51 protein-coding genes (2 of these 51 cut by a window edge) are annotated in these 57,671 nt (G+C 46.3%); 29 read left to right on the plus strand and 22 right to left on the minus strand.

Annotation, left to right across the window (positions count from 1 at the left end; translation table 11 throughout):
* Positions 1-898, minus strand: partial view of a methionine adenosyltransferase gene (metK, locus tag DB398_RS10515; protein ID WP_108424336.1) — the 5' portion only. 356 nt of this gene lie to the left of the window's left edge; 898 of the gene's 1,254 nt are visible here — the first part of the coding sequence; the start codon lies at positions 896-898; its stop codon lies off the left edge, out of view.
* Positions 899-1,230: 332 nt separating this feature from the next.
* Here metK and DB398_RS10520 point away from each other — a divergent pair, with 332 nt between their 5' ends.
* From DB398_RS10520 to DB398_RS10530, 3 genes are all read left to right on the plus strand, one after another.
* Positions 1,231-1,845 carry a deoxynucleoside kinase gene (locus DB398_RS10520; protein ID WP_072878413.1) on the plus strand — a complete coding sequence of 205 codons (615 nt, stop codon included), beginning with the start codon at positions 1,231-1,233 and terminating at the stop codon, positions 1,843-1,845.
* Positions 1,846-1,933: 88 nt separating this feature from the next.
* Complete coding sequence (locus DB398_RS10525; RefSeq protein WP_108424337.1) at positions 1,934-2,683, plus strand: phosphatase PAP2 family protein; 750 nt, start codon at positions 1,934-1,936, stop codon at positions 2,681-2,683.
* A 143-nt stretch (positions 2,684-2,826) separates the two neighbouring features.
* A complete protein-coding gene (locus tag DB398_RS10530; protein WP_108424338.1) occupies positions 2,827-3,543 on the plus strand; it encodes an energy transducer TonB in 717 nt (238 codons plus the stop codon).
* A gap of 137 nt (positions 3,544-3,680) precedes the next feature.
* On the opposite strand, the gene DB398_RS10535 is transcribed toward DB398_RS10530, so the two are convergent.
* From DB398_RS10535 to DB398_RS10550, 4 genes are all read right to left on the minus strand, one after another.
* Positions 3,681-6,086, minus strand: coding sequence for a sodium-translocating pyrophosphatase (locus DB398_RS10535; RefSeq protein WP_108424339.1), 2,406 nt, complete (start codon positions 6,084-6,086; stop codon positions 3,681-3,683).
* A 112-nt stretch (positions 6,087-6,198) separates the two neighbouring features.
* Positions 6,199-6,726 (minus strand): inorganic diphosphatase, encoded by a 528-nt coding sequence (locus DB398_RS10540; protein ID WP_108424340.1) that lies wholly within the window; start codon positions 6,724-6,726, stop codon positions 6,199-6,201.
* 76 nt (positions 6,727-6,802) lie between these two features.
* Positions 6,803-9,298, minus strand: a complete 2,496-nt coding sequence (locus DB398_RS10545) for a DUF5686 and carboxypeptidase-like regulatory domain-containing protein (RefSeq protein ID WP_108424409.1) — start codon at positions 9,296-9,298, stop codon at positions 6,803-6,805.
* A gap of 160 nt (positions 9,299-9,458) precedes the next feature.
* Positions 9,459-10,436 carry a pyruvate dehydrogenase complex E1 component subunit beta gene (locus DB398_RS10550; protein WP_108424341.1) on the minus strand — a complete coding sequence of 326 codons (978 nt, stop codon included), beginning with the start codon at positions 10,434-10,436 and terminating at the stop codon, positions 9,459-9,461.
* Positions 10,437-10,608: 172 nt separating this feature from the next.
* On the opposite strand from DB398_RS10550, the gene DB398_RS10555 reads away from it, so the two are divergent.
* The 11 genes from DB398_RS10555 to DB398_RS10605 all read left to right on the plus strand — a co-directional run bounded on the left by DB398_RS10555 (position 10,609) and on the right by DB398_RS10605 (position 21,367).
* Positions 10,609-11,355: an electron transfer flavoprotein subunit beta/FixA family protein gene (locus DB398_RS10555; protein ID WP_108424342.1), complete on the plus strand. Its 747-nt coding sequence runs from the start codon at positions 10,609-10,611 to the stop codon at positions 11,353-11,355.
* A 69-nt stretch (positions 11,356-11,424) separates the two neighbouring features.
* The gene (locus DB398_RS10560; protein WP_108424343.1) at positions 11,425-12,393 is read left to right on the plus strand and encodes an electron transfer flavoprotein subunit alpha/FixB family protein; all 969 of its coding nucleotides are present in this window, start codon (positions 11,425-11,427) and stop codon (positions 12,391-12,393) included.
* A 91-nt stretch (positions 12,394-12,484) separates the two neighbouring features.
* Positions 12,485-13,117, plus strand: coding sequence for a bifunctional nuclease family protein (locus tag DB398_RS10565; RefSeq protein WP_108424344.1), 633 nt, complete (start codon positions 12,485-12,487; stop codon positions 13,115-13,117).
* Positions 13,118-13,123: 6 nt separating this feature from the next.
* Positions 13,124-14,590, plus strand: coding sequence for a NupC/NupG family nucleoside CNT transporter (locus DB398_RS10570; RefSeq protein ID WP_108424345.1), 1,467 nt, complete (start codon positions 13,124-13,126; stop codon positions 14,588-14,590).
* A gap of 116 nt (positions 14,591-14,706) precedes the next feature.
* Complete coding sequence (locus DB398_RS10575) at positions 14,707-15,075, plus strand: four helix bundle protein (RefSeq protein ID WP_108424346.1); 369 nt, start codon at positions 14,707-14,709, stop codon at positions 15,073-15,075.
* 281 nt (positions 15,076-15,356) lie between these two features.
* On the plus strand, positions 15,357-16,181 hold the full coding sequence (locus DB398_RS10580; protein WP_108424347.1) for a thymidylate synthase: 825 nt from the start codon (positions 15,357-15,359) through the stop codon (positions 16,179-16,181).
* Between the two features lie 85 nt (positions 16,182-16,266).
* A complete protein-coding gene (locus DB398_RS10585) occupies positions 16,267-17,139 on the plus strand; it encodes a carboxypeptidase-like regulatory domain-containing protein (RefSeq protein ID WP_108424348.1) in 873 nt (290 codons plus the stop codon).
* Positions 17,140-17,306: 167 nt separating this feature from the next.
* Positions 17,307-19,046: an amidohydrolase family protein gene (locus tag DB398_RS10590; RefSeq protein ID WP_108424349.1), complete on the plus strand. Its 1,740-nt coding sequence runs from the start codon at positions 17,307-17,309 to the stop codon at positions 19,044-19,046.
* An 11-nt stretch (positions 19,047-19,057) separates the two neighbouring features.
* Positions 19,058-19,483 (plus strand): Dabb family protein, encoded by a 426-nt coding sequence (locus DB398_RS10595; protein ID WP_108424350.1) that lies wholly within the window; start codon positions 19,058-19,060, stop codon positions 19,481-19,483.
* 87 nt (positions 19,484-19,570) lie between these two features.
* On the plus strand, positions 19,571-21,037 hold the full coding sequence (locus tag DB398_RS10600) for an arylsulfatase (RefSeq protein ID WP_108424410.1): 1,467 nt from the start codon (positions 19,571-19,573) through the stop codon (positions 21,035-21,037).
* A 33-nt stretch (positions 21,038-21,070) separates the two neighbouring features.
* Positions 21,071-21,367: a hypothetical protein gene (locus DB398_RS10605; RefSeq protein ID WP_108424351.1), complete on the plus strand. Its 297-nt coding sequence runs from the start codon at positions 21,071-21,073 to the stop codon at positions 21,365-21,367.
* A gap of 68 nt (positions 21,368-21,435) precedes the next feature.
* Here DB398_RS10605 and DB398_RS10610 read toward each other — a convergent pair whose 3' ends face one another.
* On the minus strand, positions 21,436-21,732 hold the full coding sequence (locus DB398_RS10610; protein WP_108424352.1) for an isoamylase early set domain-containing protein: 297 nt from the start codon (positions 21,730-21,732) through the stop codon (positions 21,436-21,438).
* 140 nt (positions 21,733-21,872) lie between these two features.
* Entirely contained in the window at positions 21,873-22,967 is a 1,095-nt protein-coding gene (locus tag DB398_RS10615; protein ID WP_108424353.1) for an aminotransferase class V-fold PLP-dependent enzyme, read from the minus strand.
* Between the two features lie 212 nt (positions 22,968-23,179).
* Here DB398_RS10615 and DB398_RS10620 point away from each other — a divergent pair, with 212 nt between their 5' ends.
* Together DB398_RS10620 and DB398_RS10625 are read left to right on the plus strand one after the other, a co-directional pair.
* On the plus strand, positions 23,180-23,572 hold the full coding sequence (locus DB398_RS10620) for a 2TM domain-containing protein (protein ID WP_108424354.1): 393 nt from the start codon (positions 23,180-23,182) through the stop codon (positions 23,570-23,572).
* Positions 23,569-24,084 (plus strand): dihydrofolate reductase, encoded by a 516-nt coding sequence (locus DB398_RS10625; protein ID WP_108424355.1) that lies wholly within the window; start codon positions 23,569-23,571, stop codon positions 24,082-24,084. Before DB398_RS10620 ends, DB398_RS10625 begins: the two co-directional genes overlap by 4 nt.
* 167 nt (positions 24,085-24,251) lie before the next feature.
* Here the strand turns inward: DB398_RS10625 and murI are convergent, their stop codons facing one another.
* The 8 genes from murI to DB398_RS10665 all read right to left on the minus strand — a co-directional run bounded on the left by murI (position 24,252) and on the right by DB398_RS10665 (position 32,334).
* Positions 24,252-25,031: a glutamate racemase gene (murI, locus tag DB398_RS10630; protein WP_108424356.1), complete on the minus strand. Its 780-nt coding sequence runs from the start codon at positions 25,029-25,031 to the stop codon at positions 24,252-24,254.
* Positions 25,032-25,121: 90 nt separating this feature from the next.
* Positions 25,122-25,631, minus strand: coding sequence for an OmpH/Skp family outer membrane protein (locus DB398_RS10635; RefSeq protein WP_108424357.1), 510 nt, complete (start codon positions 25,629-25,631; stop codon positions 25,122-25,124).
* A 46-nt stretch (positions 25,632-25,677) separates the two neighbouring features.
* Positions 25,678-26,511, minus strand: a complete 834-nt coding sequence (locus tag DB398_RS10640; RefSeq protein ID WP_108424358.1) for an OmpH/Skp family outer membrane protein — start codon at positions 26,509-26,511, stop codon at positions 25,678-25,680.
* 97 nt (positions 26,512-26,608) lie between these two features.
* Positions 26,609-29,284, minus strand: a complete 2,676-nt coding sequence (locus DB398_RS10645) for a BamA/OMP85 family outer membrane protein (protein ID WP_108424359.1) — start codon at positions 29,282-29,284, stop codon at positions 26,609-26,611.
* Positions 29,256-29,996 carry an isoprenyl transferase gene (locus DB398_RS10650; RefSeq protein WP_108424360.1) on the minus strand — a complete coding sequence of 247 codons (741 nt, stop codon included), beginning with the start codon at positions 29,994-29,996 and terminating at the stop codon, positions 29,256-29,258. The genes DB398_RS10645 and DB398_RS10650 overlap by 29 nt, the downstream gene beginning before the upstream one ends.
* A gap of 2 nt (positions 29,997-29,998) precedes the next feature.
* The gene (gene porG, locus DB398_RS10655; RefSeq protein WP_108424361.1) at positions 29,999-30,682 is read right to left on the minus strand and encodes a type IX secretion system protein PorG; all 684 of its coding nucleotides are present in this window, start codon (positions 30,680-30,682) and stop codon (positions 29,999-30,001) included.
* Positions 30,683-30,794: 112 nt separating this feature from the next.
* Positions 30,795-31,676, minus strand: a complete 882-nt coding sequence (locus tag DB398_RS10660; protein WP_108424362.1) for an NAD kinase — start codon at positions 31,674-31,676, stop codon at positions 30,795-30,797.
* A 1-nt stretch (position 31,677) separates the two neighbouring features.
* Positions 31,678-32,334, minus strand: coding sequence for a CBS domain-containing protein (locus tag DB398_RS10665; protein WP_108424363.1), 657 nt, complete (start codon positions 32,332-32,334; stop codon positions 31,678-31,680).
* A gap of 86 nt (positions 32,335-32,420) precedes the next feature.
* On the opposite strand from DB398_RS10665, the gene DB398_RS10670 reads away from it, so the two are divergent.
* The 7 genes from DB398_RS10670 (at position 32,421) to clpX (ending at position 39,479) form a co-directional block, all read left to right on the plus strand.
* On the plus strand, positions 32,421-33,137 hold the full coding sequence (locus DB398_RS10670) for a pyridoxine 5'-phosphate synthase (RefSeq protein WP_108424364.1): 717 nt from the start codon (positions 32,421-32,423) through the stop codon (positions 33,135-33,137).
* Entirely contained in the window at positions 33,137-33,907 is a 771-nt protein-coding gene (locus DB398_RS10675; RefSeq protein ID WP_108424365.1) for an alpha/beta fold hydrolase, read from the plus strand. Before DB398_RS10670 ends, DB398_RS10675 begins: the two co-directional genes overlap by 1 nt.
* Before the next feature lie 124 nt (positions 33,908-34,031).
* Positions 34,032-35,534, plus strand: coding sequence for an SGNH/GDSL hydrolase family protein (locus DB398_RS10680; RefSeq protein WP_108424366.1), 1,503 nt, complete (start codon positions 34,032-34,034; stop codon positions 35,532-35,534).
* A gap of 80 nt (positions 35,535-35,614) precedes the next feature.
* A complete protein-coding gene (locus DB398_RS10685) occupies positions 35,615-35,959 on the plus strand; it encodes a phage holin family protein (protein ID WP_108424367.1) in 345 nt (114 codons plus the stop codon).
* A 99-nt stretch (positions 35,960-36,058) separates the two neighbouring features.
* A complete protein-coding gene (tig, locus tag DB398_RS10690; protein ID WP_108424368.1) occupies positions 36,059-37,381 on the plus strand; it encodes a trigger factor in 1,323 nt (440 codons plus the stop codon).
* 90 nt (positions 37,382-37,471) lie between these two features.
* A complete protein-coding gene (gene clpP, locus DB398_RS10695) occupies positions 37,472-38,152 on the plus strand; it encodes an ATP-dependent Clp endopeptidase proteolytic subunit ClpP (RefSeq protein ID WP_108424369.1) in 681 nt (226 codons plus the stop codon).
* Positions 38,153-38,243: 91 nt separating this feature from the next.
* Positions 38,244-39,479: an ATP-dependent Clp protease ATP-binding subunit ClpX gene (gene clpX / locus DB398_RS10700; protein WP_072878341.1), complete on the plus strand. Its 1,236-nt coding sequence runs from the start codon at positions 38,244-38,246 to the stop codon at positions 39,477-39,479.
* A 12-nt stretch (positions 39,480-39,491) separates the two neighbouring features.
* Here the strand turns inward: clpX and DB398_RS10705 are convergent, their stop codons facing one another.
* Both DB398_RS10705 and DB398_RS10710 read right to left on the minus strand, forming a co-directional pair.
* A complete protein-coding gene (locus DB398_RS10705) occupies positions 39,492-40,043 on the minus strand; it encodes a dienelactone hydrolase family protein (protein ID WP_108424370.1) in 552 nt (183 codons plus the stop codon).
* Between the two features lie 168 nt (positions 40,044-40,211).
* Positions 40,212-41,723 (minus strand): GH3 auxin-responsive promoter family protein, encoded by a 1,512-nt coding sequence (locus DB398_RS10710; protein WP_108424371.1) that lies wholly within the window; start codon positions 41,721-41,723, stop codon positions 40,212-40,214.
* Between the two features lie 96 nt (positions 41,724-41,819).
* Here DB398_RS10710 and DB398_RS10715 point away from each other — a divergent pair, with 96 nt between their 5' ends.
* Together DB398_RS10715 and DB398_RS10720 are read left to right on the plus strand one after the other, a co-directional pair.
* On the plus strand, positions 41,820-42,614 hold the full coding sequence (locus DB398_RS10715; RefSeq protein WP_108424372.1) for a DUF2797 domain-containing protein: 795 nt from the start codon (positions 41,820-41,822) through the stop codon (positions 42,612-42,614).
* A 27-nt stretch (positions 42,615-42,641) separates the two neighbouring features.
* Positions 42,642-43,409 carry a DUF6090 family protein gene (locus DB398_RS10720; protein WP_108424373.1) on the plus strand — a complete coding sequence of 256 codons (768 nt, stop codon included), beginning with the start codon at positions 42,642-42,644 and terminating at the stop codon, positions 43,407-43,409.
* Between the two features lie 169 nt (positions 43,410-43,578).
* On the opposite strand, the gene DB398_RS10725 is transcribed toward DB398_RS10720, so the two are convergent.
* Genes DB398_RS10725 through sppA form a run of 3 tightly spaced genes read right to left on the minus strand, consistent with a single transcriptional unit; the run spans position 43,579 to position 48,794 of the window.
* Positions 43,579-46,287: an AsmA-like C-terminal region-containing protein gene (locus DB398_RS10725; RefSeq protein ID WP_108424374.1), complete on the minus strand. Its 2,709-nt coding sequence runs from the start codon at positions 46,285-46,287 to the stop codon at positions 43,579-43,581.
* Between the two features lie 36 nt (positions 46,288-46,323).
* Positions 46,324-47,031, minus strand: a complete 708-nt coding sequence (locus tag DB398_RS10730) for a queuosine precursor transporter (RefSeq protein ID WP_108424375.1) — start codon at positions 47,029-47,031, stop codon at positions 46,324-46,326.
* A gap of 2 nt (positions 47,032-47,033) precedes the next feature.
* Entirely contained in the window at positions 47,034-48,794 is a 1,761-nt protein-coding gene (gene sppA / locus DB398_RS10735; RefSeq protein WP_108424376.1) for a signal peptide peptidase SppA, read from the minus strand.
* A gap of 70 nt (positions 48,795-48,864) precedes the next feature.
* On the opposite strand from sppA, the gene folK reads away from it, so the two are divergent.
* Positions 48,865-50,010: a 2-amino-4-hydroxy-6-hydroxymethyldihydropteridine diphosphokinase gene (gene folK, locus DB398_RS10740; protein ID WP_108424377.1), complete on the plus strand. Its 1,146-nt coding sequence runs from the start codon at positions 48,865-48,867 to the stop codon at positions 50,008-50,010.
* Positions 50,011-50,126: 116 nt separating this feature from the next.
* On the opposite strand, the gene DB398_RS10745 is transcribed toward folK, so the two are convergent.
* Positions 50,127-50,666: an RNA methyltransferase gene (locus DB398_RS10745; RefSeq protein WP_108424411.1), complete on the minus strand. Its 540-nt coding sequence runs from the start codon at positions 50,664-50,666 to the stop codon at positions 50,127-50,129.
* A gap of 147 nt (positions 50,667-50,813) precedes the next feature.
* On the opposite strand from DB398_RS10745, the gene mutS reads away from it, so the two are divergent.
* Positions 50,814-53,396 (plus strand): DNA mismatch repair protein MutS, encoded by a 2,583-nt coding sequence (gene mutS / locus DB398_RS10750; protein WP_108424378.1) that lies wholly within the window; start codon positions 50,814-50,816, stop codon positions 53,394-53,396.
* Here the strand turns inward: mutS and DB398_RS10755 are convergent.
* Positions 53,393-55,804, minus strand: a complete 2,412-nt coding sequence (locus tag DB398_RS10755) for an outer membrane beta-barrel family protein (protein WP_159076390.1) — start codon at positions 55,802-55,804, stop codon at positions 53,393-53,395. The two genes, mutS and DB398_RS10755, sit on opposite strands and share 4 nt — an antisense overlap.
* A gap of 240 nt (positions 55,805-56,044) precedes the next feature.
* Between DB398_RS10755 and DB398_RS10760 the strand changes: the two genes are divergently transcribed.
* Positions 56,045-57,151 (plus strand): sensor histidine kinase, encoded by a 1,107-nt coding sequence (locus DB398_RS10760; protein WP_108424380.1) that lies wholly within the window; start codon positions 56,045-56,047, stop codon positions 57,149-57,151.
* Positions 57,136-57,671, plus strand: the 5' portion of a protein-coding gene (locus tag DB398_RS10765) for a LytR/AlgR family response regulator transcription factor (RefSeq protein WP_108424381.1). Its footprint extends 208 nt past the window's final position; the window shows 536 of its 744 coding nt (coding positions 1-536); it begins with the start codon at positions 57,136-57,138; its stop codon lies off the right edge, out of view. Before DB398_RS10760 ends, DB398_RS10765 begins: the two co-directional genes overlap by 16 nt.

Here is a 57,671-nt window from a genome sequence, read left to right on the forward strand (position 1 = left end):
CAGCGACCAAATTCTTTGCCATGTGGCGCGCAGCATAAGCGGCACTTCGGTCCACTTTGCTCGGGTCTTTGCCACTAAAGGCACCTCCACCATGGGCTCCCTTGCCTCCGTAGGTATCCACAATGATCTTTCTACCGGTCAATCCGGTATCGCCATGTGGTCCACCGATCACAAACTTTCCGGTAGGGTTGATGTGGTATTTGATCTTATCGTTGAAAAGTTTTTGGATATCCTCCGGCAACAGGCTTTTCACCTCGGGGATAAGAATATTGATGATGTCTTCCTTGATCTGGGCCAACATCACCTCATCCGCAGCAAATTCATCGTGTTGCGTAGAGACCACAATGGTATCGATACGCTGTGGCACATTGTCATCGGAATATTCAATGGTCACTTGGGACTTGGCATCGGGACGCAGATAACTGATGCGTTTTCCTTCCCTACGCAGATCGGCAAGTACCTGCAAGATCTTATGGGAAATATCCAACGCCAAAGGCATGTAATTATCGGTTTCCTTGGTGGCATAACCGAACATCATGCCCTGGTCACCGGCACCTTGCTCCTCTTTGCTGCCCCTGTCCACCCCTTGGTTGATGTCCTGTGACTGTTCGTGGATCAGAGAGATCACCCCACAGGAATCGCCACTGAACTTGTATTCGCCCTTGGTATAGCCAATATTGTTGATGACCTCCCTGGCAATGCTCTGCAGGTCCACATAGGTATGGCTCTTCACCTCGCCGGCCAAGACCACCTGACCCGTGGTCACCAAGGTCTCGCAGGCCACTTTGCTCTCGGGGTCAAAGGCCAAAAAATTATCCAATAGGGCATCACTGATCTGGTCCGCGATCTTATCCGGATGTCCTTCACTAACAGATTCTGATGTAAACAAATATGGCATTGTTCTTATTTAATGGAAGTATTCTGACAGATGCCCAGCAAAGAAGTTCGTAACCCTTGAAGAGTGGTGTCGGGCATTGCCCAACACGAACTGCTTTAGCATTTTTCTTGTGCCAAACCATTTTGGCCACGGAGGTTGCAATCAGTCAAATCTTTCCTCGTTCTGATGGGCAAAAGTACGTATTTGAATGATATTTCAAAACTTTGTTCCCTGAGGTTTGCCCGCTTTTCCATTTCGTCCAGTTTTTTTTCTTGAAGTGGATATACTTTGTATATTGCGCCGATTAGATTTCCCTAGTCCTCGAACACCAACATCATAAACACCAACATCTTATGCACATTGCTGTAGCAGGAAACATTGGCGCCGGAAAGACCACCCTGACCAACTTGCTTGCAAAACACTACAAGTGGGATGCCCATTTTGAGGATGTGGTGGACAATCCCTATCTGGATGATTTCTATACCCAGATGGAACGTTGGAGCTTCAACTTACAGATCTACTTCCTGAACAGCCGCTACCGGCAGATCTTGAAGATCAGGGAAAGCGGGAAGGATGTAATCCAGGACCGGACCATTTATGAGGATGCCCATATTTTTGCACCCAACCTCCACGCCATGGGCCTGATGACCAACCGTGATTTTGAGAATTACAGGAGTCTTTTTGAGCTGATGGAAAGTTTGGTGGAGCCGCCGGACCTATTGATCTATCTCCGCAGCTCCATCCCCAATTTGGTGAACCAGATCCACAAACGGGGGCGGGACTATGAAAATTCCATTTCCATTGATTACCTCAGCCGGCTGAACGAACGCTACGAGGCCTGGGCCAATACCTATGCCAAAGGTAAATTGCTCATTTTTGATGTGGACGACCTGGATTTTGTATCCGATCCCGAAGACTTGGGCAAAGTCATCAACAGAATTGATGCGGAGATCCATGGATTGTTCTAGGAAAATTAAAGGGCAATGCCCATCCATTTTTTCCAACCTCTTTTATGTATTTGCTTTGCAATGATGCTCATCCTATCCCCTATTTGGAATGAAATGCCATAAAATATTATTATCTGCTGGGTTCCTGATCTCGTCCCTCTCATTTGGACAAAAAACCAAGACAGATTCCATACCCTCTACCAGCCTTCCGTTCAAATACGAATCCCTTATCATCCCGACCGCCCTCATCACCTATGGTGTCATCGGTCTGGAAAGCCATCAACTGAAATTCATCAACTCCGACATCAAAAACGAGATCAACGAACACATCGACACCAAGTTCACCATCGATGACATCTCGCAATACAGTCCATTTCTATCAGTTTATGGCCTAAATGCCATCGGCATTAAAGGAAAGAACAATTTTAAGGACAGGACCGTGGTCTTGGGCACCGCCTATCTCATTATGGGAACCACGGTGAACATTGTCAAAAAAGTTTCCAACGAGGAACGCCCCGACGGATCTTCCAAAAACTCATTTCCTTCCGGCCATACCGCCACAGCTTTCATGGGGGCCGAATTTTTATATCAAGAATACAAAGATGTGTCCGTTTGGTATGGCATCACAGGTTATGTTGTTGCAGCCGGCACCGGCTTCTTCAGAATGTACAACGACCGCCATTGGCTCACCGATGTGACCGCAGGTGCGGGAATCGGTATGTTGAGCACCAAAATTGCCTATTGGGTTCATCCCTGGGTCAAAAGGACCCTTTTCAAGGGCAGGGAAACCATGGACGGACTGGTCATGCCCTTTTACAATGGAAGGGAATGGGGCGTGGGAATTTCCATGGCATTCTAAAAGGCTCATCTTCCTTCAAATAAATTGTACCATTTCCCTCACCCAAACGACCCGTTCCCTCATTTCCTTTTTTAATAGGTTGATTTTCAAAGTAGTTTAGACCTACTGTTAACTACGCCCTTTGGGCCAAAAACTTGAAAATCATGGAAACGAAAAAGAACCAAAAACTGGACCCCAACCGAAACAGCCTGCTCTATTTTTTTGTAGGAATGACAATGATGCTACTCATGGCCTTTTTGGCCTTGGAGTGGAAGACCTTTTATTCCAGTGACGAATGGGACAGAGCCACCCTGAAGATCCAAGACGATTTGATCGAGGAAGTACCCATCACCATGCAAAAATTGCCTGATCCGCCCAAACCCCAAATCATTACTCCTCCCAAAATTGAAATAGCAGATGATGATGAGAAAATTGAAGAAACTGTAATTGAGGCAGTAGATCCCAATCAAGATACCGAAATCGCCAAGGTCGAAGACATTGCCGTAGCCGAAGAAGATATTCCCGAAACTGTATTCTTCTCCGTTATTGAGAACGCCCCTGTATTCCCAGGGTGTGAAAATGAGTCAACCGAAAAAGAAAAAAGGGAGTGTTTTCAGGAAATGATGCAAAACCATATCCGTAAAAACTTCCGCTACCCCGAACCGGCCCAAGAAATGGGCATACAGGGCAAGGTGAACGTTATTTTTGTAATCCAAAAGGATGGCAGCATCGGAAACGTACAAATGCGCGGACCGGACAAGAGTTTGGAGACGGAAGCGGCCCGAATCATTTCCAAGTTGCCCAAAATGGCACCGGGCAAACAACGGGGCACCGCCGTGAAGGTTCCCTATTCCATTCCCATCACCTTTAGATTGAATTAACCCTGCATCTTGACTATTTCTTCTGTCACTCCTTCGACTGTGCTCAGGATGACAGCCCGATATGACAAGGATTGGATTCCTCCCATAAAAAAACCACGCCAAGGCGTGGTTTTTTCAGCTTTAGGGTAAAGCGAGCGCTAATTCTTTGCCTTAGCACTGTTTTTATAGGCTTCCACCAATTTTTCTACTTCTTCCTTGGTGTCGGCAACAAATTCCTTGGTTTCTTCCTTCAAGTCACCATCTACCTCAGTGCTTGAGGTAACAACAGCTTTATAGGCTCCTTCAGCCGTATTGCTCATTTCGATACGGATCTGCTTTTCGATGGTTCTGGATTCTTTCATACCATCCTCAGAAATTGTAATTGTAGTTCCATCTTCCTTGGTCATGCTGATACCATCCTCAGAAGAAAGGCTTACCAAACTAGGGGCTATCACCAATGCCACAACGGACATCAATTTCAACAAAATGTTCAAAGAAGGGCCTGAGGTATCCTTGAACGGATCACCCACGGTATCACCAACTACGGCTGCCTTGTGGGCATCACTTCCCTTACGTCCTTCGCTTTCGATGGTCTTCTTGGCATTGTCCCAAGCTCCACCTGCGTTGGATTGGAAAATGGCCATCAACACACCAGCTGTGGTCACGCCTGCCAACAAACCTCCCAACATTTCGGCACCACCGATGAACCCGACGGCAACGGGAACGGCAATTGCCAACAATCCGGGCAATACCATTTCCTTGATGGAGGCCTTCGTTGAAATGGCCACGCATTTATCGTATTCCGCTACACCATCGGCAGCATCAAATATTTTTCTGTCCTCGGCAGATGCCTTGGAAATGTCGGAATCATACTTCCGCATCACTTCCAATGCCGCTTTCAGTTGGGGAATGTCCCTGAACTGGCGACGTACTTCCTCGATCATGGCCATGGCCGCCCTACCCACTGCATTCATGGAAAGTGCGGAGAACACGAAGGGAAGCATACCCCCTACCAAAAGTCCCGCCATGATATCTGGTTGTGAAACATCGATGGATTCTACTCCTGCTGTCTTCATGAAGGCTGCAAAAAGTGCCAAGGCGGTCAAGGCCGCAGAAGCAATGGCAAATCCTTTTCCAATGGCCGCTGTAGTGTTTCCAACAGCATCCAATTTATCTGTCCGTTCACGAACTTCTTTTGGCAGTTCCGCCATTTCGGCAATACCACCTGCGTTATCAGAAATAGGTCCGTAGGCATCGACGGCCAATTGGATTCCTGTATTTGCCAACATACCCACGGCAGCGATCGCGATTCCGTAAAGTCCGGCAAAGTGATGCGAAACCAAAATGGCCGCAGCGATCAAAACGATCGGAATGGCGGTTGACATCATCCCAACACCCAATCCTGCAATGATGTTGGTCGCAGATCCTGTTTCGGACTGGCGAACGATAGAGTTTACAGGTTTTGTTCCCGTTCCTGTATAATATTCGGTAACCTTACCGACCAAAAGTCCGGCCACCAAACCAGCGATGGTTGCCAAGAACACACCCAAAGAGGTATATTCAGTGCCTCCTTCAACCCAAGATTCTGGCAACATTCCTTTGATGATGAAATAGGAAGCCACCAACATAAGACCCGCGGAACCAAATTCACCTATGTTCAAAGCGGTCTGAGGGTTTCCGCCATCCTTTACTTTTACAAAGAAGGTTCCTATAATGGACATTACGATGCCCACCGCAGCCAATGCCAAAGGCAGGTACACCGCTCCAAGACCATCAAAGCCAGCTTGGAATTCTGGCAATCCGGCAAAAACGGCTCCCAATACCATGGTTCCGATAATGGAACCCACATAGGATTCAAAAAGGTCGGCACCCATACCGGCCACATCCCCAACGTTGTCCCCAACGTTATCCGCAATGGTAGCGGGGTTCAATGGGTGATCTTCCGGAATACCGGCTTCCACTTTTCCAACAAGGTCGGCACCTACGTCGGCTGCTTTGGTATAGATTCCACCTCCCACACGCGCAAAAAGTGCGATGGAGGATGCACCAAGTGAAAATCCTGAAAGCACATTGAGTACTTCACCAAGTTCCCAGCCTTGGCCACTGTATATCATAAAAAGTCCACTCAATCCAAGAACACCAAGACCCACAACACCAAGGCCCATAACGGCCCCACCGGCAAAAGCGACTTCGAGGGCCTTGCCCAAAGAGGTCCTTGCTGCATTTGTGGTCCTTACGTTGGCCTTTGTGGCGACCTTCATCCCAATGAAACCTGCCAAGGCAGAACAGATGGCCCCTACAACAAAGGAAACGGCCACCATCCCATTGGAACCGGCCTCATTGCTCCCTTTGAAGAACAATAGTACGGCCACGGCCAAAACAAATATGCTGAGTATTTTGTATTCTGCCTTTAAGAACGACATTGCCCCATCCGCAATGTTCTTGGCGATTCGCGCCATTTTAGCGTCACCGACCTCTTGTTTGGAAATCCATACGTTCTTAATGAAAACGTACAACAGGCCCAGGATACCAAAAACGGGCAGAAATTTTACGATCAAATCCATAATTTGAGTTGTTTAAGAAATTTTTAACGGCTGCTAAAGTAGTAAAATACGAAGTAATAAAAAAAATACGCCATTGTTTATAAATGGCGTATTTTTTTATAATTATTATTACCTATATGGTATAGGTTCGTTTCTTTTTGTGCTCACTGTCATCATAGCGTTTCACACATTCGTGGTAAATCTGGATGGCTTCGTCCACACCGCCCCAGCCACCGGTATCCACTTTCTTTTTTTCAAGGTCCTTATACACTTGGAAAAAGTGTTCTATCTCCTTCAATCTGTGCGGGTTAAGCTCACTGATATCGTCCCTCTTGCTCCAAATGGGGTCGGAAACGGGCACACAGATCAATTTTTCATCGGGTCCCTTTTCATCGGTCATGTGGAAAACCCCAACGGGCTTCACCTCCATCACCACCATGGGATAGGTAGGTTCTGTTCCCAATACGAGTACATCCAGGGGATCGTGGTCCAAGGCCAAGGTCTCCGGCACAAAACCATAATCGCCGGGATACATCATGGAAGAAAACAGGGTACGGTCGAACCGTATTTTATGTAAAGTGAAATCGTATTCGTACTTGTTTCGACTACCCTTTGGAATTTCGATGAGCACGTCAAAAGTGACTGTTTGTTTTTTGGACATTCTTGAAGTTTTAATTTGGTGCAAAAATAACCAGTATAGCTGGAATAGGGCAAATAAATTGCTGTATTCGTATCAATTAAAAGTTAAATCCGAAGGTTCCCGTGATTCCGAAGCGGCGTGCATCGGGATTGTCCAAGTAATTGCCCCTGAAATTAAAGTCGATCCGTAATATCTTGAAAATGTTCCCCACCCCGAAGGAGTATTCCCAATAGATTTGATCTTCCGGGGCCATCAATGGGATATTGGCAGGTGCGCTGAGTGCGATGTTCTCATCGGACAATTGGCCCCATGCTCCCCTGAGCCCTACTATTTCACGCAGATTGAGTTTACGCAACAAGGGAACCCGAGAAAATAAGCGCCCATTGAAGTTGTGTTCCAAGTGCACGGTCGCATACGTATCGGTCACAAACTCATAAAAATCAAGATTGGGAAATACGTTGTACAGCGAGAAAAGGGTCTGGTTCCCTGGAATGACGCTTAATAGACTCAACGGGACCTCGCCAAAGGTCTTACCCAGTTCCACACTGCTCGTCAATCGGCCCAATCCCCCTATCTGCCATGGCTGTCTGTATGAGAACTGCAAGCGTTCGTAATCGAAATCACTTTCCAGAAAACCACTTATACCTTTGGTATAGTTGAGCACCAGGGTGCTGTAATTGTCATTGATATTCGCTCTTTCCACCCCATAGCCAATGGTCCGTTTGCCCGGCGTGTAGATCAAGGTAGTGGTCAAATCCAACTGTTTCACTTCGGATGATATGCCCGTGGGGGAATCAGGGTCCACATAATCCAGATTGAAGGCTTCCGGCAATGCGGAACTCAAGGTCCGGAACGAGCTTCCCACACTGATCCTAAAATTTTTTACGGGTTCCATCTCCACATTGAAGGTGGAGAGGTTGATGTTGGTAAGCCTGTTGTTGGAGCCGACAGTGACCAAGGAAGACGATGCAATACTCCTTCCCAGAACGTCATTGGTACTGGTGAGACTGAGCCCCAATTGCTCTATGTCCCTTCGGTTACCACCGGAAATCATGAGCCTGCTCTTTCGATCCAGCAGAAACTTGCCTGAAAAGCCGTGCTTGAACTTTTTATCGTCAAACCCATAGGCCATATAACCTTCCAAACGCCAAGTATCGTTTTGCCCAAAATAGGTCCGTGCACCTCCCCGCAAACGGATTCCTTCGGCATCGTTATAGCCAAAAGTGCTGTAGATGTCCCCAATGTCGATGTTCCATTTGTCAATTTCGACATAGCCCGAACCCAAGATACTCACAATGTCGTAATAGGTCCTGAACTTGGGCACGGTCTTTAAGGTATCCAGCAGCTTGAAAATCCCTGACTCATCATCGTTCAGATTTTCCAAACGGGCATTTTTCCAGAACAGACTGTCCTGCGAGAACACCCTTGGATCATAGGGATCGGAGACCGCTTTGTAAAATTCCTCGGGTCGGCGGTTATTGAAATTGTAATTGTCATAAACCGTGGTACGCTTGCCATACACCCCTTTTGATTCTTCCTTTTTGGAAAAACTGAAATCGCTCAGCATGTAATCCCGCTTCAGCAAAAAGACCGAATCGCTCACCACGTTGAACTCCTGTTCAATATAGATTTCCTTCACCCAGTTGATGTTGGCACTTTTGGTGACCTGCATGTTGATCTTCTTGATGGCGAAGGTGGTGTCGTTCACCCAAAAATCCCCTTTGAAGGTGAGCTCGTTCTTCCGTCTGGGATAATAGATGATGTTATAGCACCATTTGTTGTCGATAAAAGTACTGTCCGAAAGCACATAATTATAAGTGTCAATCCCGGTTTTGGACAAGGGGCTGGTGAAACTCTTATCAAAAAATTTCAGATAGTTGTCATAAATGTCATAATCCGAATACAGGTCCTCCACAAAGGCCGTGATGGCCTGGTTGCCACTGAACCCGGAACTTTTGTTGCCCAGCACATCCTCTTTTTCCTTTTCAATCGTGTTGTCCCCATAGACTTTGGAGAAAGTCTCGTTCAAAAAGATGGGGAGGTAGGTTTTTCCCGTGATCCGGGACGTGTCCAAATCCTCGAACATAAACTCCAACCCCTTAAAAAGTTTGCTTTTTATCAGCGCACTGTCTATCGTATTGAGATCAAACTCCACCTTTTCGTATTTGTCATACTGGTATTGCTTGAACTTACGAACCCCGTTCTCCCGCTTTTTCTCCCATATCTTCCTGAGAATGTCGATTGCCGGGTTGTCCTTTTTGGACTGTTTTCCGGTATAGACCACCACTTCCCTCAACTGTTCGGCAGATTCCGTCAGTACGATCTCCATCCCATAGTTCACTTTTTGGGTGAGCAGGATTTCCTTGGATTCATACCCCATAAAAGACACCTTGATGGTCTTATAGGTATTGTCCGATTCAAAATAGAAACGGCCATTATCGTTGGTGATGGTGCCTTCGGTAGAGCCTGTGAAGATGATATTGGCAAAGGCGATGGGCATTCCCGATTCATCCTTCACGATTCCCTCGATCTTGGTCTGGGAAAAGGCAGTTAAAAAAGTAAAGCAGAAAAAAACAAGGAGATATCTTTTCATGTTCAGATATATGGGACAATTAGGGATAACCACCAAAGGCTTTCCCGTTTCAATTTCGGTCAAATTTGGTTCAAAAGTAGTTTCCTATCAAAAATTGTTCCCTAAAAAAGCCCCGACAACTCTGTTGACGGGGCTAATATACCTTACAAATAGAATACTACTACTTATATAACACTTTCTTAACAGCTTTGATCACGTCCTCGTGGTTGGGCAACCATTCGGCCAAAAGCACTGGCGAATAGGGTGCAGGCGTGTCCGCTGTATTTATTTTTACGATGGGTGCATCCATATAATCGAATGCCTTATCCTGAACGTGATAGATGATTTCCGTTGAAACGTTACCAAATGGCCACGCTTCTTCCAAAATCACCATCCTGTTGGTTTTCTTGATAGATGTAATGATGGTATTGATGTCCATCGGGCGCACCGTGCGCAAATCGATGATCTCACAACTGATACCTTCTTTTTCCAGTTCCTCGGCCGCCTTGTAGGCTTCCTTGATGATTTTTCCAAAGGAAACAATGGTCACATCCGTTCCTTCCCTTTTGATATCGGCCACGCCCAATGGGATGGTGTACTCTCCCTCGGGAACCTCACCTTTGTCACCATACATCTGCTCGGATTCCATAAAGATAACGGGGTCGTCATCACGAATGGCGGATTTCAACAAGCCTTTGGCATCGGCAGGGTTGGATGGCACCACTACCTTAAGACCTGGGCAGTTGGCGAACCAACTTTCAAAAGCCTGGGAGTGTGTGGCGGCCAATTGTCCCGCAGAGGCTGTTGGTCCCCTGAACACAATGGGACAGTTGAACTGTCCAGCTGACATTTGGCGGATCTTCGCAGCATTGTTGATGATCTGGTCAATACCCACCAAAGAGAAATTGAAGGTCATAAATTCAATGATCGGTCTGTTACCGTTCATGGCAGAACCAACACCGATACCAGCAAAACCAAGCTCCGAAATGGGGGTGTCCAGCACGCGATCGGGGCCAAACTCGTCCAACATTCCTTTGGAGGCCTTGTATGCACCGTTGTACTCGGCAACTTCCTCACCCATCAGATAAATGGTGTCATCCCTTCTCATTTCCTCGCTCATGGCCTCGGCTATGGCTTCCCTGAATTGTATTGTCTTCATTATATCGTACTAATATGATTCGTTGGTATGCTTAAAAAATGCAAGCAAAAATAGGAAAAACTATAAGAACAAAGCTTTGCATCAAACCAAAAAAAGAACAAAATTTATTATGCATGCATAATAAATTTTAGATTTATATGACTATATTTGAAACCATAAACCTTAATCATATATGAAGATTCTAGTTTGCATCAGTAACGTACCGGATACCACGTCCAAGATAAACTTCACCGAAGGCGACACCAAATTTGACACAAACGGGATCCAGTTTGTTATCAATCCCAATGATGAGTTTGGATTGACACGGGCCATGTGGTTCAAGGAAAAGCAAGGCGCCGCTGTCCATGTGGTCACTGTGGGCGGTGCACAGACAGAGCCGACCATACGTAAGGCCCTGGCCATTGGTGCCGATGAGGCCATCCGAGTAAATGCGGAGCCAACCGATGGTTTTTTTGTGGCCAAACAGTTGGCTGAAGTGGTGAAAAATGGCGGGTACGACCTGGTCATTGCAGGAAGGGAATCCATTGACTATAACGGAGGTATGGTGCCCGGCATGCTGGCCACCTTGTTGGACATGAACTTCGTGAACACCTGCATCGGGTTGGAAATTGATGGCAATAATGCCACCGCCATGCGCGAAATCGATGGAGGAAAGGAAAAAATCGGCACTACCCTTCCCTTGGTCATCGGTGGTCAAAAAGGGCTTGTCCAGGAAAGCGACCTCCGTATTCCCAACATGAGGGGAATCATGATGGCACGTCAAAAAGCACTGAATGTTGTGGAGCCTGTGGATGCCCCGCAGCCTACCCAAGACCAAAAATTTGAAAAACCCGCCCCAAAAGGTGCGGTCAAGTTGGTCGATGCCGACAATGTGGGCGAACTCGTCAGCCTTTTGCACAACGAAGCGAAAGTAATTTAAACCAAAACCCAAATGTAAAGCACCAAATACCTATCATTTGGGGTTTGAAAAATTGAAATTTCAGAAATTATGTCAGTTTTAGTATATACCGAATCCCTGAAGGGAAAATTCAAGAAAAATGCCTTTGAAGTGGCCTCCTATGCCCACAAAGTGGCCCAAGACTTGGGTACCAGTGTCACCGCGGTCACTTTCAACACCAATGACGATGCCTCATTGGGTAACTATGGCGTATCCAAGGTCCTAAAGATAGCGGACAACAAATTGGACACCTTCAATGCAAAGGCCTATGCCGATGCACTGGCACAAGCTGCCCAGACCGAAGGTGCCAAGGTCATCATATTGAGTTCCAGTGCCGACAGTAAGTTCTTGGCGCCCATACTCACCACCAAATTGAATGCAGGCTACGTGCCCAATGTAGTCTCCGCACCGGACAGCACCTCCCCTTTTGTGGTCAAAAGGACCGCTTTTAGCAACAAGGGCTTTGCCCATACGGAAATCAGCGCGGATATCAAGGTCATTGGACTGTCCAACAATGCCTTTGGTGTTGTGGAAAATGGCGGTTCTGCCTCTGTGGAAAGTTTCACCCCTTCCTTGAGCGATGGCGATTTTGCGGTAAAATCCATGGAAGTGGACAGAGTGGTCGGAAAAGCCACCATTGCAGATGCCGATATCGTGGTATCCGGCGGTCGTGGGCTCAAAGGCCCGGAAAATTGGGGAATGATTGAAGAGCTCGCCGATGTGCTCGGTGCCGCAACAGCATGCTCCAAGCCCGTATCCGATCTCGGATGGCGTCCACATGGCGAACACGTGGGCCAAACCGGAAAGCCTGTCGCGAGCAATCTTTACATCGCCATTGGAATCTCTGGGGCCATTCAACATCTGGCCGGAGTAAGTGCTTCAAAAACCAAAGTGGTGATCAACAACGACCCTGAGGCCCCCTTCTTCAAGGCGGCCGATTATGGCATTGTCGGGGACGCCTTCGAGGTGGTGCCCAAGCTCATCGAAAAATTAAAGGAATTTAAAGCCCAAAACGCTTAAATTTTGTTAATTTGCCCATTGCAAGGGGCTGTTCAGATAACTGGCATTGCCGCTTATTTGAACGGCCCTTTGGGGTTTTTAGGAGGAGAATATGAGCTTAGTTCGGTTAAAAATAAAGGGAATATCATACAGTCAAACACAAAATGGCGCTTATGCCCTGATTTTAAATGAGGTTGATGGAGACCGGAAACTTCCCATTGTCATAGGGGCATTTGAGGCGCAGTCCATTGCCATTGCCCTCGAAAAAGAAATCAAACCACCTAGGCCGCTCACCCATGATCTGTTCAAGAATTTTGCGGATAGGTTCCAGATTGTGATCAAGCAGGTCATCATCCATAAATTGGTAGATGGGGTTTTCTACTCCAGCATCATCTGTGAACGTGATAATGTGGAAGAGATCATAGATGCAAGGACCAGTGACGCCATTGCCCTTGCCCTTCGTTTTGATGCGCCCATCTTCACCTACAAGACCATTTTGGACAAGGCCGGCATCTTCCTAAAGTTCTCCTCGAAGGAAGATGAGGAAAAGGATGAGGACGACAGCATTGTGGTGGACGAGATCCTTCAAGAAGGGGAAGCCGTTGAAATTGAATCTGGGTCATCCTCCCACGGATACCGCGAAATGACCCTGGACGAACTCCATAACGAACTGGACAAGGCCGTAGCCAATGAGGACTATGAAAAGGCCGCCAAACTTAGGGACGAAATTTCCAAGCGCAAATAAACGTACATGGCGAAAAAGACCAACTGTTTTCTGATACTCCTGCTCCTCTGCTCGGTCGCTTTCGGCCAAAATTCCCTACCCACAGATTCCCTCAATGTCGCCATAGGCACCGCCATTGTTGACGACATTTCAACACAGCATAGCTCGGACATGGTCCCCAACCAAGGATTTTCCTTCAACACCCTTTGGCGTGGCGCATTGGGGATGGCCGTCTTGATCCTGATCTCGTTTCTGTTCAGTTCCAACCGAAAGGCCATCAACTGGAAAACGGTGGGTATTGGATTAGGAATTCAGTTATTGTTAGCGATTGGAATATTAAAAGTTAAAATCATTCGCCAGATTTTTACAGTTCTTGGCAAGCTGTTTAATGAAATTCTCGAATTTACTCTAGCTGGCAGCGAATTCATTCTGGGTCCCAACCTTTTAAACGTGGATAATCCACATGTTGGATATGTTTTTGCCTTCCAAATACTTCCTACAATTATATTTTTCTCAGCCTTAACCTCGGTTCTCTTTTATCTAGGAATAATTCAAAAAGTGGTACAGGCACTTGCTTGGCTGTTAACAAAATCCCTTGGAATTTCTGGAGCAGAAAGCCTTTCTGTGGCCGGAAACATCTTTTTGGGGCAAACAGAAGCACCCCTAATGATCAAAGCCTATCTCGAAAAAATGACCAAATCCGAAATCTTGCTCGTTATGATAGGTGGAATGGCCACTGTGGCTGGAGGAGTTTTGGCTGCTTATATTGGATTTTTAGGCGGAAATGACGAACAACTTAGGTTGGAATTTGCCAGACATCTTATTGCAGCTTCGGTTATGGCCGCCCCTGGCGCCGTTGTCATTTCAAAAATCTTATACCCACAGACTGAAAAAGTCAATACCGACGTCAAAATCTCAAATGAAAAAATAGGCACTAATTTATTGGATGCCATTGCCAACGGGACCACTGAAGGACTAAGATTGGCGGTTAATGTGGGTGCCATGCTCTTGGTCTTTGTGGCCTTTATCGCCATGATCAATGGGCTTTTGGGCTTAATTGGAGATATTACCCCCTTAAACTCATGGATCGCAGCCAATTCCCCCTACGATAGTTTTTCACTCGAAGCTATACTCGGTACGATTTTCGCTCCGCTCATGTGGCTCATCGGGGTGGCGAACGAGGATGTCATGCTCATGGGACAACTGTTGGGCATCAAATTGGCAGCCAGTGAGTTTGTGGGATACATCCAACTGGCGGAACTCAAAAATATGGCCAGTGGCATGCACTTCACTTACAACAAATCGGTCATTATGGCCACCTATATGCTCTGCGGCTTTGCCAACTTCGCTTCCATCGGTATCCAGATCGGTGGGATAGGCTCCTTGGCCCCAGGCCAGCGCAAGACCCTTTCCGAATTTGGGATGAAGGCCGTTCTGGGCGGTTCCTTGGCCTCTTTACTTTCCGCTACCATTGCCGGGATGATTTTGGGGTGATGGAGGTTTAAGGTAAATGGGAAAAAGGCAAAAGGTCAAGAGTGAAGGGTAAAAGGCCTTTTCACCAATCATAAAAATTTAGAATTCAACCTCGGAATTTTTAAACATATATAGTTATGCGAAATTTTCGAGAGTTAACCATTTGGAAAGATGGTCGAATTTTAGTGAAAGAAGTTTACACGCTCACTAAACTGTTACCAGATTCGGAACGATTTGGGTTGATATCCCAAGCAAATAGAAGCGTCATTTCCATTCCTGCCAATATTGCGGAAGGTTGTGGCAAATATTCTGAGAAGGATTTTGTTCGATTTCTTCAAATTAGTCTTGGGTCAGCCTACGAATTGGAAACCCATTTGATTCTTTGTCAAGATTTAGACTTTCTTTCACCTGATGCCGCAGACTGCGTTATAGAAAAGATTCAAAGACTACAACAGAAAATCGTATCGTTCAATCAAACACATCAAATCAAACCATTGACCCTTTAGCCCTTCACCGTCTCTTCTTCGTTGATAAAATTTTCATAAGTCATCCCATCCCTCATTTCAAATCCTTTTATATTGGAGTAATTTCGATGGATTGATTTTTTGTCACATCGAGCGCAGTCGAGATGTCATGGATTTTCCCTCATTTCATTCGTTAGAAGTGACACTAAAACTTAATTTTATAGTGAAATCCCAAAGGGATTTTATATCAAAAATGGATTTCTCGATACAATTTTCCGCTAGCGGAAAATCACTCGAAATGACATTGTAACGGAACAAACAGCATGAAACAATACCACGACCTCCTCAAACACGTATTGGAACACGGCAACCAGAAAGGCGACCGTACAGGGACAGGAACTTTGAGCGTTTTTGGCTATCAGATGCGATTTGACCTTTCCGAAGGGTTTCCCATGGTGACCACGAAAAAACTGCACCTGAAATCCATTGTGCACGAGTTGTTGTGGTTTTTGAAGGGCGACACGAACATCCAGTACCTACAGGAGAACGGGGTGCGCATTTGGAACGAGTGGGCCGATGACAACGGCGACCTTGGACCGGTCTATGGTCACCAATGGCGCAACTGGAACAGTGAGGAGATCGACCAGATCAAGGAAGTGATCGAGACCTTGAAACACAACCCGAACAGCCGCCGCATGCTGGTCTCCGCTTGGAACCCCAGCGTATTGCCGGACACTTCAGTGTCGTTTGCGGAAAATGTGGCCAACGGAAAGGCTGCCCTTCCCCCCTGCCATGCCTTTTTCCAATTTTATGTGGCCAATGGCAAACTCTCCTGCCAATTGTACCAACGCAGTGCAGACATCTTTTTGGGCGTACCCTTCAACATTGCCTCTTATGCCTTGTTCACCTTGATGATGGCCCAAGTATGCGGTTACCAGCCCGGGGAGTTCATCCACACCTTTGGTGATGCGCACATCTACAACAACCACATGGAGCAGGTGGAGCTGCAATTGAGCCGCGATCCACGCCCCCTGCCCACCATGAAAATCAACCCAAATGTGAAGGACATCTTTGACTTTACCTTTGATGATTTCGAGCTTTTGAACTACGACCCTCACCCACATATCAAAGGGGTTGTGGCGGTGTGATTCACTTTTATGTTTTTTTTGGAGCTATAGATGTGTCCATTTTACAGGAACATATGCATATTAGCTATTTGAAATAAGCTCTAATATGAAAAGATTTCCTACGATTGTATTGATTCTAGCCCTTAGTAAAATAGGATATTGCCAAAGCAAACAGGTTGTAGGCGAAGTAAAGAGTTTTGAAAACAATGAACCTTTGCCCTATGTCAATATCGGGATTGCCAATAAAACGGTTGGGACAGTTTCCAATGAAAATGGATTTTTCAAACTTGACATAAATGAAAGAACAACATCAAGAGACACCGTCACTTTCTCATACATAGGTTTTAAAACCGAAAAATACTTGGTCTCGGATTTGAGCAATCAAAAGAGGACAATTTTATTGCACCCACAGCATACAGAGTTGGACGAAGTAATAGTGACCTCAAAAAAAATAGAGCTGAAACAAAGAAAGATAGGAAGAACATCCAAGGGCCTCGGATTGATGCATTCAAATTTCTACTCTTACTACGAAAAAGATATCGATGACCGTTTGAGCAAAGAAAGAGGAATGAAGTTCAAGATCAGAAAAAACTGCCACATCCAGGATTTGAATTTCAACATTACCTCGAATGACTTCAAATCCCTTAAATTCAGGGTAAATTTCTACAAGATTGAAAATGGGCTTCCAACAGAATTGGTAGTTAAAAAAAATATTGTTTTTGAAATCAAGGACAATTCTTTAGGATGGTTCAAGGTAGATTTGGAACCCTACAGTATCTATCTCGAAGAAGAAGTTGAAGAAATTGCTGTAACCATACAATGGGTCGAAAGTGAAAAAGTAGATACAAAAAGCAAGTACTTTGCCATTTCAACTGCCAGTTCTCCGACCCATACGGCTTATTTTAGGGAAAAAGCCATGGACAACTGGACCAAAGGAGGGCAAAGTTTAAGTTTCTATCTAAATGCCTTGTGTGAATAAAAGACTGTTCTAAAAACAATCTCTTTATCCCGTCCCCACACCAACGTCAAGGAATCTCTGCCTTAAGACACCACCCTCCCCAAAAAATCAGTATCTTCCCTCTTACAATCTCATCGCTACGAGACGGTTAGCTGTGATTGTACTCAAAAAACACCAACCTCCATCCTATGACACGAAAACACCTTTTGGCCTGCGCCTTTCTGATCAGCACGTTTTCCCTGTTCGCACAAACCTACATCACCCATGTGACCGTGGCCGATGTGGAAAAACAACGGTTGTTGCCCGATCAGACCGTGGTGATCACCGATGGCCTGATCTCCAGCATCAAAAAAAGCAGTACCGTTAAAATCCCACAAAATGCGACCGTAATCGACGGACGGGGCAAGTTCCTTTTTCCCGGACTTGTGGATGCCCATATCCATTTCTCCCAAAACGGAGGGCTGTACACTCGCCCGGATGCCATCGACCTGAGAAAATATATGGACTACAACAACGAGATTGCACTTGCAAGATCTGACATGGAGACCAAATTGAGGCGATACCTCCAAAACGGGATCACCACGGTGGTGGATGTGGGCTCGTCGTTCAACCTGCTCGACGCAAGAAATGGTTTCAAGGATAATGCCACTACGGCCCAAATATTTATGACGGGGCCTTTATTGACCACTTATGAGCCAGCAGCTTTGGCAAACCTCGGAAATGACGGCGTATTTACCTTGACAAAGACCATTGAAGAAGGCATTAAAGGCGTTCAGCAACAATTGCCCCACCAACCGGACTTTATCAAAATATGGTACATCGCAGGGGCGGACGGATTGAGTGTTGAAGAAAGTGCGCGCAAAAACCTGCCTATTGTAAATGCAATCATTGAAGAGGCCCACAAGCACAATTTGAAGGTGGCAGTCCATGCCACGGAACGGATCACCGCCCAATTGGCCGTTGAAAATGGCGCCGATTTTTTGGTCCATAGTGTGGATGACGAGGTGATAACGGATGATTTTGTGGCTTTGCTGAAGAAAAACAACGTGGCCCTCTGCCCTACGCTGGTCGTTCCAAGTGGGTACATGGACACCTTTGGCCAAAAACTGGAGCTTGGCACCCACGACCTTCAAAAAGCCGACCCCTACCAATTGGGAACGCTGCTGGACCTGAAACACCTGCCCGAAACCTCACTCATCGAGAACTATAAAAAATATGCAAACGACCCGAAGAATGTTGAAAAACTCCAAAAGAGCGATTCCATCTCCAGGGTCAACCTGAAAAAATTGTCCGATGCGGGCGTTTTGATCGTGACCGGAACGGATGCTGGAAATATTGGCACATTGCACACCTCGTCCTACCTGCCCGAACTGAAGGCCATGCAAGAGAGCGGTATGAGCAATTGGAAAATCATGCAGGCCTCCACCGTAAACGGAGCAAAGCTCTTTGGCAAGGAAAATGAGTTTGGAACGGTGACTACAGGAAAAAAGGCCAATCTTTTGCTCTTGGATGCGAACCCCATCGTGGACATCGAAAATGTGACCCAAATACATACGGTCTTCAACCAAGGAGAGGCTTTCAAGCCCAACGACCTCTTGCAAGATTCCCCGACCGATTTGGCCCAACGACAACTGAACGCCTATAATTTGGGGGACATCGAGGCCTTTCTAGAACCCTATGCCGAGGATGTGGAAGTCTATGCTTTCCCCGACCAACTGCTCTATAAGGGCAAAGAAACGATGAGGGGACAGTATGCCCAAATGTTCAAAAACACCCCAGACCTGCATTGTGAACTCAAGGAACGGATTGTTCAGGGTAATGTGGTGATTGACAAAGAGCGGGTTCAATTTGGCACGGAAACCGTCGAGGCGGTCGCCATGTACCACGTTGAAAACGGGAAAATCAAGAAAGTATATTTTATTCAATAAGAAAACAAGGCATGAAAACCATCTCCATCACCCTATTTGCTACACTGCTTTTGATGGGCTGTGGCAATTCCACCCCAAAAGAAACCACCGAAAAACAGGAAGAGACCGTGAAAAAAACTGAAGATACCACCACCCGTCAGTTGCGCCATGTGGTGCTGTTCAAATTTAAGGAGACCTCTACCGCCGACGATATTGAGCAGGTAAAACAGGCCTTTGATGCCCTGCCCTCAAAAATTCCGCTCATCAAAGGGTATGAATGGGGACTGAACAACAGTCCGGAAAACCTGAACAAGGGTTTTACCCATTGCTTTTTCCTCACGTTCCACAGTGAGGCCGACCGCGATGCCTATCTCCCCCATCCCGACCATAAGGTTTTTGGGGAGATTGCAGGCCCACACATCGAGGATGTTCTTGTGGTGGATTACTGGACGGAATAAATTGTGAGCGATTTTTTTTCAAACTGGCAATGACCCTGAGGCGGTTGTGCTTTGTGGCAAAAAGCCATATCTTTTCAAAAAAAGAACATGGGCAAGCCACAAGCTTTCATTTGGGCACTTTTTGTTGCACTTATCCTTGGAAGTTGCAAACGACAAGTTGAAAAACCAGAAACAACCAACAACCCAAGACCGAACATCATCTATATTTTGGCAGATGACCTCGGCTATGGTGACCTTGGCGTGATGGGCCAAACCAGGTTTCCTACCCCGAACATTGACCAATTGGCGGCAGACGGCATGCTCTTTACCCAACATTATTCAGGTTCCACGGTCTGCGCACCGTCCCGTTCCGCACTACTGACAGGCCAACATACCGGCCATACTTTTATCCGTGGCAACAGGGAAATCCAGCCAGAAGGCCAATACCCTATGGCCGCTTCCGTGGCAACGATTGCCGAACTTTTAAAATCGGGAGGGTATGTCACAGGGGCCTTTGGAAAATGGGGCTTGGGCTATCCGGCTTCCGAAGGCGACCCCAACAATCAAGGTTTTGATGAATTCTATGGCTACAATTGCCAACGGATGGGCCATAATTACTACCCCTACCACTTATGGGAAAACCAGACCAAAGTATCCCTAGACGGTAATGTCGGCACCCAGACACAGACCTATGCCCCAGATTTGATCCATGAAAAATCGCTGGAATTTATCGAAAAGCACAAGGACACTACTTTTTTTATGTACTATCCGTCCATCATCCCACATGCCGAACTTGCCGCTCCAGAGGAATACATATCAAAATTCAGGGGAAAACTGGAGCCCGAAAAAAGCTATAAAGGGACAGACGGCGGGGAACGCTACAAAAAAGGTGGCTATGGTTCACAAGAGGAGACCCACGCGGCTTTTGCCGCCATGGTCCATTTATTGGACAGGCAAGTGGGCGAGATCAGAAAAAAAGTGGAGGAACTGGGCATTGCGGAGAACACCCTCATCATCTTTACTTCGGATAACGGACCCCACCAAGAAGGGGGTGCAGACCCTGATTATTTTAACAGCAATGCAGGGCTTCGGGGGCACAAGCGTGACCTATACGAAGGCGGCATACGCGTGCCCATGATCGCCTATTGGCCCCAAAAGATACGTGCGAATTCCACTTCCGACCATATTTCGGCCTTTTGGGATTTCTTGCCCACAGCTTGCGAGATTGCACAAATCGAAATTCCGAAGGGCATAGACGGTATCTCCTACTTACCGGAACTCTTGGACGGAGAGCAGAAAAAGCACGACCATCTGTATTGGGAGTTTTTGGAACGGGGAGGAAAACAAGCGGTTCGGTTCGGGAATTGGAAAGGTGTACGCCTGAACATGGATACCGACCCAGAGGCCGCCATCGAGCTCTATGATCTGACCAATGATTTGGGAGAAGAGCACAATGTTGCCTCCGAACACCCGGAAATAGTGGCACAAATGGGCGCTATCATGGCACAGGAACATTCACGTTCGCAAGAATTCAGCTTTGGGTACGAAAAGGACCAAGAAACGAACAATCCTTGATCTTTCTACTTTTGGGCCCATCACATCTACGCCATGAACCAATTTGAACTGTACCATAAGATCAAAGAAATACAATCAGACCCTATCCGGGAAATGGCTTATTATCTGGCGGATGAAAAACGGATTGCCATCACCTCTTTTGGGCTGGCCTGGTCCAACGCAACTGCGCCTTGGATCTATTTTGACACGGTTCTGGATGTGGAGGGGTTGCAATCCCAATTTGGACTGGGCGAAAACATGGAAGTCCATGAAAACCTAGACCCCAAATCCGGACTTGAAAGGGGTTTTGTGGACCAAACGACCGGTGAAGGGCTGATGGGTAAAATTTGACAGCAGAAATTCCCCAATAAAAAAACCGCCATCAGTCTTGGGGAACCCTGATGGTGGTCTACATGTCTTTATACTTCCAAAACGGCGTTCTCGGTGCCGGCATACTCGTTCCACTGGAAACGGTCGGCCTCGTCATCATTGGTATAGGACCCGTCAATCAGATATCTGAACTCGTAGCTGTTCTCCATCGGAAGTTCGAAGGTCCCTTTGAAGGTCCCGTTCTTCAACTTCTTCAGTTCGCTCGCAGTTGGGTTCCAATTGTTGAAATCCCCGACTACGGCAACGGTCTCTGCCTCATCTGCGGGAACGGTGAAGGTCACCTTGCAGATAGGCTTGCTCTTTAGGTATTGTTTCTTAATTGCCATGGTACCAAAAATTTAATTCCAGTACAAAGCAATGCATAAAACCGCTTACTTACAATTAGTTAGCATCGATTTATCAAATTGATAAAATGCACCTAACCCTAAGGTTACTTTTGGCAAATTAGCTCCCACTTTTTTACCAATCATCTTTTTGACATCCAACGCTTTAGAAGTTTGCCAATCACATCGATTTCTTCCTCTGTATTGTAAAAATGGAAGCTGAGCCGTATGCCCCCGCCCCGTGGGGAGGCCACGATGTTCTCCTCGTTCAGCCTATTGAAGAGTTTTTCATCCCCTTTGATCTTGAAGATGGTGCTGTGTTGTTTTCTTTGGGCAATATGGGGCTCCAGCAGGTCCAGTTCCGAAAAGGTCTGCATGGCCTTCGCGGATAGTTTTTGTAATTGGATCTGCACATTTTCAAGACCGATATCCTCCAAAAAGTGGAGCGCAAATTCCAGACTACCAAAGTTGAAGGAATCCAAATGGCCCGGTTCCAAGAACTTACAGAACGAAATGTTGTTACGCTGGGAAGCATCGTTGTTCACAGAGCCGTTGCCAATACCTTTCAGGTCGAATTGGTCCTTCACCCCATCCTTTACCAGAAAAAATCCGTTGCCATAGCCCGCCAAGAGCCATTTGTAGGCACTGGCCCCCAAAATATCTATGCCCGATGCCTCAAAATCAAACTCTTCCACACCACAATATTGGGTACCATCGGCGATGATCATCAGATTGGGAAAATCCTTTTTCAGCTCCTTTAAAAAATCAAGGTCGATACGGACTCCGTCCACCCACTGCACCAAACTCAGGGCCAATACATCAATCTTTCCCGATTTGACCTTTTCACGGATGTTCGTTTCCATGTCTGCATCAATATCCATATATTCCCTTTTAAAATTCCGGGTCTCAAAAGGCCAGTTCACGGACGGATAATCGCTTTGGAGCAACAGCACCGTCTTGTCCTTGGGCAGGCCCTCCAGCAAGAGGTTCAGCCCCAAACTGAAATTGGGCACGAGGGCCACATTCTCGGGACTGCAATGAAAAAACTTACCGACCACTTTTTTGATCTCGGGCATATGGGCAAATCCCTTGTTCTTCATTTTACTTCCGCCGATCAGGAAGTCGAGGTCGTGCCCTTGGCGCCATTCCATCAAATCTTCGCTCAACAGGCCCGCCGAAGCGGTATTGGCATAGATACATTGCTTAAGTACGGGGAATTTTTTTCTGAGGTTCTGCATTGCAAATGTTTTGGGTACAAATCTTTTATTCATCATATATGAATGTGCCAGTGGTCATGATACGTTGTATCAATATTTGATTTTGTCCTCTTGAGCGCAGTCGAAAGATGGACAAAACATCTCGACTGCGCTCGATGTGACATCCGAATAGACCACTCGCACAATTAGACGATACAATTTCCTTTATATTTGTTGTTAAAGATAGCCATTCCATGTTGTCATTCGGAAAAAAGAAGAAACCTGAAATAGATCTGGAACAGCACGAACTTTTGGAGAATGCCCACAAGCGCATCAAACAAAAGAAACGGCTGTTTTCCCACTTTGTGATCTTTCTGATCGGCAGCCTCTTTTTGGTACTGATCAATAAGATTTTAAAGTATGGGGAGACCTATGATTGGTTCGTGTGGGCCATCCTCATTTGGGCATTCCTGTTCGTCATCCACGCCGTCAATGTGTTCGTGACCCACAGGTTCATGGGCCAGGACTGGGAACGCGCCCAACGTGAAAAACTGGTCGCACTGCAAAAGAAACGTATCGCCGAGATCCAAAAGGAAATAGAGACGGATTTCCCTCTTTCCGGCATCAATAAAAAAAAAGATCAATGAAACGATTGATCATCATTGCCGCCGCTGCGGAGAACAACGCTTTGGGCAAGGACAACGACTTGGTATGGCACCTTCCCGATGATTTTAAGCGGTTCAAAGCCCTGACCACCGGGCATCAAATCATTATGGGACGGAAAACGCTGGAAAGTTTCCCAAAACCGCTTCCCAACCGGGAACATATCGTGATTACCCGAGACACCGATTACACCCCAAAATTCCCTTGCCTAGTGACGCACTCCTTGGAAGAGGCCCTTGCACTGGTAAAGGATGGGAAAACGGCCTATATCATCGGTGGAGGTGAAATTTACAAACAGTCCATGCGGTTGGCCACGGACATGGAACTGACACGGGTACACGGTGTTTTTGAGGCCGATACTTTTTTTCCGACGATTGAGGAAGACCAATGGGAGCTCGTGAGCAAGGAACACCATCCAAAGGATGATAGGCACCAATATGCCTTTACCTATCTTACCTATCGAAGAAAAAGGGACATAGACAATATATCAGGTTAGGAGTTAAGAGTTCTGAGTTAGGGGTTTCAAGTTTATACCTTTTGGCACACTCGCCTGCGCGGGCGGGAATTACACGAATACACTTGGATTTGATGTTTGAACTTGAGCTTGATATTTTTACCAAGCCAGAATCCTGTTTATCAATTCCTTGCCTAACTTTTCAATAATCAAAAATCAAGATGGGAAACTTGGGCATCGGAACAATCGATCAGACTTTTCAGGACCTCAATGTCCTTATTGGAATAGAAAACAGAGGTCTGGGCACCTCCATCGGTCCGAAGTAGGCCATTTTTTTCCAAGACGGCCTTGGTCTGCCGCGCCACCGCCTCCCCCGAATCGATAATGGTGATATTTTCGGGCAATAGTTCCTTCAGTACAGGCAGCAAGTAAGGATAATGTGTGCAGCCCAATACAAGACAGTCTATGCGCTGTGCCAACATGGGTTGTAGAATCTCTTCCAATACGGCCCGCATCTCTTCTGATTGGACCTTTCCTGCTTCAATGAGCTCCACCAGCCCCCTGCCCTCTTGTTCCAAAACGGTGATACCCTCGGCAAACAGTTTGGAGGTATTGTGGAACAGACTGCTGGAAAGGGTTCCCTTGGTGGCAAGCACCCCTACTTTTTTGGTCTTGGTCTGCAGTGCAGCCGGTTTGATGGCGGGCTCTATGCCGATAAAAGGGACATCGTAATTCGCTCTTAAATAGTCTATCGCGTTGGTGGTGGCGGTATTGCAGGCCACAACAATGATCTTACTCCCCCTGTTCAATAAAAACTCGGTATTCTTGATACTAAGTCGTAGGATTTCCTCTTTGGATTTCACACCATAAGGGGCGTTGGCACTGTCCGCAAGGTATAAGGTGTCCTCAGCGGGAAGCATTTTATGGATTTCCTTCCAAATGGAAGTGCCCCCTACGCCTGAATCGAAGATGCCAATTGGTATGTCCATACCCAAAAATAAAGACTAAAAAGTTCATGGAACAAAAAAACCGCTCCTCATATTGAAGAGCGGTTTTTTTGAATTGTATACGATATTGGTTTAGAAGCCCAATTCTTTCTTTACTTCGGGCAGAAGATCTTTGCCTTTGGCCACGATAAGGCTCAATCCTGGGCTGGCATCGATCACATAATCGAATCCTTGCGCAGCGGCCACTTTTTCAATGGCTGCCTTGGCTTTGTCAGAGATTGGCGCGAACAGCTCTTGTTGTTTTTTCTGCATTTCTTGCATAGCTGCTTGCTCAGCTTCCTGAATGTTTCTTTCGAACCCTTGAAGCTCTACTGCTCTTTGCTCGTTCTCCTCATTGGTCTTGGAAGTGGCCTCATTTTGATATTGGGTCAACTTGTTTTGAAGCTCTTTCATGGAGCTTTGTATGTCTGCCCTATAGGTTTCCTGCAATTTCTTCAACTCTGCTTGTGCGGCCTTCATCTCCGGCATATCAGACAATAGTTGCTGTACATTGATATGTGCAACCTTGCTCTGCGCGCTCACAAAACCCGTAGCCGCTACAAACAATACAAGGGCCACAGCAATCCTTTTTACATTTCTCATGGTTCTAGTTACTATTTTGATATTAAATTTAGTGTTTCAATATATGTTATTCTATTGAATCTTTTGGTTGTTCCTGCACTTTTTTCCGTTCGTCCAATTTGGCATCACGTTTGGCCTCGCGCTCTTCCAATAATTTCTTTCTTCGTTCCTCGTAGGCCTTTTTTCGTTCTTCCCTGAGCTTCAACTGTTCAGCTCTTCTATCCTCTATGGCCTTGGCATTGGCTTGCTGTATGGAATCTGTCCTTTGCTGGCGATCCAACAGGGCCTCGCTTATTTCTTCCTCTTCTTCCGCATCCTCTTCAATGAACCTATCCAATCGGTTCTGCTGTTCTTGCTTTGTGTTGGATGCACTTACTTTTCTGGTACGTGCTATTTCCCTTAAAACCAAGTCGCTGACGTCGTGTCTTTTTTCGGAGTACAACATTACAACATCTGCCGATTTATCAAAAATAAAATCGTATCTTTTATTGGCGCCTATTTTCTGGACTTCGTTGAAAACCTGGTCCTGAATGGGCTGTATCAACAGTTGTTTCTGCATCACCAAATCCCCCTGCGGACCAAAGCGATCCTGTTGATAATCCAACATCTCCTTTTCCAAGATTTGGATCTCTTCATCCCGTTCGGCGATAAGCTCATCCGTGAGGAGCACTTTTTCCGCCATCAGGTCTTTTTTCATTTGTTCAATGGCACTCTGTTTCAGCTCTATCTCCTGCTTCCATTTTTGCGCCTTGATCTCCAACTGTTGGGTGGCATCCCTATATTCCTCCACATTATCCAGGATATACTCCATATCCACGTATCCTATGCGCACCCCCCGCTGGGAAAATCCATAAAGGGACGTCATAAGGACAACCAATGACAAAAGAACTTTTGTATTCATCTTTACTTCCGCTTTTTACATAGAAAATATCGTGCCAAATTAAACAATCCATTTATAATGAGTTGTTTAATTTATATCAAGACACTATTTCCCTTGATTAAAACTGCTGCCCGATGATGAAGTGCGTTTGCCAGCCGCTTGGTCCGACCGACCCAGGTCTGGCATCGCTATCGAAGCCATAACCAAAATCGATTCCCAAGAGTCCGAATGCCGGCATAAAAATACGTAGCCCCACTCCGGCAGATCTTTTTATCTCAAACGGATTATAGTCATTAAAATTGTTGAACGAGTTCCCTGCTTCCAAAAATGTAAGTCCATAAATGGATGCAGAGGGTTTCAAGGTGAACGGGTAACGGAGCTCCAAGGAGAATTTATTGTATATGGTACCCCCCTCTTGTTCCAGGTTTCCAGTGATGGCATTGTTGATATATGGGGTGAGGGATTGGTTCTCATACCCACGCAACTGTACAATATCCCTACCGTCCAGGGTGAAGTTTCCAAGACCGTCTCCACCTACATAGAACCGCTCAAAGGGCACATCCCCGATATCGTGGTTATAGGCTCCCAAAAATCCGAACTCGGCATTGGTACGAAGTACCAATTTGTCCACCAAACGGGTGTACCAATCTCCTTTGAACTTGATTTTGTAGAACTCCAACAATTTGAAACGCTCCTCTTCCAACCTTTCCAAATCTCCTCTAAGTTGAGTGTATTCCAATAGTTCTTCCGGCGTAGCATTGTTAGGGTTTCCTATTTCACTTAACCTCTCCGTAGTTTCATCTATATCTTCCTTGATCTGCTTAAAGTCCTTAGTGCCAAAAAGGGAATAGGGAGGGGTAAACTTGGCCGTAAGCTCAAAGTTGGAACCTGTCATCGGGAAAATCCTACTAGGTCCTTGAGAGCTCCTAGAAATTCCTATGGTGTAGTTAATGGAGTTGGAACTACCATTTCCAAAGTTGAACAGACCACTGTTGTAATCGTTGAAATCGTATCGCTGGTAACTCACCGCATGGGATATGGTAAAGAAGTCATCGGGCCATTGCACCCTTTTCGCCAATCCTGCCGAAACCCCAGTGATGGCAAACCCGCGTGATTTATCCACATCTATCCTACCCCTGCTGTCATATCCTGTGGCAAATTGCTGCGTCCTGGATAGGGACAAGTTGAACCTTACCGGTTTTTTTCCTCCCAACCAAGGTTCGGAGAAGTTCAAGCTATACACCCTAAAGGTCCTACTGGCCTGCAAACGCAGGGCAAAGGTCTGGCCATCTCCCATTGGCACAGGCTTGTATGCCTCGCCGTTGAAAATGTTCTTCAGTGAAAAGTTACTGAAAGAAAGTCCAAGGGTTCCTATGAAACCTCCGCCACCAAAACCACCCTGTAGTTCTATTTGACTGGAACCTGCTTCCACCAAACTGTACTGGACGTCCACTGTACCTGCATTGGGGTCTGGATTGATGATATCCGGTTTTATCTGTTCCGCATCGAAAAATCCAAGTTGGCCCAATTCGCGGATACTCCTTACGATGTTATCCTTACTGTATTTTTGACCTGGCCTTGTACGCAGTTCCCTAAAGATCACGTGGTCGTTGGTCTTGTCGTTGCCCACCACGGTGACGTGGTCCAAAAAGGTTTCCTTCCCCTCAATGATCCTTATCTCAAAATCGATGGTGTCGTTCACTGCGGAAACCTCCACGGGATTGATGCTGGAAAAGAGATATCCATTGTTCTGGTACTGATTGGTCAAATCTATGGCATCGGGCTTACTGTCATCGGCAATCCTTTCCTTCAACAATACCCCATTATAGGTGTCGCCCTTTTTGATGCCCAAAATTTGGGCCAGTTGCCTGTCCGTATAGACCGTGTTGCCCACAAAGTCGATGTCCCCGAAATAATATTTATTCCCTTCTTCGAGCTTAATCTTGAGATCAATATTGTTTTCATTGACCCTGGTAAAGGTATCCATCAAGATACGGGCATCCCTGTAGCCCCTTTCGGCATAGGTATCCATCAAATTGGTTAGGTCTTCCCTATAATCTTCCTCAATGTATTTTGATTTTTTCCAGAACCTATAAAACTTCTTCTTTTTGGTCTTTTTCAAGGATTTGCGAAGCCTCTTGTCCGAAAGCTGATCATTGCCTTCAAATACAATCTTTCGAATCTTGACCTTGTCCCCTTTGTTCAGGTTGATGACCATGTTCTGGACATTGACCCCTGAGGTATCGGCAGCGGTGGCTATGTTCACCTTTGCATTGAGATACCCTTGTTTTTTGTATTTGTTCTGGAGATAGTTCTTGGTGTTGGCTATAAGGCTTTCCGTTATCTTCTTGCCCTTTTTAAGGTCGGTATCATCGATAATATCCTCAACCTTACGCTTTTTGACGCCATATACGGTGACATTGTTCAAGGTAGGGCGTTCTTGGATATAGAGTTCCAAAAAAATCTTTTCGCCTTCAATTTTGGTGTAGTACATCTCCACATTGCTGAAGAGATCTAGTCCCCACAACTTTTTGATGACCGCACTGATCTCATCGCCGGGCACTGTTATGGGCTGGCCCACACGCAATCCTGTGTACGTTTTTACGGTCTGCTCGTTGTAGCTCTGAAGCCCGGTGACCGTCAAATCCCCCAAGATGTATTGTTTCCCGTCCTCAAATGAGGTTTCCTGGGCCAAGGCCTGACCGGAGAAAAATAATAGGGGGAGAAGTAATTTAAGGTATGAATGTATAGAGTTCCTAATACCCTTAATTGAGTTGTTCGCTAGTTTTTCCAAATCGTCGTTCTCTATTTTGGTAACTTAATATTGCCTCTACCAAATGATGCTCTCTAAAATCCGGCCAAAATACATCAATAAAATATAATTCGGCATATGCAATCTGCCAAAGCAGAAAATTGCTTATTCTACACTCTCCACTGGTACGGATTAGCAGGTCCACATCGGGCAGGAAGTGCGCGTAAAGATGTGTATTTATAACGGCTTCGTCAATATTTTCAGGTGAAATTATATTATTTTTAACTTTGGTCGCAATCTGCTGTACGGCTGTTTTTATCTCTTCCCGCGAGCCATAGCTGAGGGCCAGGGTAACTGTCATTCCCGTATTTTTTGATGTTTTGAAAATGACCTCTTCCAATTCCTTGCGCACTTTTTCGGGCAAAGTGTCCATTTTACCGATGGCCTTCAACCGTATATTGTTCTCGTGCAAGGTCTTGAGTTCTTTTTTCAACGCAGTCACCAAGAGCTTCATCAAGGTGTCAACCTCAATCTTCGGCCGGTTCCAGTTTTCAGTGGAAAAAGCGTATAGGGTCAGAAAGGGAATCTGGAGTTTGGCACAGCTTTCCACGGTTTGCCTTACGGACTCTACACCATTCTCATGGCCAAAAACCCTGAGTTTGCCCCGTTGCTTGGCCCAACGGCCGTTACCATCCATAATGATGGCTACGTGTTGGGGAAGTCTGTCCTTGTTTACGTCCTCTAGTGTGTGCATTCTTATTGAAAACAATCCTGGCAGGGCTTGCGTCCAAAGGTGTACGTCAACGTAAACCCTGTAAAGACATACCAGTCATCGCTCAATATGTTTCCGAACCGGAACTGCTCAAAATTGGAACCTTCGGGATTGCTTGCGTCCAAATTGTCCGTAAACGTATACCTGGCCCCAATTTCGGCGCCGAGGATCAGGAATTGATTTAACCGATACTTTGCCCCAACCGTCATTGGAATTGCAAAACTACCTTCTTTTTGGTTAATATCCTGCACTTGAAGGGCATCAATATAATTAAAATCGTATCTGAAGTAGGTCAAACCCGTGTAAAGGTAAGGCGTGAAGGCAGGTCCGAGCTTGTGCAGATTGTATTCCACAAAGTTGATTTCCAGTCCCAAGGAGGCTTCCAGAACAGAATTGTCCACGATATAGGCCCTTTCCTGTCTGGATTCCATGCTGGATTTTGTATCGTCTGCCGTGAAATCGCCATAGATGACACTGGCACGCCATGCATATCTTTTACTCTTGTTCCATTTGAAGATTCCACCAAAAGCAGGACCGGAAGGCAATATATAGTTTGTCCTTCCCACATCGCCCACCATATTGGCACCACCGGCAAACACCCCCACCTCATAGGTCTGGGCACTGAGCTTGACCACACAGCATAGAAAAACAGCCAAAACTATCCGCATACTATCCAAAAAATTTCACGTGTTAAGAGTAAAGGAAGGTCAATAAGTATGATGTTTGCATTGTTCTCCTTTGTTAAACAGTTTTTCGCTCCTTTTATTGTTTTTGATGGGTTCAATTGCGTCGATCCTCCCCCCAAAGTAGTTTGTTGCGCAATGTTTTCAAGAAGCTTTCCGATTTGTACTCTATCATTTTTATGACAACGTCCGATTTTCTGATCTTGATTTCCTTGCCGTTGGGAATGTCGGCTATCCTGGAATCCAAGGAGACCAAATGGGTCTTTTCCCTGCCAGAGACCTTGAGCCGTATCTGGGTGTCATCCGAAATGACCAAGGGACGTGCATTCAGGTTGTGCGGGGCGATCGGGGTGAGCACCAATGACTTTGCCGTAGGGGCGATCACAGGCCCGCCGCAGCTCAGGGAGTAGCCCGTAGATCCCGTGGGCGTGGAGACAATCAGTCCGTCTGCCCAATAGGAGGTCAAGTATTCATCATTCAGGTAGGTTTCCACGGTGATCATGGATGTGGTGTCCTTTCGGCTAACGGTAACTTCGTTCAGTGCAAAGTTGAGCCCGTTGAACTCATCCAGGTCGGAGTTCAGCTCTACTTCCACCAAAGTGCGTTCCTCAATGGTATAGTGTCCGGCCACAAATTCGGTGACCAATTTGCGTACGTTCTCTTTTTTGAAAGTGGACAAAAAACCCAACCTGCCCGTGTTCACCCCTACAATGGGAATGCCCAGGTCCTTAATATAGGTAACGGCCCGCAACATGGTACCGTCCCCACCAAAACTCACGAACATGTCAAAAGTGGAATCCAATCCTTTGGATTGGGAAAAGATACCCTGGATATGCCCCTTGGTGGATGTGGAGACCAAATGGTTGAATTTTTCCTCTACGAAAATGCTGGCATCCAGTTTCTCCAGCTCTTCCAGCAACTCCTCCACACAATGTTTATCTTCCTCCAGAAAAGTTTGACCGTAAATGGCTACCTTCATGCTATACGTTGAGATATTTTTCCAAATAGTCCGATCGTTGTTTCAAGTCTTCCAAAAACTGATCGTCGCTGTTTCCAAAAATGATGCTATAGTTGTACCGCCTAAAAGTCTGCGTCACCTCATTGAGGCTCTGTGTGCCTATTTTGAGGGTAATCTGCACCACATCGTTCTCGGAACCTGTGATGAAAGCCCCCAACAACCGGGCATTGTTGCTCTCCACGATCTGCGCTATCTCACTGAAGGAATAGTCCTTGATTCCCGTGGATACCACAAGTATGGCTCCGGGTTCCTTAAAAAATGGAGTATCTATGAAAACACTGACAATATCTTCGAGGTTATAATAGCCGAGGACCATCTGGTTCTCGTCCAAAACGGGCAAGATGTTGGACTCGTTCCTGGAGAACATTTCCAGCACGTCCAGCCATGCCGTTTCCTTGACCACGAAGAAACTTTCCAGTTCGTACCTAAATTCCTCTATGGTCTTGTTCGGTTCAAAACAGGCCAGGTCATTCTCCGACAACATCCCCAGATAAATGCCATTCTCTGTGACGGCCACATGGGAAAAAGTGGTCTCCTCAAAAAATTTGATGACATCCTTCAAGGTTTCCGAAACCTCAAAAATGGGAACATTGGTCACAATTTGGTCTTGTATGTACATGACAGTTCTATTAGGTGCAAAATACTAATTTAAAATGGCAAAAGGCGTGCCTAATCCTTATTTTTGCCTATCTAAAAAAGAACTTTATGACAAAGTTGAGTGTCAACATCAACAAACTGGCAACTTTACGGAATTCCCGTGGCGGCAATGTCCCCAACTTGATCACATCGGCCAAGGACATTGAGTCGTTCGGTGCTGAAGGAATCACCATCCACCCCAGACCGGATGAGCGACACATCCGCTACCAAGATGCAAGGGACCTCAGGAAAATCGTCACCACCGAATTCAATATAGAAGGCAATCCTGTCCCCAGTTTCATCGACCTGGTCCTAGAGGTAAGACCCACCCAGGTCACACTGGTACCCGATGCCGAGGACGCCATCACCTCCAATGCCGGATGGGACACCATAAAACACAAGGATTTTTTGGTGGATGTGATCAAGACGTTCAAGGAACAAGGTATCCGGACCTCCATTTTTGTGGACCCCAATGTGGAGATGGTGAAAGGGGCCGCCAAAACGGGCACGGACCGGATAGAGCTCTATACCGAAAGTTTTGCCCATCAATTTGCCGAAGGCCACAAAGAAAAAAGTATTGCCCCTTTTGCCGAAGCGGCCAAAATGGCACACGAACTTGGATTGGGCATCAATGCCGGGCATGACCTCAATCTGGACAATATCAAATTTTTCAAGGAACACATCCCCCACCTTTTGGAAGTTTCCATTGGACACGCCCTCATCTGCGAATCCATCTATATGGGACTGGAAAATGTGGTGAACATGTATCTACACCGACTGAAATAATGGAACTACTACATTCAAAAATACTGGGAGAAGGCAAACCTTTTTTGATCCTACATGGTTTTTTGGGCATGTCCGACAACTGGAAGACACTGGGCGCCCAATATGCCGAAAATGGGTATGAAGTGCATTTGCTGGACCAGCGTAACCACGGCAAAAGCTTCCATTCCCCCGATTTTGATTATGAGCAGCTCGCCAAGGACGTCCAGAACTATATGGCGCACCACAACATGGGGTCGGCCAATGTACTGGGCCACTCCATGGGCGGAAAAACGGCAATGCATTTGGCCACTTCTCACCCTGAACTGGTCACCAAACTGATTGTGGCGGACATAGCCCCCAAATTCTACCCGCCCCACCACCAAGATATTGTCAATGGGTTGGCCACTTTGGATTTTGATCAAATATCCAGTCGTACCGAGGCCGATGAGATCCTTTCCAAAAGCATCAGGAATTTTGGCGTGAGACAGTTCCTCTTGAAAAATCTGTATTGGGTAGAACAGGGAAAGTTGGGGTTCCGCTTCAATTTTGAGGTGCTCAGGAACAAAATGGAAGAAATTGGGGACAACATAGGCCCCACGGCTCTTTACGAAGGCCCCACCCTCTTTCTCAGGGGAGATCGTTCCGAATACATCCAGCCCAATGACCTTCCCGAAATCAAAAAACACTTCCCGAAAGCACACATTGAGACCGTGGACAATGCAGGGCATTGGCTCCATGCAGAGAATCCCAAGCAGTTTTTTGAAAAGAGCCTTCATTTCTTAAATTCCTAAAAATTTACCCTTTTTATTATGCATGCATAATTTTTTCATCCATTTAATTGTCTGTATAACAATTTTGATATAGCTTTGGTTAATTCTGGTTTTATCAGGAACTAACTCTAACAGATTATTCGATATGAAAAAGTTTTATGCCTTGCTCCCTTTTTTAGGCCTATTCTTAATTGCATGTGAAGATGATACCTCCCTACCCGAAACACCGGGCCCAGAACCTGTGGACTATACCGCGGGGACAGCAGATTTTACCAAGTATGTTGCCGTAGGCAATTCCCTTACCGCAGGATTCTCGGACAACGCCCTCTTCATTGATGGGCAAGAAGCTTCCATGCCCAACATGTTGGCCTCCAATTTTGCCCTTGCAGGCGGAGGCGAATTTACCATACCCTACATGGCGGACAATTTGGGCGGAATGACCCTTCAAGGCAGCCCCATTTCAGGCAATAGGCTTTTCTTGGCCTTTGCTGCCGGTGGTCCGGCCCCAACCCCCGTTGCAGGACAGGGGAGCACCGAGGTTTCCACCAAACTCACGGGACCATTCAATAACATGGGCGTCCCAGGAGCAAAAAGCTATGAACTCTTGGCACCAGGCTATGGTAGCCTGGCAGGTTTGGCCATAGGAGCAGCCAATCCTTACTTTGTTCGTTTTTCATCATCGGAAAGCGCGACCGTGATTGGTGATGCCGCCGCGCAGAATCCCACCTTCTTTACCCTTTGGGCCGGCACCAACGATGTCGTATTATACGCCATTGGCGGAGGCGCCGGTGAAGACCAGGCAGGAAACCTGGATCCAAGCACCTATTCCCGGGATGATATCACCGATCCCAACGTATACGCCAACGTCATGAACGGAATTTTAATGACGATGACCGCAAACGGGGCCAAAGGCGCCATTGCCAACATTCCCTACGTTACCGACATCCCCTATTTCACAACAGTGCCACACAATCCCATTCCGTTGGATGCCGCCACCGCAGGATTTCTGAACAGTGCTTCGGCCTATGGAGCCTATAATGCCGGTCTACAACAATTACAGTCAATGGATTTGATAACCGAAGATGAGTTGGCAAAAAGAACCATCACCTTTGCCGCAGGCGAAGGAAATGCCGTTGTTATCATTGATGAGGACCTTACTGACCTCACCATATACAACCCGGCATTGATCAACATGAGACAAGCCACCGAAGAAGACCTTATGGTGCTCACCTCAAGAACCTTCATCGGCACCTTGGCCAATCCCAACGACCCCACATCCATCAATGGTGTGGCAGTGCCTTTGGCCGACCAATGGGTACTTACTCCCGAGGAGCAGGAATTAGTGAAGAATGCCACAGATGCCTACAACCTGACCATTTCTTCCTTGGCCAGCACCTATGACCTAGCCTTCGTTGATGCCAACGCACTGATGACCGACATCAAAGCAAATGGTGTTCAGTTGGCAGACGGCAGTATCGTTACCGCAGCCTTTGCCACTGGCGGAGGGTTTTCATTGGATGGTGTCCATCCGGCCCCTAGAGGCTATGCCATTTTGGCCAATGCCTTCATCGCGGCCATCAACACCAAATACGGATCGAATTTGCCCGGTGTAAATCCTTTGGATTATACCGGACTATATATTAACTAAGCAACATTTAATTTACTATCTTAAAGGCACCGTTTCTGACGGTGCCTTTTTTAGTATCAAAAAAAATCCAAAACAACCTTATGAAACTCATTTTAAGACTTTTACTGAATGCCCTGGCCGTTGTCATCCTATCCTACATCCTGCCTGGTGTGGGGGTGGACTCCATGTTTACCGCCATTATTGTCGCCGTTGTCCTGAGCATCCTCAACTTTTTGGTCAAGCCCATATTGGTCATTCTCACACTTCCCATCACCGTGCTCACCTTGGGCCTCTTCCTCTTGGTGATCAATGCCATTATCATTCTCATTGCTGCAAAATTGATCGATGGCTTTCAGGTGGTGAGTTTTTGGTGGGCCATCATCTTCAGCTTGTTATTGGCTTTTTTGCAGGCCATTTTGCACTCCATTTTGAAAGAGGATCAATAGAATTCATTTTGTTTGACATTCAAGCGTTTAAAAAGTTGCTGCCAAACCAAAAATGCATTACTTTTGCCACCCATTTTTGAATAGCAAATTAGGTAGGAGATGAATATTACTAAAGAGCAGATTGACGATCTTAATGCAGTTGTAAAAGTCGCCATAAGCAAAGAAGACTATCAGGACAAGGTAGAAAAAATCCTAAAGGATTACAGAAAACAGGCCAACATCCCTGGTTTCAGAAAAGGTCAGGTTCCCATGGGACTGATCAAAAAGCAATATGGCAAGGCCGTTTTGGTGGATGAAGTGAACAAACTGCTCCAAGACAACCTGAACAAATACCTTACCGAGGAAAAATTGGATGTGTTGGGCAATCCCCTGCCCAAGCAGCAGGAAAACTTTGATTGGGACAAGGACCACCTCGATTTTGAGTTTGAACTTGGACTGGCCCCCAGTTTCGATGTACAGCTCAAGACCAAAAAAGCGGTGACCCAATACAAAATTGTCGCCGACAAGAAAATGATCGACGAGCAAGTGGAGCGCATCCAGAAGCAATATGGAAAACTTGTTTCCAAAACTGAAGTGGGAAAGAAAGCCGAAGTTACCGGTACTTTTACCAATGAGGCCGAGGACATTGACCACAAGACCACCATCGAAATAGACAAGATCAAGGGCAAAAAAGCCTTGGACGCCCTTACCGGGAAGAAAGTAGGCGAAACAGTGACCCTAGCCACCAAAGGCCTTTTCAAAGAAGATTATCTTTTGTCCAGTGCCTTGGGCATCAACCGTGACAAAGCGGACAAATTGGACACCAACGTCACTTTCACCATTGATGAGATCAACGAGCGCGAACCCGCCGCTTTGGACCAAGACCTGTTCGATAAATTGTTCGGAAAGGACAAGGTAACCTCTGAAAAGGAGTTGAAGGACCGCATCAAGGAAGATTCCGAAAAACAATTCGAGCAACAGTCCGATCAGAAGTTGTTGAACGACATTACTGAAAAACTGATCGACGAGACCAAGTTTGAACTTCCTGCCGAGTTCTTGAAAAAGTGGATCCAGATCAGCGGCGAAAAACCACTTTCCGAAGACGAGGCCAAAGAAGAGTTTGAAAGATCCGAAAAAGGACTCCGTTATCAACTTATTGAAGGCAAGATCATCCAAGAGAACAACCTTCAGGTACAGTTTGACGAGCTCAAGGAATTTGCCAAAGGCTTCATCAAGGCGCAAATGGCACAATATGGCCACTTGGATCCAAAAGATGAGGAACTGGAAGGCATTGCCGCAAGGGTATTGGGCAACCAGGACGAGGTGAGAAGGCTTTCGGAGCAGTTGATGAGCCAAAAACTATTGGACCTTTACAAAGAAAAGGCCAACCTCAAGGCAAAGGAAGTCTCTTACGACGACTTTATCAAGGAAGCATATAGCTAGGCTATCGCTAAAAGAAAAATAAGTATCTTTACGGTGCCGAAAAGCAACTTTTTCGGCACCTTTTTTTTAAGATAAATCGAAAGAAATCCTATGGATTACGGAAAAGAATTCAAAAAATACGCCACCCAGCACCATGGCATGAACAGCATGCACTATGACCAGATCATGAGCAGCATGTACCCCATGAACATGACCCCGAACATCATCGAGGAAAGGCAGTTGAACGCCATTGCCATGGATGTTTTCTCCCGATTGATGATGGACCGCATCATCTTTTTGGGCACAGGGATCAACGATCAGGTAGCCAACATTGTACAGGCACAATTGCTGTTCTTGGAAAGCGCGGATGCCTCCAAGGACATCCAAATATATATCAACTCTCCGGGTGGAAGCGTGTATGCCGGATTGGGCATTTATGACACCATGCAGTTCATCAAACCCGATGTGGCCACCATTTGTACCGGTATTGCCGCATCCATGGCCGCCGTGCTGCTTTGCGCCGGACAGGAAGGCAAGCGAAGCGGGCTTACCCACTCCAGGGTAATGATCCACCAGCCACTTTCAGGGGCACAGGGCCAGGCCAGCGATATTGAAATTGCAGCGAAAGAAGTGTTGAAGATCAAGGACGAACTGTACCAGATCATCGCCAAGCATTCCGGACAACCTTTTGACAAGGTGTATGAGGACAGTGACCGTGATTACTGGATGAAAGCCGATGAGGCCAAGGAGTACGGAATGATCGACGAAATTTTGGCAAGGGACAGATCCTAACAAATTAGTTTATTAAAAAACAACCACTTAGCGCAAACCAAAACCATTTTTTTTACGTTATTGTAGGTTGAATGCAGAATATTGATGAAGTATGGCAAAGGAAAATCTGGAATGTTCTTTTTGTGGTAGGAAAAAACCAGAAACCAATTTATTGATTGCAGGACTTGATGCACACATCTGTGATAGATGTATAGAACAGGCCCACAGCATAGTCGCTGAAGAATCCAAACAATCCAAGAACCAAGACCTCTCTTCCGAACTGGTCCTGAAAAAGCCCATGGAGATCCACGATTTCCTGGACACTTTTGTCATTGGCCAGGAAAGAACGAAGAGGGTAATGTCGGTTGCGGTGTACAACCACTATAAAAGGCTTTTGCAGCCCAAGGGCAAGGACAATGATGTAGAGATCCAAAAGAGCAACATCATCATGGTGGGGCAGACCGGAACCGGAAAGACCCTTATCGCCAAGACCATAGCCCGAATGCTGAACGTGCCTTTGGCCATTGTGGATGCCACCGTGCTCACAGAGGCCGGTTATGTGGGCGAGGATGTGGAAAGCATACTCACCCGTCTACTACAAGCTGCAGATTACAATCTGGAGAAAGCGGAAAGGGGCATTGTCTTTATCGATGAGATCGACAAGATTGCCCGAAAAAGTGACAACCCTTCCATAACCCGTGATGTTTCCGGGGAAGGTGTGCAGCAAGGATTGTTGAAACTATTGGAAGGCACCGTAGTGAACGTTCCGCCCAAAGGCGGGCGTAAGCACCCCGATCAAAAGTTCATCGAGGTAAATACCGAGAACATCCTTTTTGTGGCGGGCGGTGCATTTGACGGCATTGAACGTATCATCACCAAACGCTTGAACATGCAGGCCGTTGGTTATAGTGCTTCCAAAGCGGAGGACAAGTTGGACAGCGAGAACATCCTCCAATACATCATCCCAAAAGATCTGAAGGAATTTGGGCTTATCCCTGAAATCATTGGTAGGCTACCGGTGCTCACCCACATGAACCCTCTGGACGCCAAGACCCTAAGGGCCATTTTGACCGAGCCCAGAAATGCCATCATCAAACAATACGAAAAGTTGTTCGACATGGATGGAATTTCGTTCACCATCACGGAACAAGCGCTTGACTATATTGTAGAAAAGGCGGTGGAGTACAAATTGGGGGCACGCGGATTGCGTTCGCTCTGTGAGGCTGTATTCACCGATGCCATGTTCACCCTGCCAAGCAGTGACGAAACGGAGTTCAAAGTCACCAAGGCTTACGCCGAAAAAATGCTTTCTTACGAGACCATCAAAAAACTGAAAGTGGTGTCCTAGACCCAAAAGGGTCTAGACCGCTTTCTTGGTAACCACTTGTGTCACTTGTTCCAAAAGGCCCAAGCACACTTCTGAAATGATTTTTTCATCGGTGTAAAGACCGTGACCGAAATGGGGAACCACATTGAGTTCCACTCCCATTTCCTGTGCCCATTTCTGGTTGGGCATGAACTCATCATACTCCCCATAGATCAAATTCATGGGTACATCGGGCCTTTGGTCTTCCAACCTGATCCGTGTAGCCGATATAGAGGTAAGGGATTTCATGGGCAAACCTCGAAGTGCCGCTTTATAGGCAATGGTCCCTCCCGTACTGAAAGCCAAGTAATGCGCCGGTGTGGTTTCCTTTTTCAGCAATTGGGCAACTGCGGTATCGATTCCACCATCAACAAAGGCCTTGTGGATGTTCTCTTCGGTGTTCAATGGCACATCGATGCCCCCTAGTTGCTGGCAATCGTGAAACACGATGTCGTAATACTGCTGAAGGTATCCAAAATAAGAGGCTATCCATAGCCCCTTTTTAGCGCCCCACATGTCTGAGATGACTACCAGTTTTTCTGTCATTGTTTAATGGTTTAGTGTTTGACAAAATTTGATGGGGAAATTTCATCATTAAACGTGTAACCTCCGCTTTTATTTGTTCAAAAGATTCGTTTCCACGATAAAGGGTTCAAATTTACGAAAACGTTTTCGTAAATTCAATATACGGAGTTACATTCTATAAAAACTATGTTATTGCACGTTCATTTGGAGCAACTCTTCAATGTAACACCTTTCGTTTGAGAGCCTTGGAATTTTGTGCTGACCTCCCAATTTGTTCTTGGATTTCAACCAATCATGGAAAAGGTTCTTGCGTGCCACGTGCACTTTGGGCATTTTGAGGGTGATATTGTTGTACCGTTTTGCCTCATAGTCCGAGTTCAACGATTTGAGCGCATTGTCAAGGGATTCAATAAAATGTGATACATCCTTAGGTGGCTTTCTGAATTCAATGACCCACTCGTGGGCCCCTTTTTCCTTATCGGTCATGAAAATGGGAGCAGCGGTGTAGTCCATGATCTCGGAATCGGTGGTTTGGCAAATCTGTCGCAAGGCTTCCTCCGCGTTTTCAATGATCAGTTCTTCCCCAAACACATTGATGTGGTGTTTGGTACGCCCAGTGATCCTGATCCGGTACGGGTCTTTACTGGTGAACCGCACTGTATCACCGATCTTGTACCGCCAAAGTCCGGCATTGGTGGTGATTACCATCGCATAGTTTACCCCTAGCTGCACTTCCCACAAAGGTATGGCCTTACCATCTCCTCCGGGACCCATCGGGATAAACTCATAGAAAATGCCATAGTCCAACATCAACAATAGGTCATCTGAATTGTTCTGGTCCTGTATGCCAAAAAATCCTTCGGAGGCATTGTAGGTCTCATAATAATTAAAACTTTTGCGGGGCAACAGTTTCTTATACTGGTCGCGGTAGGGCGTGAAGCTCACCCCGCCATGGAAATAGACTTCCAGGTTTTCCCATATCTCGAACAAATGGCCCTTACCGGTTTTCTCCAAAACTTGGTTGAGCAATACCAACATCCATGAGGGAACGCCTGCCAAACTGGTCACATTTTCTTGGATGCTCTCCTCTATGATGGCCTCCAATTTGGATTCCCACTCGCTCATCAGGGAAACCTTGTTGCTGGGCGTACTGCTGTATTCTGCCCAAAGGGGCATATTGTCTATCAAGATAGCGGAAAGGTCCCCGAAAAAGGTTCCATTGTCCTCATAGAGCTCCTTGCTCCCTCCCAACCTGAGGCTCTTTCCAGTGAACAATTGGGAATTCTCATTATTGTTCAGGTAGAGGCACAGAAGGTCCTTACTGGACTTGTAATGACAATCCTCCAAGGCCTCGTTGCTCACCGGAATGAACTTGCTCTTGGCATTGGTGGTGCCACTGCTCTTGGCAAACCATTTGATGGTGGTGGGCCAGAAGAGGTTCTGTTCGCCTTTACGTGTGCGTTCTATCAATGGGGCCACATCCTCATAGCTCACCAAGGGCACCCTGTTGCAGAATTCTTCATACTTGGGCAAATCCCTGAAGCCATACTGTTTACCGATCATGGTGTCCTGGGAAAAATCCATCAACTGTCTCAATACCTCATCTTGGACATCCAAGGGGTACTTCAAAAAAAGCTCTATCTGATGATAACGCTTTTTCAACAACCAAGAAGCTATGGAATTGAATAATGGTATTGGCATTTTTAGGTATCTTTAACCGAGAATTTAGCAAGGTGTAACCGCTAAAATAGCTTTTCTGGCTTTCATTTTCAAATTAGAAACAAACATTCATTCCACATGCTATACGAAGGAGTCCTACGCAAAATGCAAACCGAAAACGGGAAGCCCATCCAGTACTTTTTGGTCTTCGAGAACGATTTTCTCAACATGAACCAAGCGTTGGGCAAACAGCTCCAAATCGATTTCATCAAGTTCCAATGTCTGAACTGTGGAGAGGACAAGCCCATCTACAGACAGGGGTTCTGCAAATCCTGTTTTTATGAGACCCCGCTTGCCGGCGATTGGATCATGAAACCTGAACTGAGCACGGCCCATCTGGACAAGGAGGACCGTGACCTGGAATACGAAAAGAAGATGCAGCTACAGCCACACATTGTATATCTGGCCAATTCCAGCAATATTAAGGTGGGCGTTACTCGAAAATCGCAAGTACCCACTCGTTGGATCGATCAAGGGGCGCATGAGGCCATCGAAATTGTGGAGGTGCCCAACCGATATCTGGCCGGGATCACCGAGGTGGCCCTCAAGGATCATGTGAGCGACAAGACCAGTTGGCAGAAAATGCTCAAAAACGACATTGAGGATGTGGACCTCGTGGAGTGGCGGAACAAGTTGAAACCCTTTATTCCCGACGAAGCGGCCAAATATTTCATCGAGAACAATGGGGAGACCCATCTTGATTTTCCGGTACTGCAGTATCCAGAAAAGGTAAATAGCCTAAACCTGGACAAAACACCTAGCTACACGGGGGTACTCAAGGGCATCAAAGGTCAGTACCTCATCTTCGAGGACAACACCGTGTTCAATGTACGGGGCAGCGAGGGATATTATGTAGGTATCGGCATCGGTTGATGCCTTTTTCAAAACCAACCTTATACCATGCTCAAATTTTTTAGAAAAATCCGAAGGGGACTGATCGAAGAAAAAAAGGTCGGCAACTATGTGCTCTATGCCATTGGCGAAATCGTATTGGTGGTAATTGGCATTCTTATCGCCTTGGCCATTGACAATGCCAACGAGGACAGCATCAAACACAAGAAGCAACAGGTTTATCTCATCGGTCTGAAAAAGGAATTCGAGACGAGCCAAAACAAACTCAAGACCCTTATTTCTGTCAACAAAAAGAGCTATGAGGATTCCAAGACCATCATAGGTTTTATGCAGGACCCAAACCGCCTTCCTAATGAAGAGGAACTGTCCAACCTGCTCTACAATGCCTTCGCTTTTGATATTTCCTATAACCCCAACAATTCGCTATTGGAGGAAATGATCAATTCGGGCAGCTTGAAGGACCTCACCAACCCACAACTTCGGGTTTTGCTCACCAACTGGATTTCCAATATGGATGATATTTCCAAACAAGAGGCCATGCTGGACCAGGAGAGGGACCAAATCATCAATATGTTCCGAACGAACGAAAACAGCATCAAGACCATTTATGACCTCACAGGGGTTTCCGGTGATTTGGGACTTCCCGTTGCCACGGAACAACTGAGCAACCTCCCCCTTTTGCAATCCACCGAATTTGAGAACAATCTGTTGATGTTCGTCCTCACCAGCATCACCACGGAAACCATGCACTACGTTCCATTGATGCAGAGCATGGATGAGATTCTGGCCACTATCGAGGGTGAAATCGAGGAATAAAAAAGGGCTGTCTAAAAAGGTGTCATTCTGAATGAAATGAAGAATCTTTTTGAAATTCACCCATTTGGCAATAAAACAATAAAGATTTTTCACCTGCCCCTTCGACTGCGCTCAGGGTGACAGCTCAAAATGACAATTTGATCACTTTTTAGACAGCCCTTTATATTTTTTAGTTCACAGTATCTTTCTTCTTCTTGCCCAATAATCCACCGAGTACGGATTTTGCGGCATTCTTTACGTCTTCTTCCTTGGTTGTGGTCTTGGTCGTATCGGTAGTGGTGGTCTTCTTGTCACCGCCTAGCAGGTTCCCCAACGTTTCTTTCACCCCGGAGGATTTGGTAGCAGTGGTGTCACCCTCGTTCTTTTTGAACACATCGGACAACAGATCTTTGGCCTTGTCCTTGCCTTGGTTCACCAATTTTTGTTTTTGGATCTCCACCAGCTTTGTGGTCAAGGTCTTGACCCCAGAGGTCAAATCTGTGCTTACCGTAGGGCTGGTAAAGTTGCCACCAATATTTGCTGTAACGGGAATGGTGACCTCACCCAGGCTATTATCGTTCAATTGGGCGATCAGTTTGTTCACCTCCGCGCCCAAATATTTGGCAGGAACGTCCAAAGTGGCCTTGTATTCCATTTGTTTTTCAAAACTATGGCTACCTGCCACATTGATGGCAATGTCCTTGTACTTTAGCGTAAAAGGCTTTACACTCACGGTTCCATTGTCAAAACTCAAGGCCGTTTTTAGCCCATCCAGATTGATTTCCTTGGTGTTCAAGAAATTGAACTTGCTGTCCAAGGCCGAAACCAAGGGCGCTTTTTCGGTATCCACCTTTGGTGACAACAATTCGGCCAAAAGGTTCCCGGATATGGTCGCCAAATTGGGGGTAAAGTCATCCTTCAGGTTCCCGGATATCTTGATGTCGGAATTGAGTTTTCCCTGAATGGCGCTGGCCAAGGGTGTCAACACTTTGAACAGGTCCAATCCGGCAAAGGATTCCCCGATGTTGAAGTTGCTCATCCCAAGGTCCACATCAAATGTAGAGCTGGCCTCTTTGGTGGAAACGGAACCCGACAAGCCCAGTGTACCTCCAAAAAGATCGGAAGTGAGATTTTGCACCGTCGCCGTTTCATCCTTGATCACCAAGGTTCCCTTCACGTTCTTCAGTTTCAGGTTGTCATACAGCACGGTATTGGCCGCAGCCTCTACGGTACAGTCCAAAAAAGAAGGTATTTTTATACGCTCCTCACCCGTAGTTGCAGGGGTACTCTCCTTTTCGCCCGTGCTGGTTCCCGTCTCGGCCGTTTCTTCCATCATAAAATCGTTCAGGGCAAACTGGTTGGAGCTCAGTTTGAAGTTACCCTCCACTTTTTCATCGTTGAACATAAAGCCCAACAAATTGGTCAACGTTCCTGAAGCATTGAAATCGGTGCTTCCCGTTTTGCCTTCAAAGGAGTTCAGGGCTACCGTTTGCGGGTTGAAGGTCATGGCCGCCTTGCTGATGGCCACGGGGTTCTTTAGTTCTTCGGAGGCATATTCAAATCCTGTGAGCTGCATGTTACCGCTCATCTTGGTGTTCTGGTACTGTTTTTTCTCCAAGGATTCCATATCAAAACCGGTGGTCACGTCCGCATTCAGGATTCCTTTCAGGTTATAGTCATCGGGAACGGGATAAGCCTGTGAAATATTGGCCAGATTGATTCGTCCGTCCATGTGGGCATCCACCTTGGTGTTGCCCATCAGCTCCCTGATCTTGGCATTCATGTTGAACTTGTCCTCGTCAATGGTAAAGGAGAGCCTGTTGATGTCCACGTAGGTATCTTCGGTGATCCCCGTTTCGTTGTTGATCTCGGTATCGATGAACACATTGCGCACGGCCTTGGGCAGGTCGGGATATTTGAAGGACGCATTGTCCGAATTGATGGCAATCTTGAACGTAGGGATGTGTTCTTCGTCCACAATGCCCTTGAACTGTCCGTTCACCTCAAAATTACCCGTGGTCTGCACGGTCTCGATGTTCTTGGAATAGGCTTCCGGGATCACGGCGAGGAAATTCTTGAAATCGGAAGAGGGCGTCTTGAAGGTAATGTCCACTTCTTGGTTGTTCTCATTGATCTTTACAAAACCATCGAACACCAAGGGCAGTTGGTTCACCAACGCCTTGTTCTCCAAAAAGGAATATTTGCTCTCCGCCAGATCGATATCGATCAAGGCATCCAGATTGATCTTGTTTTTGTTCAGATACAGGGTGCTGTCCATCTCGAAGGAGACCAAGGCATCTGTCTTGGTCTTCAATTGGGATTTTTCGAGGGATAGATCTCCGGTACCGGAGTGGTTCATTTCGGAAATGGCCAAACGCATACCGCTGGAAAGATCATGGTACACAATCTCGGAATTGGTGATGTTATAGGAATCCATGTTCAAGGTGAAGTTGTCCCCGGATTCTTCGGTAGCTTCGGACGGGGCACTTTCATCTTCCTTGGCAATGTCATAGTTGGCATTTTCGTTTTCATCCACTTTGACATTCAATTTGGCCTTGTCCACATTGAATTTTTGGATAACGATGGGCTCATCGGCAGACTTGAACAATTCCTTGATGGACATGGTAAGCTCTATATTCCCTGAGGAAAACAGGGTGTCACCCTCAAACGGGGCCTTGTTCACCAGTGAAATGTTCGTGAGTTGCACATTGGCGCTGGGAAAGCTCTTGAGCAAGCTCAGGCTCGCATCCTCAAAATCCAAAGTGGCATTGATACTGTTGTTGACCTTGTCCTTGATGATCTGTTCGATTTTTCCTTGAAGGAACAAAGGAATGGCCACAACCAGGGCGATGAGTACAAGTAGGGTTATAACGGTAATTTTCAGGACTTTTTTCTTCATACTAAGATGTTTTACAACAAATTAAAGGAGAAGTCCTCAATCTAAAGAAATTTCTTCCCCTATTTTTAAGTTAAATCTTTTACGCATTAGATATACGAAAAGATAGAGCAGAGGGGTGTCCAAAAGTGCTATAATTATCTTAAAAAGTACTCCACTGATAACCAGACCATAGAATTTGTCCCAAGGCAAAACGCCAAATATGCACAAAAGCCCCACCACGGTGACCGTATCTATCAGTTGTGATGAGAAGGTGGAGAAATTGTTCCGGAGCCACAGCATTCGGCCCTGTGTCACCTTTTTCCAAAAGTGATAGATGCTGATATCGATGTACTGCGCCGCCAGATAGGCCAACATGGAGGCCAGCACACCCAAGGGCGATAGTCCAAACACCTTACCGAAGGTAGCATCATCTATGGGTGAGCTGGGAATAGCCTTGGAATAGATGGCCAACAAAATGATGCCCATGGAAAAAAAGGAGGCAAAGATGCCCGCCGTCACCACTTGATTGGCTTTTTTCTTTCCGTAGATCTCAGAGATCAGGTCGGTGATCAAAAAAGTGATCGGATAGGGCAAAATCCCTACCGAAAGCTCGAAAAGGGGCGCCCCAAAAACAGTGACCTCACCGAACGGGGCCCAATGGAAAAATTTTTGAAATATGAGGTTGGACACCACCAAGGAGGTGATGAACAGTGCCCCAAGGTACAGATAGATGGAAAATGCCGCTTTTTTGTCCTTTTGCGTCATGCTTATTTAATGTTCAGACGGAAAGGCATCTTGGCCTGAATCCCTTCCTGTTTGCCCAATTCCTTGAACTCCTTCAAAAGTTGGTAGGCTTCCGTACCGATCTCTTCCTGGATGATGGACTCCCCTATCTTGGTCTTTACCCCGCCCATATTCTCCATAAATTGCTCAAAGCCTGACTTGTATTTTGGATATTTTCGAATGCCGTAGGAATCCAATCCCGCCATTTCGGCCGCCGCCGCTATGGCATCGTCCAAATTGCCCAGTTCGTCCACCAAGCCGTTCGCCTTGGCATCCACCCCACTCCATACCCTTCCCTGGGCGAGTGAGTCCACTTGGGCAATGCTCATGTTGCGGCCTTGGGCCACACGTTCCAAGAAGATACCATACGTTTCCTCGATACTTTCCTGGACCACGTTACGGAACGAGTCGTCCATGGGCTCGAACAGCGAATAGTCCACCGAATTTTGGTTGGTACCCACCTGCTCGGCATTGATGCCTACATTCTTGGCCAGTTCATTGATGTTGGGAATGGTCCCAAACACGCCAATGGACCCAGTGATGGTCGTGGGTTCGGCAAAAATCTTGTCACCTGCCACACCGATATAGTATCCACCCGATGCTGCCACGTTTCCAAAGGAAACGACCAAAGGCTTTTCCTGTTTGGCCAGTTGCATCTCCCTCCAAATGATATCGGAGACCAGAGCACTGCCCCCAGGGGAATCCACCCGGAACACAATGGCCTTTACACTTTCATTCTCCACCGCTTTTTGCAGTGCCTCAACGATCAGTCCCTGACCGATGTAGTCTTTTCCGCCCTCTCCGTAGAATATCTCCCCCTGGGCATAGATCACGGCTATCTTGTCGGTCCCTGTCACTATATTTTTCTTGCTTGCCGATTGGGCATAGTCCATAAACTTGATGTAGTTAAGCTCTTCACCCTCGTTCACGCCCACTTTTTCCCGGAGGAGGTCCTCGTACTCATCAAAGTGCAGTACCCCGTCCAACAAACCGGAGGCCACGGCCAAACTGGGTGTTCTTCCGCCCAAAGTATCGGCCACGATGTTCAGGTCCGCAGGGCTCATCTTTCTGGAGGCCGAAATGTCGTCCACAATAACATCCCAAATGGAAGTGATCAATTCCTTGATCTGCGTACGGTTCTCGTCACTCATGGTATTGGACAAAAAGGGTTCCACCGCGCTTTTGTACTTGCCATGGCGAATGACCTCCATTTTTATCCCTGATTTTTCCTGAAGGTCCTTATAATAAAGTACTTCTGTGGCAAGCCCCTTAAAATCGAGAATGCCTACGGGGTTTATATATACCTCATCGGCCACACTGGCCAAATAGTAATCCTTCTGGGAATAGATGTCGGAATGGGCGAGCACGAACTTGCCCGAGGATTTGAAATCGAGCAATGCCTCCCGGATCTCCCTGGTCTGCGCAATGCCCGCTTGCAAAAAACTGGTGGTGATACTGATTCCCTCGACACGGTCATCCGTTTTGGCCACTGCTATGGTGTGCAAGATCTCGTCCATGCCTAACTCGCCACCCCAAAGCGCGGCAAAAGGGTCGGTTTCGTCCTTACCCGTATAATCTAACACGGGGACCATGAAGCCAAGCTCCAGGACCGTGTTCTTCTTCACCACCACTCCATCATCCGCATTGCCCATCAACATCAAAAAAATGAAGAACATCCCCATGATTATCGCAAATGCCATCAAGCTTCCCAAAATGGAAGCCAATAGGTTTCTCAAAAAGTTCATCCAATGAAAATTTAATCTGTCCCAAATATAACCATTGTAGTATTGTTTTGTTTACTTTGTTTCTTCGATTATGGTCAGAAAACAAAAGGTATATCTTTCGCTGGGAAGCAATTTGGGCAATCGCCGGGCAACTCTACAAAAAGCTGTTTTTCGCATCCAACAACGCGCAGGATCTGTATTGGACATTTCATCGGTGTATGAAAATCCGGCCGTAGGTTTTGAGGGGGACGATTTTTTGAACATCTGCATTTCCCTACTGACCCCACTTTCGCCAGAAGCGTTGCTTGATACCCTGATGCAAATTGAACGGGATTTTGGTCGTGTGCGCTCGGAGACAAAGGCGTATGGCTCCCGGACCTTGGACATCGACATCGTTTATTATGGCACAGAGGTCATCCATACGGACGAATTGGTGGTGCCACATCCGCAGATGCAACATCGGAACTTTGTACTGAAACCATTGGCGGACATTGCCCCCCAATTTTACCATCCCGTGTTCCAGAAAGACACCCGAAACCTATTGCAGGAATGCAAGGACCGCAGCAAGCTCATCAAAACAAAATACCGATTGTTCAAGGACCGTTCGGGACTGTATTCCCAATTGCAGTTCATCGCCATCGAAGGGAATATCGGTGCGGGCAAGACCACCCTTTCCAAGATGATCGCCGAGGATTTCAATGCCAAATTGGTACTGGAACGCTTTGCCGACAACCCCTTTCTGCCCAAGTTCTATCAGGACAAACCCCGCTACGCATTTCCTTTGGAAATGTCCTTTTTGGCGGACCGTTACCAGCAGTTTATGGACGACACCTCACAGTTTGACCTGTTCAAGAATTTTATGGTGAGTGATTATGACATCTTCAAATCGCTCATCTTTGCCAAGGTCACCTTGCAGCAGGAAGAATTCAACCTGTACCGAAAGCTGTTCAACTTTATGTACAAAGAGGTGAAAAAACCGGAAATCTACCTTTACCTCTACCAAAATACCGAACGGTTGTTGGCCAATATCAAGAAAAGGGGCAGGGACTACGAGCAGAACATGGACCCGGATTATTTGGAAAAAATCAATCGGGGGTATTTGGATTTCCTGAAGGACCACCCGGAACAGAACAGCCTCATCATCGATATGGGCGAGCTGGACTTTGTGAACAATCCGACCGATTATGAGTCCATTTTGGAGATGCTCGATGATAACATCCTTTCATCCCAATTTTAGGAGAATTTTTAGAAAATGTTTGGATATAACGATTGGTTTTATTTTCTTAGAGCCCTCTTAATAAGGAACTAACTAACTCAAACTTTATATCGGGCCCTGATTTTTCAGGGCTTTTTTCATTTTTGGGCATTCAGTTTGGACCAGAGATCCCATACCACTACCCCAGCACTTACGGAAATATTCAGGGAATGTTTGGTCCCCAACTGCGGAATTTCCAAAACGGCATCACTGGCCGAAACCACTTCTTGGGCAACCCCCTTGACCTCGTTGCCGAAAATCAATGCTACCGTTGTTTCGGGGTCAGTTTGAAATGTATTCAACATGATGGCATTCTCGGCCTGCTCCACGGAAATGACCTTAATGTGTTTGGATTTTAGTTCCTCAACCAGTTCCAGGGTATCCTTTCGGTATTCCCAATCCACACTTTCGGTGGCACCAAGCGCTGTTTTTCGGATATCCTTGTGGGGAGGCGTCGCCGTAATGCCACAGAGATAAATCTTTTGCACCAAAAAAGCATCCGCGGTCCTGAAGACCGAACCAATATTGTTCAAGCTGCGGACATTGTCCAATATGACAATGATAGGCGTCTTTTCCGCTTCCTTGAAACTGATGACATCCAGTCGTTCCAATTCGCTATTTTCCAGTTTTCGATTCATTTTTTTAACCATTGGGGGCAAAATATCAACAAAAATTTTGGGAACATGATGAAAGCGATATATTCGTCTTCCACTCAATTTATGGGACAAAAATAAACGAATAAAATCGCTTTGGCAGCCAATAAGACAAAGAAGGTAACCCCGTTGATGCAACAATACAACACCATCAAGACCAAACATCCTGATGCACTGTTGCTCTTTCGTGTGGGCGACTTTTATGAAACGTTCGGGGACGATGCCATCAAGGCCGCCAAAATATTGGGTATCATCCTAACCCACAGGAACAATGGTGGCGATAAAACGGAATTGGCCGGATTTCCCCATCATTCCCTTAACACCTATCTACCCAAATTGGTAAAGGCGGGGCAACGGGTGGCCATCTGCGACCAGTTGGAAGACCCCAAGATGACCAAGAGCATCGTAAAACGTGGGGTGACCGAATTGGTGACTCCCGGTGTGGCCCTCAACGACGATATTTTATCGGCCAAGAGCAACAACTTTTTAAGTGCCATTCATTTTGGCAGGAACAAATTGGGTGTCTCCTTTTTGGACATTTCCACAGGGGAATTTTTGACCTCCGAAGGTTCTGTGGAGCAAGTGGACAAGCTCCTTCAAAATTTTGCGCCCAACGAAGTATTGGTCTCCAAAAACCATAAAAAGGAATTCACAGAATATTTCGGTAACCAATACCACAGCTTCTTTACGGAAGATTGGATTTTTCAGGAAGATTATGCCTTGGAAAGCCTGAACAACCATTTTGGCACGAAAACCCTTAAGGGTTTCGGTATAGACCACCTCAACCATGGAATCATTGCCTCGGGGGCCGTATTGCATTACCTATCGGAAACACAACATAGCCGCCTACAGCACATCAACCAGATCCAACGCATTGCCGAGGAGGAATATGTGTGGATGGACCGGTTCACGATCCGAAACCTGGAACTCTACCATTCCCCCCATCAAAATGCGGTGACCTTGTTGGACATTATCGACAACACGCTATCGCCCATGGGTGGTCGATTGTTGAAACGCTGGTTGGCCCTTCCTTTGAAAAATCTGGAGAAAATTCAGCAGCGCCATCAAGTGGTGGCCCATTTGAAGGAACATGGTGATCAATTGGAAAAGATGCAGCACTGGATCAAACAAATGGGAGATCTGGAGCGACTCATTTCCAAATTGGCAACCGGAAAAATCAATCCGAAGGAAGTCATCCAACTCAAAAATTCATTGGAAGCCATCGTGCCCATAAAATTAGCAGCACAGGACAGCACCAATCCTTCCCTACAAAACATCGGGGAACGTTTGGACGCCTGCGAATCCCTTCGCTCCAAAATCAAAGAGGTGTTGAACGAGGAAGCTCCTGTGAACCTAGCCAAAGGGAACACCATCGCCCAAGGCTACTCCGAGGAATTGGACGAATTGCGCAACCTTGCTTTTTCCGGGAAGGATTATCTGGACAAAATGCTGGAACGTGAGACCGAACTTACAGGAATCACTTCGCTCAAAATCGATTCCAATAACGTGTTCGGTTACTACATTGAGGTGCGCAACACCCACAAGGACAAGGTGCCTGAAGGTTGGATCCGCAAACAGACTTTGGTGAATGCAGAACGCTATATCACCGAGGAACTTAAGGAATACGAAGCGAAGATCTTGGGGGCCGAAGAACGCATCCTTCACTTGGAGCAACAACTGTTCGAACGCCTATTGGTGTGGATGCAGGAATTCATCACCCCCGTTCAACAGAATGCCCATTTGGTCGCACAGTTGGATTGCCTTTGTGGATTTGCACAACTCGCCAGCGAAAATAATTATGTGCAACCGACCATGGATGAATCCACTACACTGGACATCACGGAAGGCAGGCACCCAGTCATTGAAAAACAATTGCCCTTGGGCGAGCAGTACGTGACCAATGATGTACTACTCAACCGCGAAGATCAGCAGATCATCATGATCACGGGTCCGAACATGAGTGGTAAATCGGCTTTGCTGCGGCAAACGGCCTTGATTGTGCTCTTGGCCCAAATGGGAAGTTTTGTACCCGCCTCCGAAGCCAAAATTGGTGTCATTGACAAAATTTTTACCCGTGTGGGGGCCAGCGATAATATTTCCATGGGCGAATCGACCTTTATGGTGGAGATGAACGAAACGGCATCTATCCTCAACAACCTGTCCGAACGCAGTTTGGTGTTGTTGGATGAAATCGGTCGCGGTACCAGCACCTACGATGGCATTTCCATTGCTTGGGCCATTTCGGAATATTTGCACGAACATCCGGCCAGGGCCAAAACGCTTTTTGCGACGCACTACCACGAACTGAACGAGATGACCACCACCTTTTCTCGGATCAAGAACTACAATGTTTCGGTGAAGGAATTGGAAGACAATGTGCTTTTCCTTCGGAAATTGGTGCCGGGGGGCAGTGAGCACAGTTTCGGGATCCATGTGGCCAAAATGGCCGGCATGCCCCAACAGGTGATCCAAAAGGCAAACAAAATCCTGAAAAAACTGGAAAAATCACATTCCAGCGAAGAGATTTCAGATAAGCTCCAAGCCTCGCAAAATGAGATGCAGTTGAGTTTTTTCAACCTGGACGATCCACTTTTGGAAGAAATCAAGGACGAAATATTGCACTTGGACATTGACACCCTTACTCCCGTGGAAGCCCTAATGAAGCTTAACGAAATCAAACGGATGTTGAGCAAAAAGAAGAAGGCGACTTCCTAGTTTACCCGATTGAATTCCTCTTTTTCCAGATTGCGTGATTTTTTGTTCGCATTTCCTCCAAAACTTCTGGAGTAGGTCAACCTAAAAATGCGAGTAAAGGCCGATTCGTCCCGATACCGCGACCGCGTATCAATATCAAAAACAATGGGGGTCATCCCACTCAGGTGCGTATGGATATCCAAACTTCGGAACACATCGGAAACACTGAACTGTAAGGTTCCCCAGTCATTCTTAAACTGCTTCGAAATTCCAAAATTCATCACCCCAAAACCTTTCGTGGAATTGGTGCCGTTGTAGTGATCAAAATTGTACCAACCCGACAATTCCACATCCATTTGCCAAGGCAATTTGATGCTTTGGTTAAAGTTGAGACTCTGGTAGAAATAGGTCTTTGAGGCCGGATCGGGACTGTACGAAATCTTATAATCGCGAATGGCCGAAGTGGAGGACACATTGAGTCTGGCCCAAGGTGCCCATTGCACGGGAATGTTCAAAAAGAGACCTATACTTTTCTGATAATCTGCATTTTGAGGGGAAACCACCAAAATATCGTTCTGTGGTGTGGAGGTCAATTGGTATCGGATAATGGGGTCGATTTCCTTTTGAAGCGAGAGTCCCAAAGAATACCCATTTTTCACATATTCCAATTGTAGCGTATTAGTGATGCCGGGCCTCAACATGGGATTGCCCGTGAAAATGGCCGTGGGATCATTGTAATACAGACTCGTGACCAAATCGGAATAGGCGGGTCTACTAATCCGGCGATGATAATTGAGGTTGAGTTGTTTATTTTCCGAAAGTTGGTACTGGTAAGAAACCGATGGAAAAAATTGACTAATCTTGAAATCTTCGTCCGAAGTGGACAAGGTACGTCTCCAATCCTCATAGCGTAAACCAAGGTCGACCTTCGATTTCTCATGAAGTTGCATATGAAACTGAGCATACATTGCCCACAAGGTTTCATCACTTTCTACCAAGCTTTGGGAACGGGGATCCACAATCCATTCGCCTTCCAACTGGGTCTCGATCTTGCTGTCGTTGGTATTATCGGAATAACTGCCCTTGAACCCAAATTCACCTTCCACCTTGTCACTGAAGACATGGTTGTAATCCAACTTAAGTACCCCCAACTGGATGGTGGATTCACTAAAACCTCGATTCCCATCCGTAAAAATTTCGTTTTCCGGGTCGTAGGGCTCATCGTTTTCGTCAAAATATTCGCTCTTTGTGGTGGCCGGGTTGTCGTTGGTATAATTGAGATAACTCAAGTCCACGGCCAAACTGGAATGATCGGTAAGCTTGCCAGTCAAATACAAAGAAGAAATCACGTTCGCTTTTGTTGAGGTACCGTCAGAAACCAAATGCGACCTGAAATAATCCTGTCCTTCAATAATTCTTCCGTTGTTCACATTGGACATGGATCGGTTCTTGGCAAAATTCAAGGTGAGTTCCCCACCGAGTTCCACCTTTGGTGAAATTTGATAGCCCATTGCCAAATTTGCATTATGGGCATTGTTGTTATTGTTGAAATAGGTAGAAAAAATAGCCTGACTTGGCGCCCCAAGAATAGGTTGAAAACTGGTTCCCGACCCTTCAAACCCATTTTTGCCATGATCATGGAACAGGGAATAGTTGGCATTCAGGTGCATTTTCTCCGTTCCGAAGGAATAGCCCAAAGAAGTACTTGCCTTTTCCCAATAGCCATACCCCAAACTGGCACTGTAGTTCCACTGGCTGCCCTCGTTCAATCCTTTTTTGAAGATAATATTGATGATGCCCGCTCCCCCATCCGCATCGTATTTGGCCGAAGGCGAGGTGACAAGTTCCACCTTTTCAATATTGTCCGCCAAGGTGCTTTCCAAAAGCGCCATCACATCTTCCATGGACATCGATACCCTTCTACCGTTGAAAAGGACCGTAACCCCACTTTGCCCGTTCAAGGAAAACTGATTGTCACGCCGGTCCAAAATCACACCGGGCAATCGTTCCAATAACTGCATCGCATTACTACCCTTGGTCATGACACTGCTCTGCACGTTGATTACTTGGCCCTCCGGAGTACGTTGCACCCAATCCCTTCGTGCCGCCAATACCACCTCATCCAGCTCGTTCACATTTTCTGTCAACACCAAAGTGCCTAATTGCTGTGATGGTTCACCAGCATTCAAATAAAAAGGTTCCGTATAAAAATCTGAAAAACCGAGATAAGTAACACGCACTCTAAACGCACCAACTGCTTTGGTTTCCAAGGAAAAATAACCCGTATCGTCAGTTATGGCACCTGTAACCAAAGTTGTATCAACCGCCTGATACAACACCACATTGGCAAAAGGAACAGGATTGCCTTGTTCATCGTTTACCCTGCCGGTTACTTGCGCCAAAACTTGGGAGATTCCAGCAATCAACATAAGATTCACCCAAAGATTTTTACCAGTTAAATACTTGACTTTCATTTGTTTTGAATTGATTTCCACCAAATGAAGTTTGCTTTGTCCTACCAACATAATTGGATTGACCGAAGGGGATACTTAGTTGACTTCCTGCATCTTTTCCCAGATAATGATGTAAAATGTCGTTCGTCAATTATTTGCGGCAGGTCGTCAATTTGGTTCGAGAGCAAGGCCAAAAAAAGTAACTTGTACTGATTTATGAATTTGTGGATGGATTTCAACCGACTGAAAAAGATTGCCTTGCGACTCAAACTGTACCATATCCCCTTTTGGCTGGGATATCATTTGGTATGGTTGACCATCAATGTGGGCAGCCTTTCCGAAGTTTGGGAGTATCTGCTCCACAGCGACACGTCCGTCAAATTCTATTTTTATGTGATCTTTCAGATTATCGGGGTGTACTTCAACCTGTACTTTCTGATTCCGAAGTTGTTGTATGTCGGTCGTTATGCCAGTTATATTTTTTCGGTATTGGCCACCATTTTGGTCAGCAATGCCTTTATCGTTAGCGGATATTTTTTGGCTTCCTTTCTTTCCGGAAAGACGTTGTTCGAGCTGTTCGGGGTATATCCATATCAATTCACCACCATCTATTTTGTGTGGGCCCTGCCCTCCACCGTTGCCAGTATGACCTTGGGGATGAGCATCAAATTGGGCAAGAATTGGCTACAGGCCGAGAAAAGGCGGTTGCGACTGGAAAAAGAACACCTAGAAACCGAGCTCAAGTACCTGAAATCGCAGATCAATCCCCATTTTTTGTTCAATACCATCAATTCCATTTTTGCGTTGATCCATAAAAACCCAGATCTGGCCTCGGAATCGTTGGCGAATTTTTCGGACATGCTGCGCTTTCAATTGTATGAATGCAATGATGAACAGATTCCGTTGGAAAAGGAACTTCGGTTTATTGAAAATTTCATCGACCTGGAAAAACTGCGGTTGGATCCCGAACATACCGAAATGCAGTTCGATATTCTGGACCAAACGCTGCATCAAAAAACAATCGCTCCCTTTATCCTGATTCCCTTTGTGGAAAATGCCTTCAAACACGTTTCCAAAGGAAAAGGGCAACCCAATTTTATCCGAATGACTCTGAAAGTGACCGATACCTACCTCAAACTGGACATCGAAAACAGTAAAGGTCCCAATGGACTTGGCAACGAGGACGAACGACCCAAAGGCATCGGGCTGACCAACGTGGAACGTAGGCTGCATTTATTGTATCCTGAATCGTATTCGTTAGAGATTGATGATCAAAAAGATAGATTTTCCGTACTATTGAAACTGGAATGGCAAAAAAACTGAAGTGCATAATCGTGGATGACGAACCACTCGCCAGGGAGGTGCTGCAGGAATATGTGCAGGTCATCGACCATTTGGAACTGGTGTGCACGGTAGAAAATGCCCTGGAATTAGACCAAATGTTGGAAAAACAGGCCATCGACCTCATCTTTTTGGACATTCAGATGCCCTATTTGACGGGGTTGGATTTTCTAAAAGTCCGCCACGACCTGCCTATGGTCATCATCACCACGGCCTTTCCCAATTATGCACTGGACGGGTTTCGGTTCGATGTGATCGATTACCTGTTGAAACCCATCACCTTTAATCGTTTTTTTAAGGCGGTGACCAAAGCGGTTCGCTACCATTCCTATAAATCGGGCACTCAAGAACCTACCGAAACAACCGCTGAACAACCCTACTTTTTTGTAAAGTGCGACGGGCGGTATCAAAAAATATATACCTCGGAAATCCTATTTGTAAAGGCCTTGGAAAACTATGTGTTGATCCACACCACTTCGGACAAACACATGAGCCTGATGCC

Origin of the sequence: Flagellimonas amoyensis (assembly GCF_003058265.1) — a bacterium.
In the GTDB taxonomy this organism is placed as follows: domain Bacteria; phylum Bacteroidota; class Bacteroidia; order Flavobacteriales; family Flavobacteriaceae; genus Flagellimonas; species Flagellimonas amoyensis.

Coding starts and splice junctions, on each gene's coding strand:
- DB398_RS10715 (WP_108424372.1), top strand. CDS start 41,820: ATGCTATACGAAGGAGTCCTACGCAAAATGCAAACCGAAAACGGGAAG.
- DB398_RS10595 (WP_108424350.1), top strand. CDS start 19,058: ATGAAAACCATCTCCATCACCCTATTTGCTACACTGCTTTTGATGGGC.
- DB398_RS10600 (WP_108424410.1), top strand. CDS start 19,571: ATGGGCAAGCCACAAGCTTTCATTTGGGCACTTTTTGTTGCACTTATC.
- DB398_RS10545 (WP_108424409.1), bottom strand. CDS start 9,298: ATGAAAAGATATCTCCTTGTTTTTTTCTGCTTTACTTTTTTAACTGCC.
- DB398_RS10650 (WP_108424360.1), bottom strand. CDS start 29,996: ATGCACACACTAGAGGACGTAAACAAGGACAGACTTCCCCAACACGTA.
- DB398_RS10635 (WP_108424357.1), bottom strand. CDS start 25,631: ATGAGAAATGTAAAAAGGATTGCTGTGGCCCTTGTATTGTTTGTAGCG.
- DB398_RS10710 (WP_108424371.1), bottom strand. CDS start 41,723: ATGCCAATACCATTATTCAATTCCATAGCTTCTTGGTTGTTGAAAAAG.
- DB398_RS10615 (WP_108424353.1), bottom strand. CDS start 22,967: ATGCAGAACCTCAGAAAAAAATTCCCCGTACTTAAGCAATGTATCTAT.
- sppA (WP_108424376.1), bottom strand. CDS start 48,794: ATGAACTTTTTGAGAAACCTATTGGCTTCCATTTTGGGAAGCTTGATG.
- DB398_RS10555 (WP_108424342.1), top strand. CDS start 10,609: ATGAAGATTCTAGTTTGCATCAGTAACGTACCGGATACCACGTCCAAG.
- DB398_RS10580 (WP_108424347.1), top strand. CDS start 15,357: ATGAAACAATACCACGACCTCCTCAAACACGTATTGGAACACGGCAAC.
- DB398_RS10625 (WP_108424355.1), top strand. CDS start 23,569: ATGAAACGATTGATCATCATTGCCGCCGCTGCGGAGAACAACGCTTTG.
- DB398_RS10590 (WP_108424349.1), top strand. CDS start 17,307: ATGACACGAAAACACCTTTTGGCCTGCGCCTTTCTGATCAGCACGTTT.
- DB398_RS10705 (WP_108424370.1), bottom strand. CDS start 40,043: ATGACAGAAAAACTGGTAGTCATCTCAGACATGTGGGGCGCTAAAAAG.
- tig (WP_108424368.1), top strand. CDS start 36,059: ATGAATATTACTAAAGAGCAGATTGACGATCTTAATGCAGTTGTAAAA.
- DB398_RS10560 (WP_108424343.1), top strand. CDS start 11,425: ATGTCAGTTTTAGTATATACCGAATCCCTGAAGGGAAAATTCAAGAAA.
- mutS (WP_108424378.1), top strand. CDS start 50,814: ATGCAACAATACAACACCATCAAGACCAAACATCCTGATGCACTGTTG.
- DB398_RS10675 (WP_108424365.1), top strand. CDS start 33,137: ATGGAACTACTACATTCAAAAATACTGGGAGAAGGCAAACCTTTTTTG.
- DB398_RS10670 (WP_108424364.1), top strand. CDS start 32,421: ATGACAAAGTTGAGTGTCAACATCAACAAACTGGCAACTTTACGGAAT.
- DB398_RS10535 (WP_108424339.1), bottom strand. CDS start 6,086: ATGGATTTGATCGTAAAATTTCTGCCCGTTTTTGGTATCCTGGGCCTG.
- DB398_RS10725 (WP_108424374.1), bottom strand. CDS start 46,287: ATGAAGAAAAAAGTCCTGAAAATTACCGTTATAACCCTACTTGTACTC.
- DB398_RS10665 (WP_108424363.1), bottom strand. CDS start 32,334: ATGTACATACAAGACCAAATTGTGACCAATGTTCCCATTTTTGAGGTT.
- DB398_RS10620 (WP_108424354.1), top strand. CDS start 23,180: ATGTTGTCATTCGGAAAAAAGAAGAAACCTGAAATAGATCTGGAACAG.
- clpP (WP_108424369.1), top strand. CDS start 37,472: ATGGATTACGGAAAAGAATTCAAAAAATACGCCACCCAGCACCATGGC.
- DB398_RS10550 (WP_108424341.1), bottom strand. CDS start 10,436: ATGAAGACAATACAATTCAGGGAAGCCATAGCCGAGGCCATGAGCGAG.
- DB398_RS10760 (WP_108424380.1), top strand. CDS start 56,045: ATGAATTTGTGGATGGATTTCAACCGACTGAAAAAGATTGCCTTGCGA.
- DB398_RS10720 (WP_108424373.1), top strand. CDS start 42,642: ATGCTCAAATTTTTTAGAAAAATCCGAAGGGGACTGATCGAAGAAAAA.
- DB398_RS10585 (WP_108424348.1), top strand. CDS start 16,267: ATGAAAAGATTTCCTACGATTGTATTGATTCTAGCCCTTAGTAAAATA.
- DB398_RS10610 (WP_108424352.1), bottom strand. CDS start 21,732: ATGGCAATTAAGAAACAATACCTAAAGAGCAAGCCTATCTGCAAGGTG.
- DB398_RS10730 (WP_108424375.1), bottom strand. CDS start 47,031: ATGACGCAAAAGGACAAAAAAGCGGCATTTTCCATCTATCTGTACCTT.
- DB398_RS10530 (WP_108424338.1), top strand. CDS start 2,827: ATGGAAACGAAAAAGAACCAAAAACTGGACCCCAACCGAAACAGCCTG.
- DB398_RS10565 (WP_108424344.1), top strand. CDS start 12,485: ATGAGCTTAGTTCGGTTAAAAATAAAGGGAATATCATACAGTCAAACA.
- DB398_RS10570 (WP_108424345.1), top strand. CDS start 13,124: ATGGCGAAAAAGACCAACTGTTTTCTGATACTCCTGCTCCTCTGCTCG.
- murI (WP_108424356.1), bottom strand. CDS start 25,031: ATGGACATACCAATTGGCATCTTCGATTCAGGCGTAGGGGGCACTTCC.
- DB398_RS10525 (WP_108424337.1), top strand. CDS start 1,934: ATGAAATGCCATAAAATATTATTATCTGCTGGGTTCCTGATCTCGTCC.
- DB398_RS10540 (WP_108424340.1), bottom strand. CDS start 6,726: ATGTCCAAAAAACAAACAGTCACTTTTGACGTGCTCATCGAAATTCCA.
- DB398_RS10755 (WP_159076390.1), bottom strand. CDS start 55,804: ATGTTGATTGCTGGAATCTCCCAAGTTTTGGCGCAAGTAACCGGCAGG.
- porG (WP_108424361.1), bottom strand. CDS start 30,682: ATGCGGATAGTTTTGGCTGTTTTTCTATGCTGTGTGGTCAAGCTCAGT.
- DB398_RS10575 (WP_108424346.1), top strand. CDS start 14,707: ATGCGAAATTTTCGAGAGTTAACCATTTGGAAAGATGGTCGAATTTTA.
- DB398_RS10745 (WP_108424411.1), bottom strand. CDS start 50,666: ATGAATCGAAAACTGGAAAATAGCGAATTGGAACGACTGGATGTCATC.
- clpX (WP_072878341.1), top strand. CDS start 38,244: ATGGCAAAGGAAAATCTGGAATGTTCTTTTTGTGGTAGGAAAAAACCA.
- DB398_RS10660 (WP_108424362.1), bottom strand. CDS start 31,676: ATGAAGGTAGCCATTTACGGTCAAACTTTTCTGGAGGAAGATAAACAT.
- DB398_RS10685 (WP_108424367.1), top strand. CDS start 35,615: ATGAAACTCATTTTAAGACTTTTACTGAATGCCCTGGCCGTTGTCATC.
- DB398_RS10680 (WP_108424366.1), top strand. CDS start 34,032: ATGAAAAAGTTTTATGCCTTGCTCCCTTTTTTAGGCCTATTCTTAATT.
- DB398_RS10640 (WP_108424358.1), bottom strand. CDS start 26,511: ATGAATACAAAAGTTCTTTTGTCATTGGTTGTCCTTATGACGTCCCTT.
- DB398_RS10520 (WP_072878413.1), top strand. CDS start 1,231: ATGCACATTGCTGTAGCAGGAAACATTGGCGCCGGAAAGACCACCCTG.
- DB398_RS10605 (WP_108424351.1), top strand. CDS start 21,071: ATGAACCAATTTGAACTGTACCATAAGATCAAAGAAATACAATCAGAC.
- folK (WP_108424377.1), top strand. CDS start 48,865: ATGGTCAGAAAACAAAAGGTATATCTTTCGCTGGGAAGCAATTTGGGC.